The sequence below is a fragment of the Synechococcus sp. R70.1 genome (assembly GCF_047461675.1).
Taxonomy (GTDB): domain Bacteria; phylum Cyanobacteriota; class Cyanobacteriia; order Thermostichales; family Thermostichaceae; genus Thermostichus.
Genome location: NZ_JANSHR010000002.1, coordinates 1 through 43,980 on the forward strand (window position 1 = coordinate 1; position 43,980 = coordinate 43,980).

Annotated in this window: 43 protein-coding genes and 1 other RNA gene; 22 read left to right on the forward strand and 22 right to left on the reverse strand. The window is 61.3% G+C overall.

The genetic code is table 11. The annotated features are described in order from the left end of the window. The 7 genes from NW807_RS00025 to NW807_RS00055 all read left to right on the forward strand — a co-directional run. A partial coding sequence (locus NW807_RS00025; protein WP_414424921.1) for a polyphenol oxidase family protein occupies positions 1 to 534 on the forward strand: 534 nt, incomplete at its 5' end. Between the two features lie 314 nt (positions 535 to 848). Continuing rightward, on the forward strand, positions 849 to 1,268 hold the full coding sequence (locus NW807_RS00030; protein ID WP_414424922.1) for a DUF6464 family protein: 420 nt from the start codon (positions 849 to 851) through the stop codon (positions 1,266 to 1,268). Between the two features lie 20 nt (positions 1,269 to 1,288). Next, on the forward strand, positions 1,289 to 1,987 hold the full coding sequence (pyrF, locus tag NW807_RS00035) for an orotidine-5'-phosphate decarboxylase (RefSeq protein ID WP_414424923.1): 699 nt from the start codon (positions 1,289 to 1,291) through the stop codon (positions 1,985 to 1,987). 47 nt (positions 1,988 to 2,034) lie between these two features. After that, positions 2,035 to 2,562, forward strand: coding sequence for a hypothetical protein (locus NW807_RS00040; protein WP_414424924.1), 528 nt, complete (start codon positions 2,035 to 2,037; stop codon positions 2,560 to 2,562). 167 nt (positions 2,563 to 2,729) lie between these two features. Then, positions 2,730 to 3,614, forward strand: coding sequence for a hypothetical protein (locus NW807_RS00045; protein ID WP_414424925.1), 885 nt, complete (start codon positions 2,730 to 2,732; stop codon positions 3,612 to 3,614). Positions 3,615 to 3,809: 195 nt separating this feature from the next. Next, complete coding sequence (locus tag NW807_RS00050) at positions 3,810 to 5,738, forward strand: SH3 domain-containing protein (RefSeq protein ID WP_414424926.1); 1,929 nt, start codon at positions 3,810 to 3,812, stop codon at positions 5,736 to 5,738. A gap of 55 nt (positions 5,739 to 5,793) precedes the next feature. After that, a complete protein-coding gene (locus NW807_RS00055; RefSeq protein ID WP_414393214.1) occupies positions 5,794 to 6,750 on the forward strand; it encodes an energy-coupling factor transporter transmembrane component T family protein in 957 nt (318 codons plus the stop codon). On the opposite strand, the gene NW807_RS00060 is transcribed toward NW807_RS00055, so the two are convergent. The 4 genes from NW807_RS00060 to NW807_RS00075 all read right to left on the reverse strand — a co-directional run bounded on the left by NW807_RS00060 (position 6,688) and on the right by NW807_RS00075 (position 13,293). Then, positions 6,688 to 9,624, reverse strand: coding sequence for a GAF domain-containing protein (locus NW807_RS00060; RefSeq protein WP_414424927.1), 2,937 nt, complete (start codon positions 9,622 to 9,624; stop codon positions 6,688 to 6,690). The genes NW807_RS00055 and NW807_RS00060 overlap by 63 nt on opposite strands. Before the next feature lie 155 nt (positions 9,625 to 9,779). Next, entirely contained in the window at positions 9,780 to 10,403 is a 624-nt protein-coding gene (locus NW807_RS00065) for an NADPH-dependent FMN reductase (protein WP_414424928.1), read from the reverse strand. 116 nt (positions 10,404 to 10,519) lie between these two features. After that, on the reverse strand, positions 10,520 to 12,685 hold the full coding sequence (locus NW807_RS00070) for a fused MFS/spermidine synthase (RefSeq protein WP_414424929.1): 2,166 nt from the start codon (positions 12,683 to 12,685) through the stop codon (positions 10,520 to 10,522). 11 nt (positions 12,686 to 12,696) lie between these two features. Continuing rightward, a complete protein-coding gene (locus NW807_RS00075) occupies positions 12,697 to 13,293 on the reverse strand; it encodes a hypothetical protein (protein ID WP_414393207.1) in 597 nt (198 codons plus the stop codon). A gap of 324 nt (positions 13,294 to 13,617) precedes the next feature. Here NW807_RS00075 and fba point away from each other — a divergent pair, with 324 nt between their 5' ends. Next, positions 13,618 to 14,697: a class II fructose-bisphosphate aldolase gene (fba, locus tag NW807_RS00080; protein ID WP_414393205.1), complete on the forward strand. Its 1,080-nt coding sequence runs from the start codon at positions 13,618 to 13,620 to the stop codon at positions 14,695 to 14,697. A gap of 102 nt (positions 14,698 to 14,799) precedes the next feature. On the opposite strand, the gene NW807_RS00085 is transcribed toward fba, so the two are convergent. Further along, positions 14,800 to 15,258 (reverse strand): VOC family protein, encoded by a 459-nt coding sequence (locus tag NW807_RS00085; RefSeq protein ID WP_414424930.1) that lies wholly within the window; start codon positions 15,256 to 15,258, stop codon positions 14,800 to 14,802. Positions 15,259 to 15,338: 80 nt separating this feature from the next. Here NW807_RS00085 and NW807_RS00090 point away from each other — a divergent pair, with 80 nt between their 5' ends. The 3 genes from NW807_RS00090 to mreD are packed head-to-tail and all read left to right on the forward strand — an operon-like array spanning position 15,339 to position 17,744. Further along, positions 15,339 to 16,367: a rod shape-determining protein gene (locus NW807_RS00090; RefSeq protein ID WP_414393785.1), complete on the forward strand. Its 1,029-nt coding sequence runs from the start codon at positions 15,339 to 15,341 to the stop codon at positions 16,365 to 16,367. 56 nt (positions 16,368 to 16,423) lie between these two features. Further along, a complete protein-coding gene (mreC, locus tag NW807_RS00095) occupies positions 16,424 to 17,179 on the forward strand; it encodes a rod shape-determining protein MreC (protein WP_414424931.1) in 756 nt (251 codons plus the stop codon). After that, complete coding sequence (gene mreD / locus NW807_RS00100; RefSeq protein ID WP_414424932.1) at positions 17,151 to 17,744, forward strand: rod shape-determining protein MreD; 594 nt, start codon at positions 17,151 to 17,153, stop codon at positions 17,742 to 17,744. The genes mreC and mreD overlap by 29 nt, the downstream gene beginning before the upstream one ends. Positions 17,745 to 17,763: 19 nt before the next feature. On the opposite strand, the gene NW807_RS00105 is transcribed toward mreD, so the two are convergent. Both NW807_RS00105 and NW807_RS00110 read right to left on the reverse strand, forming a co-directional pair. Further along, positions 17,764 to 18,042, reverse strand: coding sequence for a hypothetical protein (locus NW807_RS00105; protein WP_414405491.1), 279 nt, complete (start codon positions 18,040 to 18,042; stop codon positions 17,764 to 17,766). Continuing rightward, positions 18,039 to 18,614, reverse strand: a complete 576-nt coding sequence (locus NW807_RS00110; RefSeq protein WP_414424933.1) for a thylakoid membrane photosystem I accumulation factor — start codon at positions 18,612 to 18,614, stop codon at positions 18,039 to 18,041. Before NW807_RS00110 ends, NW807_RS00105 begins: the two co-directional genes overlap by 4 nt. A 194-nt stretch (positions 18,615 to 18,808) precedes the next feature. On the opposite strand from NW807_RS00110, the gene NW807_RS00115 reads away from it, so the two are divergent. After that, positions 18,809 to 20,368: a cation:proton antiporter gene (locus NW807_RS00115; RefSeq protein ID WP_414424957.1), complete on the forward strand. Its 1,560-nt coding sequence runs from the start codon at positions 18,809 to 18,811 to the stop codon at positions 20,366 to 20,368. Here NW807_RS00115 and NW807_RS00120 read toward each other — a convergent pair. Next, a complete protein-coding gene (locus tag NW807_RS00120; protein WP_414405493.1) occupies positions 20,365 to 20,952 on the reverse strand; it encodes an FHA domain-containing protein in 588 nt (195 codons plus the stop codon). The two genes, NW807_RS00115 and NW807_RS00120, sit on opposite strands and share 4 nt — an antisense overlap. Positions 20,953 to 21,058: 106 nt before the next feature. On the opposite strand from NW807_RS00120, the gene NW807_RS00125 reads away from it, so the two are divergent. From NW807_RS00125 to NW807_RS00135, 3 genes are all read left to right on the forward strand, one after another. Beyond that, positions 21,059 to 21,277: an NAD(P)H dehydrogenase subunit NdhS gene (locus tag NW807_RS00125; RefSeq protein WP_414393193.1), complete on the forward strand. Its 219-nt coding sequence runs from the start codon at positions 21,059 to 21,061 to the stop codon at positions 21,275 to 21,277. A gap of 10 nt (positions 21,278 to 21,287) precedes the next feature. Continuing rightward, entirely contained in the window at positions 21,288 to 21,995 is a 708-nt protein-coding gene (locus tag NW807_RS00130; protein WP_414424934.1) for a low-complexity tail membrane protein, read from the forward strand. Positions 21,996 to 22,122: 127 nt separating this feature from the next. Then, positions 22,123 to 22,929: a hypothetical protein gene (locus tag NW807_RS00135; RefSeq protein WP_414405495.1), complete on the forward strand. Its 807-nt coding sequence runs from the start codon at positions 22,123 to 22,125 to the stop codon at positions 22,927 to 22,929. Here NW807_RS00135 and NW807_RS00140 read toward each other — a convergent pair. The 6 genes from NW807_RS00140 to NW807_RS00165 form a co-directional block, all read right to left on the reverse strand. Then, a complete protein-coding gene (locus NW807_RS00140; RefSeq protein ID WP_414424935.1) occupies positions 22,926 to 24,260 on the reverse strand; it encodes a class I SAM-dependent methyltransferase in 1,335 nt (444 codons plus the stop codon). The two genes, NW807_RS00135 and NW807_RS00140, sit on opposite strands and share 4 nt — an antisense overlap. 31 nt (positions 24,261 to 24,291) lie before the next feature. Continuing rightward, on the reverse strand, positions 24,292 to 25,374 hold the full coding sequence (locus tag NW807_RS00145; protein WP_414424936.1) for a glycosyl transferase: 1,083 nt from the start codon (positions 25,372 to 25,374) through the stop codon (positions 24,292 to 24,294). A gap of 4 nt (positions 25,375 to 25,378) precedes the next feature. Then, the gene (locus NW807_RS00150; protein WP_414424937.1) at positions 25,379 to 26,272 is read right to left on the reverse strand and encodes a DMT family transporter; all 894 of its coding nucleotides are present in this window, start codon (positions 26,270 to 26,272) and stop codon (positions 25,379 to 25,381) included. Beyond that, positions 26,272 to 26,598: a hypothetical protein gene (locus NW807_RS00155; RefSeq protein WP_414424938.1), complete on the reverse strand. Its 327-nt coding sequence runs from the start codon at positions 26,596 to 26,598 to the stop codon at positions 26,272 to 26,274. The genes NW807_RS00150 and NW807_RS00155 overlap by 1 nt, the downstream gene beginning before the upstream one ends. A gap of 67 nt (positions 26,599 to 26,665) precedes the next feature. Then, positions 26,666 to 26,947 (reverse strand): hypothetical protein, encoded by a 282-nt coding sequence (locus NW807_RS00160; protein ID WP_414393181.1) that lies wholly within the window; start codon positions 26,945 to 26,947, stop codon positions 26,666 to 26,668. A gap of 81 nt (positions 26,948 to 27,028) precedes the next feature. Beyond that, positions 27,029 to 27,871 (reverse strand): leishmanolysin-related zinc metalloendopeptidase, encoded by an 843-nt coding sequence (locus tag NW807_RS00165; RefSeq protein ID WP_414424939.1) that lies wholly within the window; start codon positions 27,869 to 27,871, stop codon positions 27,029 to 27,031. A 247-nt stretch (positions 27,872 to 28,118) separates the two neighbouring features. On the opposite strand from NW807_RS00165, the gene NW807_RS00170 reads away from it, so the two are divergent. After that, a complete protein-coding gene (locus tag NW807_RS00170) occupies positions 28,119 to 29,102 on the forward strand; it encodes a glycosyltransferase family 2 protein (protein ID WP_414424940.1) in 984 nt (327 codons plus the stop codon). Here NW807_RS00170 and NW807_RS00175 read toward each other — a convergent pair. Further along, the gene (locus NW807_RS00175) at positions 29,057 to 29,893 is read right to left on the reverse strand and encodes an inositol monophosphatase family protein (protein WP_414424941.1); all 837 of its coding nucleotides are present in this window, start codon (positions 29,891 to 29,893) and stop codon (positions 29,057 to 29,059) included. The two genes, NW807_RS00170 and NW807_RS00175, sit on opposite strands and share 46 nt — an antisense overlap. 123 nt (positions 29,894 to 30,016) lie before the next feature. On the opposite strand from NW807_RS00175, the gene NW807_RS00180 reads away from it, so the two are divergent. Beyond that, positions 30,017 to 31,894: a protein kinase domain-containing protein gene (locus NW807_RS00180; protein ID WP_414424942.1), complete on the forward strand. Its 1,878-nt coding sequence runs from the start codon at positions 30,017 to 30,019 to the stop codon at positions 31,892 to 31,894. A 46-nt stretch (positions 31,895 to 31,940) separates the two neighbouring features. Here NW807_RS00180 and ssrS read toward each other — a convergent pair. Continuing rightward, positions 31,941 to 32,126, reverse strand: a non-coding RNA gene (gene ssrS, locus NW807_RS00185) — 6S RNA. A 186-nt stretch (positions 32,127 to 32,312) separates the two neighbouring features. On the opposite strand from ssrS, the gene NW807_RS00190 reads away from it, so the two are divergent. Then, positions 32,313 to 32,837, forward strand: coding sequence for a hypothetical protein (locus tag NW807_RS00190; protein WP_414393172.1), 525 nt, complete (start codon positions 32,313 to 32,315; stop codon positions 32,835 to 32,837). Between the two features lie 3 nt (positions 32,838 to 32,840). Here NW807_RS00190 and NW807_RS00195 read toward each other — a convergent pair whose 3' ends face one another. Continuing rightward, positions 32,841 to 33,068, reverse strand: coding sequence for an indolepyruvate ferredoxin oxidoreductase subunit alpha (locus NW807_RS00195; protein ID WP_414393171.1), 228 nt, complete (start codon positions 33,066 to 33,068; stop codon positions 32,841 to 32,843). Between the two features lie 322 nt (positions 33,069 to 33,390). Between NW807_RS00195 and NW807_RS00200 the strand changes: the two genes are divergently transcribed. After that, entirely contained in the window at positions 33,391 to 35,001 is a 1,611-nt protein-coding gene (locus NW807_RS00200; protein ID WP_414424943.1) for an S-layer homology domain-containing protein, read from the forward strand. 75 nt (positions 35,002 to 35,076) lie between these two features. Here the strand turns inward: NW807_RS00200 and NW807_RS00205 are convergent, their stop codons facing one another. Both NW807_RS00205 and NW807_RS00210 read right to left on the reverse strand, forming a co-directional pair. Continuing rightward, positions 35,077 to 35,676, reverse strand: a complete 600-nt coding sequence (locus tag NW807_RS00205) for a pentapeptide repeat-containing protein (protein ID WP_414424944.1) — start codon at positions 35,674 to 35,676, stop codon at positions 35,077 to 35,079. 357 nt (positions 35,677 to 36,033) lie between these two features. Beyond that, on the reverse strand, positions 36,034 to 37,746 hold the full coding sequence (locus NW807_RS00210; protein ID WP_414424945.1) for an HD domain-containing protein: 1,713 nt from the start codon (positions 37,744 to 37,746) through the stop codon (positions 36,034 to 36,036). 173 nt (positions 37,747 to 37,919) lie between these two features. On the opposite strand from NW807_RS00210, the gene thrS reads away from it, so the two are divergent. Further along, positions 37,920 to 39,731: a threonine--tRNA ligase gene (gene thrS / locus NW807_RS00215; RefSeq protein WP_414424946.1), complete on the forward strand. Its 1,812-nt coding sequence runs from the start codon at positions 37,920 to 37,922 to the stop codon at positions 39,729 to 39,731. On the opposite strand, the gene malQ is transcribed toward thrS, so the two are convergent. Further along, positions 39,709 to 41,337, reverse strand: a complete 1,629-nt coding sequence (gene malQ / locus NW807_RS00220) for a 4-alpha-glucanotransferase (protein ID WP_414424947.1) — start codon at positions 41,335 to 41,337, stop codon at positions 39,709 to 39,711. The genes thrS and malQ overlap by 23 nt on opposite strands. 82 nt (positions 41,338 to 41,419) lie before the next feature. After that, positions 41,420 to 42,034 (reverse strand): orotate phosphoribosyltransferase, encoded by a 615-nt coding sequence (pyrE, locus tag NW807_RS00225; RefSeq protein WP_414405508.1) that lies wholly within the window; start codon positions 42,032 to 42,034, stop codon positions 41,420 to 41,422. A gap of 158 nt (positions 42,035 to 42,192) precedes the next feature. On the opposite strand from pyrE, the gene NW807_RS00230 reads away from it, so the two are divergent. Next, positions 42,193 to 42,522 carry a YbaB/EbfC family nucleoid-associated protein gene (locus NW807_RS00230; protein WP_414393158.1) on the forward strand — a complete coding sequence of 110 codons (330 nt, stop codon included), beginning with the start codon at positions 42,193 to 42,195 and terminating at the stop codon, positions 42,520 to 42,522. Positions 42,523 to 42,526: 4 nt separating this feature from the next. Further along, complete coding sequence (recR, locus tag NW807_RS00235) at positions 42,527 to 43,126, forward strand: recombination mediator RecR (protein WP_414393157.1); 600 nt, start codon at positions 42,527 to 42,529, stop codon at positions 43,124 to 43,126. A 227-nt stretch (positions 43,127 to 43,353) separates the two neighbouring features. On the opposite strand, the gene NW807_RS00240 is transcribed toward recR, so the two are convergent. Then, a partial coding sequence (locus NW807_RS00240) for an SDR family oxidoreductase (RefSeq protein ID WP_414424948.1) occupies positions 43,354 to 43,980 on the reverse strand: 627 nt, incomplete at its 5' end.

Below are 43,980 nucleotides of genomic sequence, written 5' to 3' on the forward strand. Positions count from 1 at the left end.
GACTCTGCCTGGGTTGGTACTGCTGACTGTGTGCCGATTCTGGTTGCCAGTCGCCGGTGGGTGGCAGCAGTTCACGCTGGCTGGAGGGGGACGGCTGCCGGCATCTTGCCCAAGGTGCTCCAGGTCTTTCTTGGGGGGGGGATCCCTGTCGAGGAAATCCGCATTGCCCTGGGGCCAGCCATTTCCGGGCCAGCCTACCAAGTTTCCCAAGCAGTGGCTGACAAGGTGCTGCAGACGCTGCCGGCAGGCGTGGATCCGCAGCTTGCCCTCTGGCCTGATCCCATCCCTGGCAAGGTTCGCCTGGATCTGCGCTGGGTCAACTCTGCCCAGGCCCAAGCGCAAGGGATCCCGCCTGAGCACATTGCCATCAGTCCCCACTGCACCTTTGGCCAGCCCCAGGATTTCTTTTCCTATCGCCGCGAGGGATCCCTGGAGGATGAAGAGGGCCGCCGTTGCGTGCAGTGGTCGGGGATTGGGCTGCCCAAAGCGGCCTTGGACAAGCCGCCAGCTGCCCAAGAGAGCTGCCATGATTGAACTGCCCCCGCTGCCCAGTCTCAAGATGCGCCGCGCTGCCCTTAGGGGATTATCGTGGATAGTTTTGTCCCTCTTGCTTGTTGGTGGCCGGGAAGCTGCAGCCCAGACCTCTGTGACAGGCTTCAACCGCGACAGCGTACGGCAACTAAACCTTGAGAAGAATTCAAGTCGCGAGCCCAGCATTCCCTCGGCGCAGAGGCAGGCGAAGTGGCATACCCGCGCCAATGTCTGCAGGGGCAATTGCCGGAGAAAGTTGGCCGTATCGCCTAAGCAAGCGGCTAAGGTATTAAAGGAAGCCCTCAGGTCGCTGCAGCATGGATTGGGAGCAGCTCTCGGAAGAATGGGTGGCAGCCTTTAGGCAGGCGGCAGAGGCAGGCCTTGCTGCTCTAGAAGCCGCCTTGAGGGAGCTGGGAGAACAGCTGGCCACCCCTATCGAGCAAACCCTCAGGCAGTGGGAAACCTTTTGGCGGCTGGAGGAGGAACCCGAGCGCCCAGAGGAAGCGTCTAACCCTGCCGAGGGGCAGTCCTTTAGCACCAGCCGCTTTTTCGTCAGCCCCTGGGGATTTGGAGGCGTAGTTGTCTATACCTATATCGCTTCGCCGCCTGGCTGGATTGGGGATCCCACCTGTCGCTACAATGCCCTTTCCCCGCAACTGCGCTGTGCCGTCAACCCCTATGGCCCTTGCAAGGGCTGTCCTCACTATGAGCCGCGGGAGGAGGGCCCTGCGCGCTAGCTGGCCTGAGGGCGTGGGCTATGCAGGATAGCCGCCTTATTGTTGCTCTAGATACCTCCTCCCTTGAGGAGGCGCTGGAGTGGGTGGAGCGTTTACCCCAAGTGCAGTGGTGGAAGGTGGGCCTGGAGCTGTTTACGGCAGTTGGCCCTCCAATTCTGCAAGCCCTGAAGGAGCGGGGCAAGCGCATTTTCTTGGACCTCAAGCTGCACGACATTCCCCGCACAGTGGGGCGGGCAGTCCAAGTAGCCGTTGGCCATGGGGTGGACTTGCTGACCGTCCATGCGGCCGGCGGGAGCGCCATGTTGCACTCAGCCGCAACGGCCGTCCAGGGCAGTTCCTGTCGGCTGTTAGCAGTTACCCTTTTAACCAGCCTTGGCCCTGAACAGGTGCGGCGGGAGCTGGGCATCGAGCGGGATCCCGGCGACTATGTGTTGCAGTTGGCCCAGCTGGCCTTGGAACAGGGCTTGAGGGGTCTGGTCTGCTCTCCTCAGGAGGTGGGGCGGCTGCGCCAAGCTCTGGGGCCGGAGGTTCTGCTGGTAACCCCAGGGATCCGACTGGGGGATCCAGAGGCAGGGGACGACCAGCGGCGGGTTTGTAGCCCTGCAACAGCCCTGCAGGCGGGGGCAGACTATCTGGTGGTGGGTCGCCCCATCACGGCAGCTGCCGATCCTCTGGCAGCCTGGCAACGCTTTCAGGCGCTGGTGGAGACTGTGGGCTGAGGGTTGGGGAAATGGCGTTGAGGGGCAGGCGAGGAGCTGCTCTAGCAGTGGTTTTGGGACTGTCCGGCCTCGCTCCTACACTAGCCAGGGGAGAAGTCTGTGCCAGCGATCCCCAAACTTGGTCTGAGGCCCTGACGGCCCAGTTGCCTTTGTTTCTCAATTTAGCCCTGAGCCGCTCCCGCTCAGAGTTTCAGGTGGTGCTCGTGGGCCAGCCGCAGGTCGAGCCTCTTGCTGCCAAGGAGTTGGCGGATAGCCCAGCCGCTTCCACTGCCCAGGGCTTTTGCCTCTACTTCACCACGCTGGAGCGCCGCTTGGTTCTCCCTCGGCAGCCGCCGCAGCCGGACAACCCTCTAGCGGGACGGCGCAGCGAAACCCTGCATCTGGCCTATGAGGCCTGTGTATTGCGGGATAAACCAGGAGATCCCTGGCAGTTGGTGCGCCTCCGAGTAACTGGAGCCGGGATCCCCGTTCGCGATGTTACAAACGGGCTCACCGCCCAAGCTATCCGCCGTTGGCAGCAGTCGGGGTGTCCCTCAGCAGGCGATCTAGAGTTGACTATGCCCTCTTCTCCGTGAGGTTTCCTCCCGCCATGCCTCCTCAGGGCAAACGGCTACTCCGGCGCCGGCAGCCGGCCAAGCTGAGTTGGATAGGCCCCTGCCTGCTGTGCGGGGGAGTAGGACTGCTCTTTGGGCAACGGCTTCGCCTTCTAGCAGAACCGGCTCAGGAAGCGTGGTGGCGCGTTTTGCCTGCCAGTAGCGCTGAGGGATCCCTTGCTCCGCTGGAACTCCCCCTCTACCACTGGCTGGCAGAGAAACTTTTGCCTTGGCTAGGGCAAAAAAGCGGGATCCCGCCGCAAGGACTGCTGGCAACCTTGTCGACCCTAGCCTGTCTAGCCATCCTACTGTTGTGTTGGAGCTGGGGCAATTTCTGGAGCGCCGGCCTGTGGGGGCTTAGCCCCTGGGTGCTGACCCAGGGGTTGGAGCCGAGCAGCGAGATCCTCGCTCTCCTGGTCTTACTAACTAGCAGCGGCATTAGGCCGGGATCCCGCCTGCGCTGGGAGGGGTTGGCGCTGGCCTGTGGGCTGAGCTACCGAGTTTGGCCCTTGGCCTTGCTCTGGGCGCTGCTGTGGATTAGCCAACACCGGCCGCGGCAAGGGTTGCAGGGATCAGCCTTGCTGCTGTTGGTGATGGGCCTCTCCTGGCTCGGGGGGGCGGAGGGGCTTGGGGATCGCTTCCGGGGAACAGAGACTCTCTCTCCAGCCATGGGATCCTATTCGCCCAGAGGCCCAACTGGCCTGCCTACGCTGGCTACTTTGATGTTGCCCCTAGGGCTAGCCTTGGTGCGGCTGGGCTGGCCTTGGGAAGAACGCCAACAAACTTTGCTCAGCCTGGCCGGCTTGGGCCATGCCCTCTGGATGGGCCTGCTAGCAACTTGGCTGGAGGGTCGGGGGGAGCCGCCCCTGTACCTCCTGCAACAAAGCGCCCGCTGGGGCCTAGTGGCCCTGCCCTTCTTGTGCCTGAGCGCTGGCGGTGTCTTGGCGGAGATTCCCTGGAGGGGCTGGCGGCGGCTGTTGGGATCCCTGCTTTTGGTCAGCTCGTTCTTGCTGTCGTGGCAAGCGTTGGCCTAGGGCACTCTCACTCGCTGAGGGATCCCAGCTCCAAACCCGAGCGCTGAGGCGCCCCAAGTTAGACCCTTAGCCTCTTGCCCCAGCTCTTCCAGGGGGATCCCTTTTGTTAAGGAAAAGGACTACAGTTAAGGTCGAGGCGGGTCAGGTGTTCAAAAACGCCACCCCGACGACCCAAGCAGGAGAACAACGTAAGAGATGATGACGGTGCGGGTGCCCCTCGACTACTACCGAATCTTGATGCTGTCGCCACGGGCAGACAAGCATCAGATCGAACAGGCTTACCAAGAGCGCCGCGAGCTCAGGCCAGGCGAACGTTCTTGGCTAGTGGGGTTCTCGCCGCAGGCCGTGGAGGCTCGTGCCCAGCTTGTCCAGGAGGCCGCTTCTGTGCTGCTCGACCCTGAGGCACGGCGCAGCTACGACGAACACCTAACCCTAGCGCATCCCACCCTGACGGTGGACGAGGCCCTTCTGCCGGGAGTGCTGTGCCTGTGCTGTGAAGTTGGAGAGTACCCAGCGGCTTTAAGCTTGGCTCAGCAAATGCTTGATCAAGGACACCCCGCCCGTTCTGATGCCATTTTGGGGCGGGCCGTGGCCCGTTTAGAGCTAGGCCGGGAAGCCTGGCGACAAGGAGCCTATGAAGAAGCCGCGCACTCTTTGCAGACAGGCTTGGCCGAACTGGAGGAGTGTCAGGCTTTTCCTCAGCTCCAGGCAGAGCTCCGCATCGACCTGGGCAAGCTGCGCCCCTACCGCATTTTGCAGCTCCTTGACCCCAATGCCCCAGCTGCCATGGGCAAAGGAGTAGCTGCAGCTCCTGCCCTGGCGCGGCAGCAGGGGCTGGCTCTCCTCAAGGCCATGCTCGACGAGCGGGGCGGCATTGAGGGCGGTGGGCAAGATGGCTCTGGCTTGAGTACGGAAGATTTCTTACGCTTCATCCAGCGCGTGCGCCGCTACCTCACCCTGAAAGAACAGCAGGAGCTTTTTGAACAAGAGGCGGAGCGCCCTTCCTTGGTCGCTGCCTACTTGGCTGCGCAGGTGCTGCTGACAGCGGGCTACGTGGAGAAACGGCCAGCTCTAGTGCGGCGGGCGCGCGGCTACCTGATTCGCCTCGCCCAGCGGCAAGATGTGCATCTGGAGCAAGCTATCTGCAGCTTGTTGTTGGGGCAAACTGAAGAAGCCCTTAGTCACCTACGCGCCAGTCAGGAAACCGAAGCCCTGCAGTTTATTGAGGAGCACTCTGCCGGATCCCCGGATCAATTGCCAGGCCTCTGTCGCTTTACGGAAAAGTGGTTCCAGGATGAGGTATTCCCAGAGTTTTACGCCTTGGATCCTGCCCAGGCTAGCCTGAAAGCCTACTTCGACAACCCTCAGGTGCAGGCTTACCTGGACGAGATGCCTAGCCGCGAGAGCTCGCCAGCAGGTACCCTATCTCCACCTCCTACCCTGCCTCTATCCCAGCCGCCCGCTGCTGGGGGGGCCAACCACCCGCCTGCTCCCTTCCCGCAGGGAGTTTCCCAAGAGCCGTCGCACTTGCCCAAGTGGCCTGCTCCATGGGACGGGGAGCCAGCCAGCTCTCCCCCATCAGAAGGGAGCCTTCAGGCCTACAAGAGGGGGCTGCAGGAGGTGGAGCGTCACCACCGCAGCCACTTGGGTTCTAGACGAAGTCGGCCTGAGCGTCCTGCCCCCTCCCTCCACCTTCGTTTGGCTGCCGTGGTCGGCGGGGGCATTCTCTCCCTCGTGGTTAGCTGGCAGATACTGCGCAGCCTGTTCACCCCACCACCGCCGCTGGAACAGCCCCAGGTGCAACTGGAGCAGCCACCGGTTGCTCTTGAGAATTCGGATCAGGCCAAGCCCTCGCCTGAGCCTGAGTTGATTGGCCCCCTGGCTGAGTGGCAAGGAGTCCAACGGGTGCGGGTGATCTCCAACGATGGCATCAATATCCGCCAGCAGCCTAGCCTAAGCGGAGCCATTGTCGGGACGGCCCCCCGCCAAGCTTTACTGCGGGTGGTAGAGGTGCGAGTAGGTGAAGGACGGGTACCTGTCTGGTTGCGCGTTGAGCAAGAGGGGGCGCCAGGAGGGTGGATTGCCGCTCAATCGGGCTCAACTCGCTTGGTCGAGCGACTCTAAGCCTTTTCTGCCATTTGCCTTGCCCAGGCAATAGCTTGTTTCCCGCTTTCCGGTGGTGGATATTCTGCGCAATGCCCCGCTAGGGATCTATCTGGAAGAGCCGCGCACCTGGCTGCACTGTCTTGACCCGCGGGTGAAGTTGGCCTGGTTGCTTAGCTTTCTCCTCAGCCCAATTTTGGCCAGCAGTGGCTGGCGGCTGGCCGTGGTGGCGGTTCTCCTGCTCTTGACGGTAGCAGCCCGTCTGCCGCGCCGGGTCTGGTCGGGCCAGCTTTCGCTGGTGTTGGCCCTCAGCCTGCTTGCTTTTGGGATCACCAGCTTCGCCCCCGATGGCTTAGGGGTCTTCCCCCAGCCGCAGCGGCAGGATGCGCAGGTGGTGGGCTATGGACTTATCTCCAACTCCAACCTGGAGGTGAAGGAGAGGGCAGCGGCCAGCCAGGCCTGGCAGCAGCAAACCCGTGCCTGGCCAGTTCCCTACCGCTACCGTTTGCTGCAGGTTTCCCTGCTAGGGCGAACGTTTCAAGTCTCGCGGCGTTCCCTCTCCGTAGCTCTGCGGCTGGGTACCCTCATCTTTACCCTGCTCTATGCCACCAATCTGTTCTTGCTGACCACCGCCCCCGAGGAAATTACGGCGGGGATTGCCCGGCTGTTACAGCCTCTCCAGCGCTGGGGCTGGCCGGTTGCCGAGGTGATTCTCACCCTCACCTTGGCCCTCCGCTTCCTGCCGCTGGTGATGGAGGAAGTCCAGAACTTGGTGCGGGCGGTGCGCACCCGCGATGTGCGCTGGGGATCCCTCAGCTTTCGGGGTGGAATGCAAACCCTTCTGGCTTTGGTGGAGCGCTTTTTTGAAAACCTGCTCCTGCGAGCGCAGGAGATAGCGGCGGCCATGCAAGCTCGAGGGCTAACTGGTCCCGACCATCCTCTGCGCTGGCACCGTCTGCAGCTACGGCGGCTAGATCGAGGAGCGCTGGCCCTCCTGCCCCTGTTTTGGCTGCTGAGAGCTTTGTCGCCCTAAAGATAGCGGCAGGAGCAGCTGGGAAACCGAGCACCCATCAGAGGAGAGGTAGAAAGACAGCTGCCCCCCCAGGCGCTGCACAATCCGCTGGCAAAGGCTAAGCTCCAAGCCGGGGCTGGCCGCTAGCGGGGACTGGAACAAGGGATCGGCAGAGACGACCTGCTGGGGATCCCCTTGCAGGGCTGCCAGCAGGTGGGGGTCAAAGCGGCCCTGATCCACCACCAGCAGTTCTGCATAGCCAGAGTGCTCCGCACCGCTCTCGCCAACGGCGACCCGGCTCCACAGATCCAGCCGCCCCCCCTCCGGGCTGCGCAAAGCAGCGGCAACCAGCACCTCCCAGAGGACCATCTCCAGGCGTCCGGGATCCCCCCAAACAGCAAGGCTCAGGTCGCCGTGGGCGCGCGGCCACAGCTTGCGTTTCTGGGCCAGACCCTCCAGCCGGCGCAGGCTCTTGCGCACCAAAGTAGCCACAGACAGCGACTGCAACTGCGGCTGCGCCTGCCAGGTTTCTGCCTGCAACAAGGGCTCCACGGAGGCGGCCAGATCCCGCAGCCCTCTGGCAATTTCCACCACCTTTTGCCAGCGCGTGGCCTCGTCTCCTGGCGTTGCTGGCACCTGGCCTAGGCGGCGCAGGCTGTCCAGCAAGGCGCTTTGCAGATCCAGCAGGCGGCGGTGCTTGTACCAGTTCAGCTCGCTGAGCACCTCCTGCCGCTCCTGCAGCGTTTGTACCCAAAGCAAGCGCCGCAGCGTCCAGCCGCAGGTTTGGGCAATCACCGTCGCTGCCGCCTGCTCCTCCGGCTCCCAAACCTTGTCTGCCTCTGCTCCCAGGATCAAAACCCCCAGTGGCTCCAGACCAGGGGAGTCGCCAGTCTCGGGGCCGCCCTCGCCCAGCGGCAGCAGCAGCCAGGATCCCAGGCCCGTCGAGTTCAACCAGGTGCGGCTGGCAGCTGGGATCTGGTCTTGGGAAAGCTGGAGGGGTCCTCTTGCCTGCAGCGCGCGGGTCAGCAAGGGATCCTGGCGATCGATCTCAGTGGGGCCGGTGGGGTAAAACGCGGGGGCGGCGGCAAAAGGCGGCTGCAAGCGGGCCCGGCTCTCCCCTGGCTGCCAACTCACCACCAGCGCCAAGGGGATCCCCAACGCTTGGGCCGTCTGGTGGACGGTGGCGGCGTAGAGCTCCGGCAGGGTAGTCAGGTTCTGCAGCGTCAGACAGGCAGCAACCAGGCCGTTGAACAGTTGCTCTTGCCGTTGCCGCCGCTGTTCCAGTTGGATTTGCCTCAGGATCAGGCCCACGGGTTGGGCGATCCCGCGCAGCAGTTGCCGTTCTTCCCGGCTCCAGGCCCGCCGCTGGGGATGGAGCACCAGGATCAGCCCTTGCGGAAGGGCAGCGGGAGTGGCAGAGCCGCCGACTTCCGTGTGGGTGAGCATGAGGGAACGTACCCCCAGAGGGGCCAGTTCCTGCCGCCAGGAGAGCAGGCGCAGATCTTGGTCGTAGTTTTCTGCCACCACCACCTCGCTGCGCAACAGATCCTGCCAATCTTGCTCGCTGAGGGAGCTAAACTGCTGCGGCAAAGCCTGCTGGCCCTCGCTGCGGTACTCGTAGAAGAGGCGGGGGATAGGTTGGTTGGGATCCAGCGTCAACACCGCTACCGCGGCGGCTTGCAGGCGCTGGCCCAGGCCAACCACCGCTTGCTGGAGAGCCCGCTGCAGCTGGGCCGGGTTGGAGAGGGCCTGGCCTACCTGATGCACGAACTCCTGGTCGTCGGCCAACTGGCGGAGGCGACGATCCAGATTTTCCAGAGGAGTGGCCAAGGCCAGCCCATGGGCGGCAGCGGCCACCAACTGGCGCTCGGCAGCTTGCCAGGTGCGGGGCACCTCCGACTGCACCCAGATAAACCCCAGCAGCTCCTGCTGCAGCCGGATCGGGGCGGCCAAAGCCGACTGCGCTCGCCACTGCTGCATCAACTTGAGGGGAACCTCGGCGCGGGTTGTCTCCAGGTCGCCCACCACCACCTGGCCTGCCGCAAGAGAGGAGTACAGGTTTCCCAATTCCCGGAGCGCAAGGCTGCCCTCTTCCATCGGGATTACCCCGGCTTTGGTTCCTCTGGCAGTGGGGGCAGGAGTAGGCCTAGCGGCGCTTTCATGGGGAACAAACCGTCCCTCCCTGGGCTTGTGCCAGTACACCTGGATGTGAACGGCGCCCAAGCAGGACTGCAGCTCCTGGGTAACCAGGCTAACCCGTTCTTGCAAGGATCCCGCCTGGCACATCGCCGCCCCCAATCTCAGGAGCGACTCTTCAAAGCGCTTTTCGGCCTGCCGTTTCCAGGCATCTTCCAGCTTCTGCAAAGAGGCTGCCAACTGCCCCAGCAAAATCCCCAGGAGCGCCTTTTCCTCCTCGTGGGTAGTAGCGCCCCACAGTTGGGATCCCAGCATCAGGATCCCCAGGCAGCGCCGCCGCCCTACCGTAGAGAAGGGGTAGATGAAGCAGCCTTGGATCCCGCCCAGTCGCTTGGCTTCTCGCTGCCAAAGGCCCATGCGCGGCTCCTGGGAAAGGTCGGGCACGCTGATGGGCCGCTGCTCGAACACCACCTGCTCGAGGATCTCCCCCGGCTGTAGGGGATACGCAGCTTGCAAGAGAGGTCGATCCTCCTCTCGCAGGGTCACGCCACCTTGGCCCACCAACTGGTGATTGGCATGGTCGTAGAGGGCTAGCCAAATTAGCGGCGCCCCAAACACTGCCTTGACATACTCCAGCGTGAGCTGAATCAGGGCCTTAGCGTCGGTCTGCTCCCGCATCTGCTGCAAGGTTGCCTGTAGGGCCACCAGCGGAGAGACTGCCCCCGCTCCACTAGAGTGAGGAGAAACAGACTGAACCATAGTTCAAGCATTGGCTGGGCAGGTTTGAGGGAAAGCAGGCCCAGCCCCCTCTTGGCTCACCTTAACCCTGCTGTTTCTTGGAAGCCAACATTTCCAAGGCAGTTGGAGATGCCCCTGCAGGGTATTGTGCCGTCAATAGAGCTAACTTGCAGTCCTCACTGCCTGGTTACGAGAGGGATCCCGCGCAATTTGGACGTATTGGTTACCAGACTTTGCACAAAGCGCTGGAAGCGCTGCCGCAGGTTTTCGTCCTTGAGGTTGCCCTGCTCATCGAAGGCACTCCAAGCCCGCCCGATGGCAATTTGCTCTGGGATCGCCCAACCGTGCAGCCACCGCACAATCAGGCGCATTTGGTTAAGGGTGTCGCTGTTGCTCTCGCCGCCCAAGACACTGATGAGCCCAAAGACCTTGCCCTCCAAGTGCTCAAAGCTCAGCAGATCCAGAGCATTCTTCAGGCTGCCGCTGATGCTGCCGTGGTACTCCGGGCTGGCCAGAATGATCCCATCGGCCTGCTTCATCGTTGCCCGCAAAACCTCCACATCGGGATAGTCGGGGTAGGATTCCGAACCATCGGCAAAGGGCAACTTCATCTGCCGCAAATCAAGAAGGTGCAGCGGTATCCCCAGCTTCTCGAACTCGCGCCGCACTACCTCCAGGGCCCGATAGGTCAGGGAGTTGGGCCGCAGGCTGCCACCAATGGCCACAAAGCAAGGTGCAGAGGCTGCAGTCAGGACGGTTTGAGAGTCGGCGGTGGGGGCTTGCCCAGTTGAGGAAGACATAAGCCGTGCTCACGGATAGATATCAGTTACGCTGCAAACAATCATAACTCATACTAACTCTGTCCTGTGGTCCCTCCCCGATTTCTGCCAATTCCACCCCTCCTAGACCAAGAGCTCTAGGACCAGCGGAGCACCTGCAGCAGGTTGGAAAAATCATCCCGCCAGAGGGGATCCCCGGCTTGGGGCAGAAGGGGCTGCCAGGGATCCCCGTCGAAGCTCTGCAAAGCAAGGGAACCCTTGGTCACCAGCACCCAATGGGAAGGGGCCAGCCCCGCCTGGCGCTGGGCAGCGGTGAGATCTTCCTGGGCTTGATGCCAGGCGGAAAGCTGCAATTCTCTGGCCAAGGCGGCCAACACTGGCGCCAAATTCAGGTGGCGGTTGGTGATGTTAAAAAGTAGCCAGCCCTGGGGCTTGAGCTTGCTGAGGTAGAGGGTCAGGGCCTCCTGGGTGAGCAGATGCAGGGGCACAGCGTCAGAGCTAAAGGCATCCATCACCAGTAGGTCATAGCTGCCATCGGGGATCCCTTGCAGGCGGAGGCGGGCATCGCCCAGAATCACCCGCACCCGCGCCCGCTGGCTGGCCCAGTCGAGGTAAGCAAAGTAGCGGCCTGCCCAGTTGGCCACGGTGGGATCCAGCTCGAAAAAGGTCCACTCATCCCCCGGCTCGGCGTAGGCGGCCAAGGTGCCGATCCCCAGCCCCAACACCGCAACCTGAGCCGGAGAAGGGCCTAGCTGCGCCCGCCACCGCCGGAGCGCCTGGCCCACCGGCCCTGGGCGGGAAAAATAGGTGAGCGGCTCCAGGGCTTTCTGGGGATCCAGGTTTTGGCTGCCGTGCAGCGTGGTGCCGTGCAGGAGGCTGCGGAAGGATCCCGCCTCGTTGCGGTACTCCACAAGGCGATGGAGGCCAAAGACACTGCGCTCGCTGGCTACTACCTGCAGCCCCGGCGGCAGCCAGAGCTGTCCCAGCAGCAAAACCAAACCCATGGTCACCCCCAGGCGGCACAGCCATCCCCTCCCGCCTTCTCCCCCTAGGGCCAGCACCGCCCAGCCCAAGCCCAGCCCTACGACTGCTCCAAGGTGAAAGAGCGCCTGGAAACGAAAGTGCACCAGCAGAAGAGGCAGGAGCAACCCCAACCCCAGCCCTAGGCCCAACCGTCCTCCCTGGGGCGCCAAGGCTGCCAGCGCCAGGCTCAGGAGGAGTGGATACTCCAGCACCGCCTCAAACACCTGGGGTGCTAGCAAAGCAGCAAACAGGCCCCCCAAGCTCCCTCCCAAAGCCAGCCACAGGTAAAACCGGGTCAACTGCTGGGCTGGCGGCCGACAGCGGACCAACTGGCTGTGGCAGGCCCAGCTCACCAAGCCAAAAGCCCCTAGATGTAGAGGCAACACTGCAGACCAAGGCTTCACCCAGCCCATGACCTGCGCCCCTATCGCCCCGCAGGCCAGCAAAGCTGTCGTCCCCAAAGCCAACTCGTTGGGATGGATGCCGCCGAAGGCCAGCATAAAGGTCACTAGGTAAATGCTCAGGGGGATGGCCCACAGCAAGGGCACCGCCGCCACATCGGTGGTCAGGAGGGTGGTGACTGCCACCACCAAACCCGCCGGTAAGAAGGCCCAGCCAGCCCAGCGCCAGCCCTTCCCCCAGAAGCTAGGCTCCGCTCTGCCGATTGCGACTGGCTCCCCTAGGGCAGAGGGATCTGTCCCCTGTCTTTTTAGCAGCAGCCCCACCCCGCCTAGGAGCACCAATCCGGCCACCAACGCATAGGCTCCCCTCCAGAGATGGGTTTGCTCAGCCAAAGACAGCCGCGGCTCCAAGAGCAGCGGATAACCCAGCAGTCCCGCCAAGCTGCCGGCATTGCTGGCTCCATAGAGTCCGTAGGGATCCCTCTTACTCTTGCCCAGCCCCCGTTGCAGCAGGGGCGACGTTCCCGAGAGGAGCAATAGCGGCACCCCTGCTCCGACTGCCAAGTTGGCCAAGAGGGCTAGGGGAGGAAAGGCCTCCTCCGGCTGCGGGTGGCTCCTGAACTCAAAAGGCAAAAACTTAAGCCCCGCCAGCATGAGGATCCCGTGGATCAGCACGCCCCGCTCGGGATGGCGGCCCCGCCCCAGCCAATCCGCCCACAGGTAGCCCAATAGCAGGACAAGCTGGAAAAAGGCCAGGCAGGTATTCCACACCAGGGGGGATCCTCCCCACAGCGGCAGCAGCAACTTGCCCACCAACAACTGCCCCCAGAAGAGGCAGAAAGCGCTGGCAAACAACGTAAGGCCAACCAGCCAGACCACCGCTGCTCCCTTCAGCGGGCCTTGACTTGCAAGGGGAAGCGCTGCCTCAGCTCCTCTTCTACCTTAGGCAGCCATTCTTCTTGGAACACCCACACTTGCCCTTGCTGCACGCGGCCATCGGGGTTTTGCGTCAGCTCTAGCCAATACACCAATTGCTTTCCCCGCAGCACCACGCCTTGCGTGGCCAAGGCAAGGCTATAGCCGGGATTGCCAGCCAGGGCCGCAGGGGCCGGGTAGCGGATGACCTCCACTGCCTGATCCAAATCGGCGGCGATCTCCGGGCCATAGACCTCGCGAATAGCTCGAAAGAGATCCTCTGCCGTCAGCCCTTGCGGGCGAAAAAAGGTCATCCGTTCCGAGCGGATCGTCTCCCGATCCAGGGGGTTGATGATCCGGCCTGGCGGGGCGACTGAGGCCAAGAAAGTAAACCGGGATCCATCCGGCTCCACCCGATGGATGTTTAACGTCTCGCCCGGGCGGGGCCGCAGCACCGGGTTGTCTTTTACCCAGCTAGCCACCTGACTTGGCGCTTGCCCTGGGATCCCCCAAGCTACTGCCGAAAGGCCCACTGACCAGCAGGTGAGGGCCCAGCCTACCCCCAAAGCCAAACGCCGTTTTCTGCGATTTGGATCTCGACCGGCGAGTTTCCTGCCTTGCTTGGCACCCAAGACCCGCCATGGATTGAAGTCCACTTTCTCACGCCTCCGCACAAGCGAACGCAAGCAAAATGTCAAGCAATACTCCTCCAGTGTATCTGGGTCTCTCAGGCCGCCTGGTGCGCCTAAGCGTGGACATTGCAGCCAACAGTGGCAGGGATTGTTCAGCGAGATCCCCAAATCCCGGGATCTTGTCCCGCAAAACGTAAAAGATACCTTAGGATTAACAGTAAGCAAATCTCAAACGCATCAAGTCAGCACCTCAGGAGGTAAGCGATGGCTCTTGTTCCCATGCGCATCCTGCTGGATCATGCCGCCGAACATGACTACGGCATTCCAGCTTTCAACGTCAACAACATGGAGCAGATCCAAGCAATCATGCAGGCTGCCCATGAAACCAACAGTCCAGTCATCCTGCAAGCCTCTCGAGGGGCGCGCAAGTATGCGGGCGAACACTTTTTGCGCCACCTGATCCTGGCGGCGGTGGAAACCTATCCCCACATCCCCGTGGCCATGCACCAAGACCATGGCAACAGCCCCGCCACCTGCTACTCTGCCATCCGCAATGGCTTCACCAGCGTCATGATGGATGGCTCCCTCAAAGAAGATGCCAAAACCCCGGCCAGCTATGAGTACAACGTAGCCGTTACTGCTGAGGTGGTGAAGGTGGCCCACGCGGTTGGCGTGACGGTGGAAGGGGAACTGGGCTGCCTGGGGTCACTAGAGACGGGCCGCGGCGAGGCGGAAGACGGCCACGGCGCCGAAGGGGCTCTTAGCCGCGACCAACTGCTTACCGACCCGGATCAGGCGGTGGACTTTGTGGAGCAAACCCAGGTGGATGCGCTGGCCGTAGCCATCGGCACCAGCCACGGCGCTTACAAGTTCTCCCGCCGGCCTACGGGGGACATCCTGGACATCGATCGCATTGCGGAGATCCACCGCCGTCTGCCCAACACTCACTTGGTGATGCATGGCTCCTCCTCGGTGCCTAAAGAGCTCATTGACATCATCAACCAGTACGGCGGCTCTATCCCCGAAACCTACGGTGTGCCCATTGAAGAAATCCAGCGGGCCATCAAAAATGGGGTGCGCAAAATTAACATCGACACGGACAACCGCCTAGCGATTACGGCTGCGGTGCGCCGCGCGCTGGCCGAGAACCCGAAAGACTTTGATCCCCGCTCTTTCCTCAAGCCTTCCATCAAGGAAATGCAAAAGGTGTGCGCCGAGCGCTACATTGCCTTTGGCTGCGCCGGTCACGGCACCAAAATTCCGGTCGTTACCTTAGATGAGATGGCGGCTAAGTACGCCTCCGGCGCTCTGTCGGCTCAGGTGAAGAAGACCGCTGTGGTCTAGGGATCGCTTGCCCAGCTTCTCATCGCTCCCCTCTCCTCTGTAAGGAGGGGGCTATTTTTTGCACAAACCCTGCCCCTGGCAGTGCGGCAGTTCCAGGTGCAGTTAGCTCCAGGACTCTTGAGGGATCGGGCCTAGGGCCATTGCCTCCCAGAAAGGGGCCGAAGGCTGGTGCAGGACGATGCGATTGCCATCGGGATCCCGCAGCTCCACCTCTTGGCCGTGAAAGGCCTGGCGCAGAGGGGAAGGGGAGATTTGGTACTCGGTCAACACCGCCGCTAGGGATCCCAAGTATCCAGCTAGATCCCGCACCTGCAGGCAGAGGCTGGCTGCCCTTCCTGGGACTGCCAACTCTGGCTCACGGCTGTGGTAGAGGCCCAGTCGCAGTCCCGGCAGCCGAAACTCCCCATACACCGGCTCTCCCTGGGGAGGAACCCGAACCTGGGGCGGGATCCCCAGAAGGGCTTGGTAAAAGCGCAGCAAGCGAGGTAAGTTGGGGGTGGCCAAGCTGAACAAAGCCGCGGCAATCTCCATGGCAACCCTAGCCCCCTTTTGCTTTTCCATTCTTTCCCAAGGTTGAACTATAGTAGGTAGCAAGACTTGCTGCCTCTTTACAAAGCAAAAAACTGGAGCAACCTACCGTGCTGGGGCTATTTAGCCGCTTTTCCCGTGACATGGGCATTGACTTGGGCACGGCCAACACGCTGGTCTACGTGGCCGGGCGCGGCATTGTCCTGCAAGAGCCTTCTGTAGTGGCCATCGACCAAAACACCAAGCAACTTCTGGCGGTAGGGGAAGAGGCCAAAAAGATGCTGGGCCGTACCCCCAGCAACATTGTTGCCGTGCGCCCTCTGCGGGATGGCGTGATTGCCGACTTTGACACGGCAGAGATGATGCTCAAGCACTTCATCCAGCGGGTACACGGAGGTCATTACCTGATTGCGCCGCGCATTGTCATTGGCATCCCCAGTGGGGTGACCGGTGTGGAGCGGCGGGCGGTGATGGAGGCAGCCCTGCAGGCGGGGTCGCGGGAAGTGTACCTGGTGGATGAGCCGGTAGCAGCGGCAATTGGGGCTGGCCTACCGGTGCAGGAGCCCGTAGGGAACATGATTGTCGACATTGGCGGCGGCACTACTGAGGTGGCTGTCCTCAGCCTGCAAGGGATCGTGCTGAGCGAATCGGTGCGGGTGGCAGGAGATGAGCTGAGCGAAGCCATCATCCAGTACATGAAAAAAGCCCACAATCTTACCATTGGGGAGCGCACCGCCGAAGAGATCAAAATTCAAATTGGCTCTGCCTACCCCACTCAGGAAGAGCTGAGCATGGAAGTGCGGGGGCTGCACCTCCTCTCGGGCCTGCCTCGTACCGTGACGGTCAAAAGCACCGAGATCCGCGAGAGCATGGCCGAGCCTCTCTCAGTGATTGTGGAGGCCATCAAGCGTACCCTGGAGCGCACGCCGCCGGAGCTTGCTGCTGACATCATTGACCGTGGCATCATGTTGGCAGGAGGCGGAGCCCTGCTCAAGGGCCTGGACGCTCTGATTAGCCATGAAACTGGGATCATGGTTCACATTGCCCCCGATCCCCTCAGTTGCGTGGTGCTCGGCACGGGGAAAGTTTTGGAGGATTTCAAAACCCTGGGTCGGGTGTTGAGTGCCAGCTTCAAGGCCTAGCAGGGTTTGCAGCTCTCCATTTTGGGTGGGAGTGGAGTGGTTAAGAGGAGTAGTGCTTGAGTCGGCTACGCCAATGGAGGCGCAAGGTTGGGGGGCTGCTCCTAGCTACTTTGGCCCTAGGGGCCGCCCTAAGCCTGCGCCAAACGAAGGGATCCCTGCTGGTAGAGGCGTACACTCGGCTCACGGCCCCACTCCGTCCAGCCGTGAATCCCGAGGAGGTGCTCCGGCAGGCCGCTACCCGTGAGCTACAGGCCCTAGTAGCCGAGTTGCAGCACCAAAACCGCGAGCTAAGGCGGCTGCTGCAGCTTGCCGAGCAAGGGCCCCAGGTGAAGATCCCGGCAGCCGTAGTGGGCCGCAGTGCCGATCACTGGTGGCAGCAGCTTACCCTTGACCGCGGCAGCCGGCAAGGGATCAAGGTAGGGGATGTGGTGGTGGCGCCGGGAGGACTGATTGGTCGGGTTGAGGCAGTAACCCCCAACAGCAGTCGCGTGCTGCTCATTAGCGATCCCACCAGTCGAGTGGGGGTGACGCTGAGCCGCAGCCGGCAGATGGGTATCTTGCGGGGCACTGGCAGCCAGGAAGCTATTCTGGACTTTTTTGATAAAAATCCCCAGGTAGAGGTGGGCGATGTGGTGGTCACCTCGGGGCTGAGCAGCCTCTACCCCGCCGGGATTGTCGTGGGAACAGTTCGGGCAATTAACTTAGATGCTAGCCCTGCTCCCCAGGCCACTGTTGAACTGTCGGCGCCGCTAGGGTTTCTAGAATGGGTCTTGGTCTACCCCTATGCTCAACCTGCGGCTTCCCCCTCTTAAACCTCACCTCAACTGGCTGGTTACCCTCCTGTCAGGGCTGTTAGCAGCGGTGGCTCCGTGGTGGCGGGGGCCGGGCTTGGAGCTGGCGGGCTTGACCCCCGATTGGCCTTTGATTTGGGTGGTGTGCTGGAGTGTGCGGCGAAAAGCTTGGCAGGGGGCTGTTGCCGGGATCACCCTGGGGTTTCTGCAGGACGCCCTCACCAACCCCTATCCTACCCATGCTCTGGGGTTAGCCGTGGTCGGGATCCTCGCAGCCAGGTTGCAGAAACAGCGCTATATGCACGAGGACTTTATCTCCATAGCTTTGATTGTCTTTGGCATGGTGGTGATTGCCGAAACGCTGATGGCGTTGCAATGGATGTGGCTGACGGCCTTTGCCCCGGCAGGCATGGCAAGTTCCCCGCTAGGAAGCCTTGGCAGCGCCGGCCCCCGCTCCCTAGAGAGCATCTGGTGGAACCATCAACGCAATGTCCTTACCTCGGCCATTTTAAGTAGTTTGTGGGCACCGGCTCTGTACTGGCCTCTTAGCCGTTGCTGGCACTCCCAAGAGCGGGATCTGCAGTAGCTGCGGAGGGAAGAGCAAGCTAGCCCAGCACCCAGCGCTGCAGGGCAATGCCAAGGAGCAGGCCCAGGCCGCCAAAGCGCACCACCTGCCAAAAGGTTGCAGGGAGAAACACTTCCAGCAGATAGGCTTGCAGCCGTTCTTCTAGCTGGCTGACTTCCGTCTGGAGCTCAGCCCATTGGTCGGGGGAAAGCTGCGACAGGCGCTCCAGCTGGCGCAGGTCGGCTAGCCGTGCCTGTAAGATCTCAAGCCTTGCTTGCAAAGCCTCAAGCGGATCCGGGGAATCGGGAGGAGCTGTCACGGCTGGGTCTTGGCTGGAGTGAAAAATCCGGTCTGAATTTCGTTGAAGGGCTTGGCTTGGATCACCCCCGGGGGAAGGGGATCCAGCTGGAAAAGAGCCCGAATGGCGTTCTCCACTTCCGTGATGGGGCGGTTGCCGATGGAGTGGTAGACAAGCTTGCCCTGGGAGTCAAAAAGAAGGGTTTGGGGAACTCGGCCGCTATAGTACTGGCCGCGCTCATCGCCTGGCAAAAGAGAATCCACTGAGTAAGGAATGAAATAGACTGCCCGGCCATAGCGAACCTGCAACCTGGAGAGCGTTGCCGCGTACCGTTTGCAATCGCTGCTGTCGTCGATGTAGTAGACAAGAAGGGCCGGGATCCCTTGTTCCTTCGCCTGCTTTAGGGAGACGCGCGGCGGAACCATGCCCCCATTGGAGCCGTAGAGGGCAAAGATGTTGCCGTCGTAGCGGTCGTCGTTGAGAAGAGCATGGGCAGGCGGAGACAGCCAACCCGTTAACAGGAAACAGGCAACCAGCAGGAGAAGACGGAGCTGCCGCATATTCAAGAGAGGGCCTGTCGGAAAACCCGGCAAGAGGGGACTTCCTCATTGTGCCACTTGCACGGCGCCGCCTTGTTCCCCTGGGCTGGGATCCAGCTTGGGAGCGGTGGATGATGGCCTCCGCCCATCGTAAGGTAGCCGGCGCTATTCGTGCCCCCTAGGCATTGCCAGCAGGCTACGCAGGAGGTTAGCCTTTGGAACAGTCTCCTGGCAGAGCGACTCTAGAGATGCTGCTCTGCGGAGGCCAGCCTAGATGGAAAGCTGTCCATGGGAGGGTCTTGGATCCGGTGTTGCTAGCTGTCGAAGCCGCTGCTTCCGTTGAGCCGCCAGGGGGAGACAACCTCGCTCCTGTGATCTTGGTGGCGGTGCTGCTGGCACTGGTGGTTATCTACCTGGTCAGCCGCATTGCCGGGGAAATAGCCGTCCGCTTCGGCTTTCCTCCCGTACTGGGCGAGCTAGTGGGGGGTGTCCTGGTGGGCGGTTCTGCCCTGGGGCTGCTGGTTTTTCCCGAGGGGCCGCCTTCTGCTGAGACGTTGCCTGCTTTGGCCCATGCCTCGGCTCTTATGCAACTTTTACAGGCCACCGCTGGCCTTGACGAGGGATCCCTGGTGCCGGTGTTTGCCTCCCAGGCTGAGATCATCGAGGTCCTCTCGGAAATCGGGGTCATTATCCTCCTCTTTGAAATTGGCCTCGAGTCCGATCTGGGGGAACTGTTGCGGGTTGGCCCGCAGGCGGCGGCTGTAGCCGTTATTGGGGTTGCTGTCCCCTTCGCGGCGGGAACACTGGGCCTGCTCTACCTTTTTCATGTGCCCGTCATCCCCGCCATCTTTGCGGGGGCAGCTCTGACGGCAACCAGCATTGGCATCACCGCCCGCGTCTTGGCCGAGCTGCAAAAGCTCACCTCCCCCGAAGGCCAGGTGATCCTTGGCGCTGCCGTGCTGGACGACGTGTTGGGCATTATCATCTTGGCCGTGGTGGCGAGCTTGGCCAAAACCGGCGAGGTTGATGTCGCCGATGTGGGCCTCATCCTTGTCAGCGCTGTCGTCTTTCTGGTCGGCTCTATTGTCTTGGGGCGACTCCTCAGCCCCTACTTTGTGGCTCTCCTCAGCCACCTGAAGACCCGCGGCAACCCCCTTCTGCCGGCTCTGGTGTTGGCTTTCCTATTGGCCTACGTGGGGCAGGCCATCCACCTGGAGGCGATTCTGGGCGCCTTTGCCGCTGGCTTGATTTTGGGGGAAACGGACAAGCGCCAAGAGCTAGGAGAACAGATCAAACCCGTTTCCGACCTGCTGGTGCCCATCTTCTTCGTCTGTGTTGGGGCCAAAACCAACCTCGCCGTCCTTAACCCCACCCTCCCTGCCAACCGGGAAGGGTTGATCATTGCCGCCTTCTTGGTTAGTGTTGCCATTTTCGGCAAGCTGGCCGCTGGCCTGGGGGCGTTTGGCAAGCCGGGCCTCAGCCGTTACGCTGTCGGCGTGGGCATGATTCCCCGCGGTGAGGTGGGCCTGGTGTTTGCCGGCGTGGGATCGGCCAGCGGTGTTCTTTCCGACGCCCTCGACGTCAGCATCATTGTCATGGTGATTGCCACCACCTTCGTTGCCCCCCTCTGGCTGCGGGGAGTGCTGGGGGGTGGAGAAGCAACAGCAGCCACCACGGCAGCTCCAGAGGCCCCTTCCTCTCTCCTAGAACTCCAAGCCGAGGTTACAGAGCAAGATCGCCAAGGGGCTGAGGGCACCCTAGAGCCTGTCCCTCCGGCCTCGGAACGGCTGGGTATTCCTGAGAGTTAATGGAACGGTTGCCGCTCCGCCCATAGGCGCCGCCAGATGGCCTGCACCAGCAGCCGGATAGGATTGCGCCAGCTCGGCCCCCCTTCTGCAACCTTGGCCGCTGCCTGCGCCGGCGGTGCTACTTGGACTGGGGACGGCTCGAACCGCTGCAGCGTGGTTGCCCGCCGATCCAGGACTGGGGTCTTGAGGCTGCGGAAGCTTACCTCCTGGAGGTACTGCTGCAAGTCGGCCTCAGAAGAGCGGCGAACGTAGTATTGCAGCCGCACCTGCTCTCCCAACAGAATTTGATCCCCGTCTTTGAGATCCCAGCTCAAACATCTCTGCCCGTTGACCGAGAGGCCGTTCGTGCTGCGCTTGCCCTCGATATTCCCATCCAGCAAGCGGTAGGTGTACTGCCCGTCCTTTTGCGGTAGCCGCAAGAGCAGGGCGTGTTGCCGAGAAACAGCCGCCGAATGAATGACAATGGCGTTGCTGGGATCCCTGCCAATAGAATAGGTGGCGGCACTGAGGGCCAACGCTCGCCTTCCCTGCTCGTCGTCGATCACCAAAACGTGCCAAGTTTGGGAAACTGGGTCGGCAGGCATGGCTTGGGGTTGGCTTGGCCAGGAACGGAGGGGCCAAAGAGGGTCTTCCCTATACCCCTATAATAGGGTAGGGCTTTTTGCCCGCGAGGAATCGTAAACACCGGTTATGACTGCACCTTCCTCCCTTCTCCAGGAGCTTCCTCCGATTTACCCTGGCGTTGCCGTGCGGGTCATCAACCCCAACGATACCTACTACCTCTTTGAGGGCCAGGTGCAGCGGGTTACCGACGACCACGCTGCCGTCCTTTTTGAAGGCGGCAACTGGGATAAATTGGTAACCTTCCGCCTCACAGAATTGGAAGTGGTGGACAAGTCCCGCCGCTAGCTTTGCTTGGGTGTCCCTGGGACTTCCCATGCGCAGCCACTGGCAGGAACCTTTCCTCTGGATCCACGCTGCTGGGATCCTCCTTTTCCCCCTGTGGATGGGGCTAACTCTTGTTGGGTTGGCTATGGGGGATCCCCTCCTGCCGGTGGGCGTGGAGCAGGCCGCAGTGGCGGTGGCAGGCATTGGGCCGGTTTTAGCCATGCAGTGGCGCAAGCCCTTCAATGTCTTCAGCCTGTGGGTGGTCGCCTTTCCTCCGGAGGAGCTCTCCCCTGACCAGCGCCGCATCCTGGCTGCTTTTGTGAGCCCGGAACACAAGATCTTGACGGTGTTGGCGGCGTTCCTACTGCTAGAGGTTCTCGAGCGTCTTTACGACTTGGCACCTCTCTTTGCCCCCCTTACTCCCGGCGATGGCAGTCGGCTAGCGGGTCTAGTCATTGCTGCCTTTGGCTTTTGGGGAGCCAATGTGTTTTTGCAGATCCCTCTTGCTGTGGCGCGGGTTCTTTTCTTGAGCGATCTGGAGCTGGCCCAGATCGACCCCATCCCTGCTGAAGAGATTGAAAGCCGCTTTTCCAGCTTCGGCAATCGCCATAACCTTTTGCTGCAGCGGCTGCTGCGCCGTTTGGCCAGGATCCCAACCAACCATAAGGCAGGGGTGGAAACCGGTCTGGAGCCCAAATCCCCAGGGCCAGCTTCCTCGGCCACGACAGCCACACCCTAAAGCCCAGCTTTTCTTTAGCCGAGTTTTGAGGGCAGGTTTCTGCCCCGAAGAGGCTGCAGCTCGATGTTAGATTGGATGGGATCCAGACCATCGGCATTCTCCCGACTTCGAGGCTATTGCACCGGCCATGGCGAGCAACTTTTCCTTCCGCTTCAGGCAATTTGCCCAACGCCTCCGAGAAACCACCCAGCTTCCTCCCTTTTTCACTGACCAAGCCACCAGCGAAACCCAAAACCTGGCCCGGGAGTTGGCCTTGGTGGGGGAATATGCCACCCAGCTCAGCCAGGTGGTGATGGAAGTGGACTTCCTCAACCAGCTCTATACCCGCCTCTTGAACGAGCGAGAAGTGCTGCAGCAGGAAAAAGAGAACTTGGAGGCGCGGGTCTTTGAGTTGCAGCAGGAGCGCAACGAGATCGAGCCCCAGGTGATGCACCTGCGCGAACAACTCAGCCAAGTTGCCTTTCAACTGGAGCAAACCCAAAACCGCGAGCGCAGCCTCAGCGAACGGGAACGACAGCTCTCGGAAATTGTTGCCCAACTGGAGCGCCGTCGAGCTGTGCTCAACCAGGCCATTGAAAACCTTACCAACCAGGAGGCCGACTACACCGTCCGCAACAAAGAGCTGGAAGCGGTGATCAAAGACAACGAGCGCAAAGCTCAGCAATACCTAGAGGCCGTCAACCACTACCGCGCCTACTTGGAAGAGCTAAACGCCCAGATCCAAGAGGCCCAGGCCAAGCTGAAAAGCCTCGGGGTCGAGCCCAAACCTGCTGACCTGCCGCGGCTTGAGGATATGGAAAAGCCAACTCCCATCCCCACACCGCCGCCTTCCCCTCCAATTGGCTACCCACCGCCCCCACCTCAGCAGTCTCCTCCAACCCAGCCAGGTGGCTATTGGCAGGAGAGCCCCTTCGACGACGATCCCTGGGCCTAGCCTGCCGGCAGTTGCCGTTTTGCAGCGGAGTTCAGCGTTCCCTCTTCTGACCTATCTGGGGAAGGGGTGGGATCCAACATCACAAACAGAAACGACTCCAGCCCTGCCAGGTAGGTGAGCACCTGCTCCTGAGCCGCTTCCAGGTCGATTTGATTGGCTTGGGCTGCTTGCTCGATGAGGCTGGCCACCGCCGTTGGCCCCTGCAACAGGGATCCCAGCCAGGCCATCTGGGCCCCGGGAATGGTTAGGCGCCCGCGGCTAGCCCCTGGCCAATTCATAGCAAACTCCTGCTTTTTTTCGTGGGCCTGGGCGAAGTTGTGGCGAAATTCAGCGTTGTCCGCCAAGATGGGGTTGAGCTGTACCCTGCCTCTCAGCCAGTCTTCATCACTCCAGGGCAAGACCAGGGAAGAGCCAGGGTGCTCCGCCCAAAAGTCGATGAGGCGGTGGTTGGGGCAGATCAGCTCGTAGAGGTGGTTTTGCTCGGCAGGAGAGAGCTTGTCCAGCTCCGCCTCTAGCCAAGCCGGCATGGCTCTGTCTTTGAACAGCAGCGCTGGATCCCAGTCGGCGTAGTCCACGAGGCAAACCAAGCCCAGCTCTGCCTCTTGGAGCATGCGCATTAGGTCTGGGATCAGAAATCCCTTGTCCCCAGGCAAGAGGTAGTTGGCCCGGATGTTGCCGTCGTCGCTGTAGATCTTGGGATCCCAGTGCAGGGCAGCCCGCAGCTCGTCGGAGGCCAGGCTGGCCATAAACTCCCGCACCCGCCGGCAGGCTTCGGGGGTGGGCAGCTCAAACAGGCCCAGCAGCTGGAACGCCTCCTGCATGCGGAAGATTACCTCCCGCTGGTAGGCGTGGTGTAGGTTGGCCCGCAGGATCCCGTTTGGCTTGAGCACTCGCTTGAGGGCCTTTAGCCCAGCCACCGGGTCGTCCAGCAAATAGAGCACATCGTTAAGGCTGATAAAGTCAAACTGCAACCCGAGCCGTTCGACCTCCAACAAGTCTAGGGCGTAGAGCTCCACCTCCCCGAACCCGTGGTAGCGCAGGCGCCGCTCGGCTGCTCGCACTGACTCTGGCGCCAGATCACAGGCCACCAGCCGCGCCCCTGGATTGGCCTCCGCCAAGAGCAAGGTCTCCCAGCCAGAGCCACAGCCGACATTGAGGATGGTGATCCCCTCGCTGGGCAGGATGGCGCGGGTACGGGCGTATTGGGCCGTCGTCCAGCTCAGGCGGTACAGGCTGTCGATGGCGTTGCGGCCTGACGTCTCGAGGGGCACGTTGGGATAGGGCAGTTCCTCGTAGAGTTGCCGCAAAGACTCAGTCGTGCTGCCAGCCATGGGATCCGCTCCTAGGAAGCTGCTTCTTATGCTACTGCCCCAGGAAGGCCGCAATAGCGCCGGCAATGGCCTCATTGCCCCCGCGATCCAGCTCCTCCGGCGCCTGGGGAGGGTGAGGGGGATCCCGCAAGAAGTCCCAGGATCCCTCGAAAAACTCCTCGGCAGAGAGGATGCGATGCCAGCCGTAGCGCCGCAATCCCTCCACCAATAGGGGCGACTCGGCAAACCCAAAGCGGTTGACACAGGCCATGGGCGTGCCACAGCGCAGTGCCTCTGCCAAGGTGCCATAGCCCGGCTTGGACACCACCCAGCGGCAGAGGGGCATCACATCCACTGGCCGCCACACTTGACCGTCTAGGACTCGCAGGTTGGGCAAGGCAGGAGCCTGCTGGTCAAAGGTGAGAAACTGCCAGTCGGGAAAATCCTCCAGCCGCCCGTAGGGCAAGCCCTGCAACCCCAGCCCGCCAAAGGTCAACAAAACCGTGGGTCGCTCTCGCTCTAGCCCCAGGCGCTGGGCCACCTCCTCTGCCAAGTAGCGCGGATCCGACCCCGTCAGCCCTACTGCCTCTTGGCAGGGAAAGGCGCCCATGGGCTCGGCAAAGGGCAGGCGAAACAGCCGCTGGCACCGCCCGTACAGCTCGCGGATCCAGACCACAAAAGGCTGGAACTGGGGGCCATACTCTTGATAGATAAAGTCCCACCCAAAGTTGCTCGCCATCCAGCAGGGGATCCCGGCGGCCTGGGCAATTGCTGCAGCCAGCGGCGGCACGTCCGCCAACACCAAGGGTATCCCCTGGGCGCGAATGAACTCCGCTTCTTCCTGAATCAGTGCCTCAGCCCCGGCTTTGAACGTCTTGAGGGCAGCTAACGTAGCCGGCAGATCTGCCTGCAGACCATCGGGCTGCACCACGCCTACATCCAGGGCCCGCTGTCGATGGAGAAACGGCCCCTCCACATAGCGCTCCAGGAGCCAGCGGGGGGCTGGTGTCACCCAAATGGGCAGGACATTGGGATCCCGCCGCCGCAAAGCGTTTACCACCGCCGCCAGGCGAGTGACATGCCCAAACCCATGGGCCGTTGCCGCCACATACAGAGGGACCGGCTTCACTGCCATAGCCTCAGGAAAGAACAGGCTGAGGTCTTTCCCGCCAGGAGACCCAGAGGTTGCTGGCCAAGATGAGAACTAGGCCCAGCACGGAGCCGGGAGCGATCTGCTCCCGCAACAGCACCGCAATCAGCCCCAGCGACAAGAAGGGTGTTACATAGACCCAATTGGCCAGGGATCCCCGCTCGTTCGCTAGCTCCAGCGCCCGCAACCAGAACACAAAAGTCAAGCCCATCTCCGCCAAGCCGATGTAGGCCGCCCAGCCCAGCCCTGCCATTGTCCACCTCAGCTCCTGAAACGGCAACAGTAGCAGACAGTAGCCGCTGCCGAAGAGAAATCCCATGAACAGCTTCAGCAGGGCATCCCGTCCATCCCGCACATTGAGCAGCCAGTAGAGAGCCCAAATAGCGGCGCTGCCCACTGCCAGCACCACCCCCCAGGGATCCTCCACCTGCAAGGTGCCCCAGGATCCCCCCGTGGCCACCAGCACCACCCCCAGCAGGCTTGTTCCCAAGGCCAGCAGCAGCCGCCCGCGCAGGCGCTCCCCCAACAGCGGCACCGCCAAGAGAGCCAACACCAGCGGCCAGGTGTAGTTCAAAGCCAGCGCCGCCTGGGCCGAGAGGCGATCGTAAGCCTGGAAGAGCACCCCGTAGTAGCCAAACGGGTTAAGTAGCCCCTGCAACGCCGACAGGGCAAGCTGGGATCCCTTCTGTTGGGCAACAAGATGCGCCCGCCCTGTTACCACCAGAGCCATCCCCAAGATTAGGCAGGAGCTGCCCGCCGAAAGAATCAGCAAGGCCGTCGGCGCAAGGTGTTGCAAACCAAACTTAAAGGCGCTGGCTGCCGTGGCCCAACCCAAGATGGCTGCCGCCAGATAGGCATAGGCTCGGCGGGGATCCCTGTGCATTAGAAGCTGTCGAGATCTCGATCCTCCGGCTTCGGCTTCGCTTTGGTGGAAAGGCCCAACCGCGGTGCCACCACCCAGGCGTAGAGCAGGTAGCCCAGCCCCGCCACCACCGCCCACCTGAGAAGGGTGACGAACACCCGAAAGACTAGCCCAACCAGCAGGATACAGCCCAGGATGACCAAGACCGGCAGCAGGGGACGCCCCCACCTCCCAACCCAAGCCCAAAGGGCAGCTTTGCCCTGGGACGAGCTCCGCGACCTAGCAGCAGCCGCAGTCGCCTGCTCCAGTTCAAGCTCAAGCTGTTTCAGCCGTTCTTGCTCTGACATAGGGAGCAGTCTCTAGGATCCAGAGCCACCTCCATCTTACGGGCTGCTCCTCACAAAGTCGGGCAATCTAGGCCCGCGCCGAGAGGATCTCTTGGGCCATGGCGCGGAATGGATCCAAAGCTGGGCCGGGGCGACGGTTGGGACGCGGAGCCGGGATCTCGTTGGGCACAAACGGCTTCTCGACCACCACCTTAGGCTTAGCAGGCGCAGCCGTTGGGGCAGGCTTGGAGGAAGCTGCCGGCTGGGTTGAGGCCGGGCGAAAAGGCCCGGTAATAAAATCCACCAGGCCGCCGAAGAGGATGCCAAAGAAGGAAAAAAGACCACCGAACAGCTTTTTGAGAATGCCCATAGCCAATTGCGAAAGTTATGCAACCCAACACTCATTATTGTTGAGGTCGAGCACCTTGGCTATGGGTAAACATTCTTAGGCTCAGGGATCCCCCACCTCTCTGCCAGTGGCGTCAAAGCGCCGCAGAGGTAGGGCCAGCTCCAGCTCCTGCAGCTCCAGGGGTTCCAAGATGACCCGGCTGCGCCCCAGCTCAAAGCTATCGGCTGCTGCTGGGTTCACTCTATAGCCGATATCCGCCATGGCTCCCACCGTGAGGATGCTCAAGGGATTGGGCACGCCCCGGTCGAGACGGCTGGTCATCAGCTCGCGGCCCAAGACACTCTCCCGCCAGTGGGAATCGCGGGATCCCACCCCAAATTGGTTCTCCAGCGGCACAGAAGGGGCATTGCCTCCTAGCGTGGAGAAAGCCTCAACTGCCCGCGGGCCGACAAAGCGGGGGTCATAGCCCGGCGGCGTCGGCTGATCCCGCCCCGCCAAGCCCACTGTCAGCCCCTTGGGATTCCAGACACTGGGCAAAAAGCCAAGGGCATGGCCCAGCTCATGCAGGGCGGTGATGGGCAGATCCCCCCGCTCTTCCAAAGCCGAGAGGTTTTGGCTGTTGAACACAACAACGGAGTAGAAAGGCAGGCCATTGGAGGCCCGCACAAAACAGGGAGCGGCTCCCCCTAAAATCCGCTCGTTGCCCAGGTTTCTCGCCCGCACCTCTACCAGCAGATCGTCGATGGGGAAATCAAGGGGGGTGCTGGGGAACCCCGCAGCGCACTCGTCGGCCCGGATGGTGGTAGGCGGCAGATCCGGCTGATCCTCGATGATGATCTCCTGCCACCTCAAGGCCGCGCTGCGGACAATGGCTTGTTGGCTGGGAGTGAGGCTGCTGTCGGGGAAACGAACGTCAATGGTGAACTGGGAAACAGGAGCAGCCATTGGCGAAGGCAGAGTTGGAGGGGGAAGGGCTTCTAAGGAAGAGAAACCCCCTCTTCCCCCGCACGCTTTGAGGAGCAGTAGCAGCACAGCCATGAGGAATCCAAGCAGGCGCAGGCTCCAGGTTCGGCGTCCAAGTTGCCGCAGCCCCAGGAAATGCTTTGCCCTCTTCTTTTGAACAACCATAGCTGGGCTGGCCGTCAAAAAGCCTCCGAAACGCTAACATTGGCTGCAGCGCTAGGGATCCTCGGTGTACATCAGCGTCATCATTCCCACCTACAACCGCCTTCCCATCTTGCAGCAGTGTCTGCGAGCCTTGGCGCAACAGCAGCCCGGCCCCTACGACGGCTACGAGGTGGTGGTGGTAGACGACGGCTCCACCGACGGGACGGTGGAATGGCTGCAGAGCCAGCTGCCGGCCTTGCCGTCGCTGAAACTCTTGTGCCAAGAGCACCGCGGCCCTGCTGCAGCTCGCAACCTGGGGTTTCGCCACGCCCAGGGATCCATCATCGTCTTCATCGATAGCGACCTAGTGGTGGTGGAGCACTTCCTGGCCGCCCATGCCCAGATGCTGCGGCGGCATGGGGTTACCGGCAATCCCAACTCGCCCCACGAAGCCAAGGTCTTCACCTACGGGCGGGTCATCAACACCTGCAACTTCCAGGATCCCCGCTCCGAGCCTTTCAAGCTCACCGACTTTTCGGCCGCTTTTTTTGCCACCGGCAATGTGGCTATCGCTCGCCACTGGCTAGAGCAGGTCTGCGAAACCCCTGCCGGCCCCTTCGACGAGCGGTTTCACCTCTATGGCTGGGAAGACCTGGAGCTGGGGGTGAGGCTCAAGCGCCTGGGCTTGCGCCTGGTCAAGTGCCCCCAGGCCACTGGCTACCACTGGCACCCCCCCTTTGAGCTGCAGCAACTTCCAGCGCTCATTGAGCGGGAGCGGCAGCGGGGCCGCATGGGCATCCTTTTCTACCAAAAACACCCCACCTGGGCGGTGCGTTTCATGATCCAGCTAACGCCCCTGCACCAAATCCTTTGGGGCCTGCTGTCGCTGGGGGGCTGGTTGAACGAAAAGCGACTGGAACCGCTGCTGCGCTGGCTAATCCAGAAGGGACAATCCCAACTGGCCCTAGAGCTGTGTCGGATTTTCTTTCTCAACTGGTATAACGTGCAAGCAGTTTATGCCGCTTACAGGGAAATAAAGGCGCGAAACAGCGGCACCCACTTTGCCTGAGCCACCAAGAGCGTCGGGTAGGTCAGCTGGCCATAGTCCTTGCCCACCCTCAAAGGCTGGCCGGGATCCGGGTCAGCCGGGCCCAAAGGCTCCCACACTGCGCCAGCTCCTTTAGCAATAGCCCACACTGCCGCCACATCCCAGATCTTAGGCGAGCGCTCCACCGCGCCCAAAAGGCTGCCGCTAGCCACCAAGAGCAAGTTGTAGGCAGCTCCCCCTAGCATGCGCGCCTTGCAGGGAAATTCTGGGCTAATCCAATGGCCGCTGCGGGAGCAAAAATTAAACAGTTGGTTGGGGCCGGGTGGAGCGGTGCTGGGGCGGATGGGTTGAGGACAAGCAGGATGCCGGTCGTGGCGGGTGAGGAAAGCCCCTGCTGGGGCATCCCCGGGAAACTGGGGCCAATAGCCGTAAAAAGTCTGGCGGATAGGTGGCAAATGGACACAGCCAAACACAGGCAGGCCCCAGTGCAGCAACGCCAGCGAGCTGCCCCAGATGGGGATCCCGTGGGCAAAATTGGTGGTGCCATCGAGGGGATCCACCACCCAGCACCACTCTGTCTCGGGGAAGATGTGGTTCGACTCCTCGCTCAAGTAGCCGTGATCCGGATAAGCAGCGGCAATTGCCTCCTGAAAGGCTCGATCAGCCCACTTGTCGGAAGAGGTTACTAAGCTGCCATCCGCCTTCTCCATGGAGCGTGCCTGGCCAAAGTCGGCTAGAAGCTGAGAGCCCACCCGGGCTGTCAGCTGGAGGGCAAACTCGGTGACCTCGCGCCAAAAGGAGGAAAGCTCCATGCTCTAATCCTAGCGGCAGCCTAAGTAGCCCAGGAGCAGCCAGATCCTCTCTTCCCCGACCGCCTTCAGCTCCAAGCCGACTAGAATCGCTGACAGGTCTGCCACAGCCGGCCTTCCTCCTCCATGAACCCGCAACTGATTGGACAACTGATTGGCAACCGCTACCGGCTGATCCGACCCATCAGTGAGGGGGGGTATGGCCAGGTGTTCGAGGCAGTGGATACCCAGCTTGGCAACGAGGTGGTAGCTGTCAAGTTGCTGCGCCCGCCGCCGCCGGACATGGGGCCGGAGTACTACCAGCAACTGCAGCAGCGTTTCCTGGACGAGGCAAGGGTAAGTGCTTTGCTGGGGGAGCACCCCAACATTGTGCAGGTACGCTCCTACGGCCTGTACCAAAACCAGCCCTACCTGGTGATGGAGTACCTAAACGCCAAGCCCTACACGGGCCAAGGTTTGGACTCCGTGCTGGCGCAAGAGGGCCCTCTGCCTCCTGAGCGGGTGGTGAACTTGGCCTTGCAAATTTGCTCAGCCTTGCACCATGCCCACAACTTCCACATGGATCTAGGCAAACACTCCATTCGCGGCGTTATCCACCGCGACATCAAGCCGAGCAATATCTTCGTGCAAAAGGGTCCTGACGGCAAGGAGCGGGTCAAAATCCTCGACTTCGGCATTTCCAAGCTCATGGGAGAAGCCTCTCGCCGCTTGACGCAGACGGGCTATTTTCTGGGCACGATGGTCTACGCCTCCCCGGAGCAAATGCGAGGAGAAAAACTAGATGCCCGCTCCGACATCTACTCCCTGGGGGTGGTGCTGTACGAGTTACTCACTGGCAAGCTTCCCTTCGAGCCCGACACCGATACCTTGCAGGGCTGGTACCACGTCCATAACTTTCAGCAGCCCCGTCCCCTGCGAGACCATCCCCTGCCTCACCCTATCCCCGAGGCGCTGGAAAAGGTGGTGCTGCGTTGTTTGGAGAAAGACCCTGCCCTTCGCCCCGCCACTATGGAAGAGCTGGCTCAAGAGCTCCAGGCTGTGTATTCTCCGCGGCAAGAGGAGACCCCTCCCCGGCGTATCCCCGCGGGCTTTGGCGGGCAAGGGACTCCACAGGCTCCCTCCAGCTCGGAGGCAGATGAGAAAAAGCTGCAGCAAGCCGTGCATTGGATCGAGGCAGGCGAGTACAAGAAGGCCGTCCGCCTCCTCAGCGAGCTGATCCAGAAAACTCCCAACGACGCCCGCTACTATCTCTACCGCGGCCTGGCTCACCAACGGCAAGGCCATTGGGGTCTTGCCCAGATGGACTACCAAGGGGTGCTGCGGCTGGAACCGGGCAATCCCTTTGCAGAACAGGGGCTACGCGAGGTCGAGCAGCAGGTGGGTTCTGACCACAGACCTACCCTGTTTCCTACAGCTACACCTCGGCGGGGCAGAAGGTTGGCCTGGGCTTGGCTTTTGGCCAATGGGGCAGCAGCTGGCGGCGGCTACCTAGGGTTGGCGGCTTTGGCTCCGCTGCTGGTTCCTTTCGGATCCCTCCAGGGGGCGGTGGTTGGGGCTGGTCTTGGCCTGATGACGGGGCTACTGCAGTGGGCAGTGCTGCGGCGGCAGGTCTCTTGGTGGTGGGTGGCAGCTACGCTGCTGGCTACAGCTGTGGGTTGGCTGGCGGCAGATCTCCTAGCTCCTCAGGTGGAGGGGGTGATCCCTGTCTTGGATCCGAACGATCCCTGGATCCAGAGGATCCTCCCAGCGATGGCTAGCCCCCTACGCGGCTTGCTGGTGGGTCTTGGCGTCGGTGGGCTGCAAGGGATCCTACTGGCTCGACAGGGGAAAGTTGCCTGGGCCTGGCTCTTAGCAGCAGGGGCAGAAGGGGGAGGAGCGGCTTTGCTCATAGGCTTGCTGTTGGCTAGCTCTGCTGGGAACCCCTGGTTGCTGCTCCTTGCAGGTCTTTTGGCCTCTACCCGTCCCCTTAGCGCTCTTGTGCTTTTGTATTGGTGCCGCAGGTAGTAAAGACTCCAAAACAGCAAGAAAGCCCTCTCCTGAGGGCCTCCTTAGGGATACTGTTTGCGCCGTTTTACCGTTGTTTTCGACCTGGAAAATCCACGATAGGACATCGGGGATGATTTTGATAGTTTCCAAACCAAGTTTGGCTTACTACTCTCACATCCACACCCGTCCTAATTGCCAAAGGGTATCGATCGCAAAAACATAACGGCAGTCACCAACGCCTCAGTATCCTTTGGCAATCTTACCCCATTCCCCTGCGGGATCTGTCAAGGGCCTAGCAAGAAGTCCCTCTTCGGATCCCTTGCTCTGTGGCTTTTTGGGGTACGGTAGGGGCATGCGGGTTAGGTAGCTCCCGTAAAGGGGAGAATCTCTGCGTGCATCCGTTTTGGAATGTCCCTATTGAAACGTCCTTCTAGCCATGCTGGGTTCTCTGTTGGACAACATCTACGGCGCCTGGTTCCTGCCAGAACGTACCTTTCGCTTGCTGCGGCAACAGCCTGTCCTCTGGCAGGCGTTTGGGGTGGTAGCGCTGCTTAACCTCCTCGAGGCCATTCGCCGCTTCGGGTTCAACCTGCCGAGCCTAGTACTGGCAGTCCTGGCGGGATTCCTGGGCTGGGTGAGCTTGGCAGCTTTGTTGCAGGGCCTGGCCTTTTGTTTTGGGCGGGCTGCCCCCTCCTTTGCGGCCCTGCTTTGCCTGACGGGTTTTGCCGGCCTGCCCTGGCTTCTGCTGGGGCCTGCCCAAGCTTTGGGCGGGGTTGCCGGATCCCTGTTGGGCTTGGTGGCCCTGGTGTGGTTTGGGGTTTGGCAGGTGCGGGCGGCGGCGGTGGCCCTGGATCTAGAGTGGTGGCGTCTGGTAGGCCTGATCCCGATGGCCTTTCTGGGAGGGATCCTTTCCCTGAACTGGTTGACCAGTGGCCTCTTGGCCTTGGCCTCTCTGGGCTAGAGGTTAGCTGGGTACTCGTTGCAGCTCTGGTCTTTCCTCGGGGAGGATAGCGCCCTCTACGGGGCAAACCTGGAGACAGATGCCACAGTCAATGCAAGCAGCAAAGTCGATCCAGAAGTAGTCGGTGCCTTTGGCATTTTTGCCGTTCCCAGGGTGAATACAGGCAACCGGGCAAGCCTCCACGCAGTCGGCAACGCCTTCGCAAACGTCAGTAACAATGGTGTGCGGCATGGATCCCTCCCGCGGACGCTTCTTAGTCCTGTTGGCCAAGGCAGCTAGCCTCAAGTCTGTCCGCCCTCTGCCCCTGCATGGCGGATGGCTTTGTCATTCTAGGCGAAAACGAGCGTAAATTCTTGGGGAGCCACCGCCAAAGAGCGCACCCGCAACTGCTAGCGAAGGCGGGGAGAGAGGGTGGAAGTTTGGGCTAAGCTTTCCCTGAGGGAATCCAAATTAAACGGGAGCGGCAGCCATGCGGTGCTCGTGGCCCCTGGCGCTAGGCCTAGGTTGGGTGCTCGCCTGGTCGAGTGCTAGCCTACCCACCTGGTCCCAAGGTGTGCAACAGCAAGCCTCGCTGGCCTGGACTGAAGCCTACGTGGCAGCGCTGGAGCGCCAAACAGACCTGGTGCTGACCCGGGAGCCACTGTCAGCCCCTCTCACCCGCCTGGAATTGGCCCGGTGGTTAACCGAATTTTTCGGCTACGTGCCCAACCCCAAGCAGGTGCAAGAGATTCGCGACCTTGAGCCCAATACCCCTGACTATTGGACGGCGCAGGCGGTGCTACAGGCAGGGGCCATGCGTCTTTACGAAGGCAACGAGTTCCGCCCCCAAGGGGATCTCACCCGCCTAGAAGCTCTAGCCATCCTGGTGCGGGCCTTGCGATTGCCTGCTCCCAGCCAGGCTGACATCGAGCGCTGGATGGCTCTGTACACCGATGCTGCTGAGGTGCCAGAGGTGGGGCGAGCTCTTGTGGCTATGGCAGGGGAAGCGGGCCTATTGGTGAATGTGCCGGATCCCGCCAAGCTGCGGCCCAACCGGATCCTCAGCCGTGGTGAAGGAGCAGTGCTGCTGCACCAGGCGCTGGTACATCGCGGAAAGCTGCCGCCTCTGCCGCCTCCAGTAGCCCAACTGCGTCCTTCCCCGGCGCCAGTGGCCAAAAGCGTTCAGCCTGAAATCTTGCAAACACGAGTCATTCCTGAAGCGGGAGTGGTGCTGCCAGGGCAAACCCTGACGGTCGAGGCCCAGGGCACCCCCAACGGCAAGGCCAGCGTGGATATCGGCGACCTGGTGCGGGGCTTGCCCATGGAGGAGGTGCAGCCTGGCTACTACCGCGCCGTTTACACCCTTGGCCCCCAAGATAGCGCCCTTAGCCCCGACATCCGCATTCAACTTAGCCTCAACGGGCTGGAGACCCGTGTTCAGCGGCGGCTCCCCCAGTTGGCCTTGGGCAAGGTCGCTCCCCCACGAGTAGAGCCACTGTTCCCTTCTTCAACCCCTCTGCCCCAGCCGGCCCCTGCCCCTCCTACCCCCCTGGCCGCCAGCCACGGCCCTCGCATCACGGCCATTCGCCTGCATCCCCAGCGCGACCTAGTGGAAGGAGATATCCTCACCATCGCCATCTGGGGGGACTCAGGAGGAGTTGCCCAATTTGACCTGGGCAACCTGGCCCTAAACCAGCCAATGCGGGAGGTGCGGCCTCACCACTACGAGGGCACCTACGTGGTGGCTCCCACCCACCAGGCCACCAATCCCACCTTGCGGGTTGTGCTTACCAAAGACGGCCTCAGCCAGGAGTACCGGGAGATCTTTCCTTTCTCAATCGATGGATCCAAAGGAACCCGCCCCACCATTCAGCCGGCTTCTGGGCCTGTGGTCGCCGGGCCGCCTCGGATTTTCAGCGTTACCACCAACAGCACCAACCTGCGCAGGGGCGAGATCCTCAGAGTAACAATGCAAGGGGATCCCGGAGGGCGGGCCGCTTTTCGTATTGTCGGGGTAACTCCCGAGGTAGAGATGCGGGAGGTGGCACCGGGCCTCTATGAAACTCAGCAGCAACTGCCCTCCAACATGCAGCCAGTTAACAACGGCATCATCGAGGTAATCTTGGAGCGGGGCGGGCAAAGGGCCATCCAAACCAGCCCCTCGCCCATTACCATTGCTCCTTGACCATGCGATCTCTCTAGGGCTGGCCCGTGTGGGAGGGGCCAACTAAAAACAGCATGATTCCTGACGCAGGGAGATCTAGTACGCCTTTGCCGCTTTTTCAACCAACACCCCATAGACCTTGGGGCTACAAGGATGGTATGTCCCATCGGGAAGAATCGTGCCCGTCAAATCTTTGAGCCGTTCCCATCCAAAGTCAAGCTTGGCACCTGTTAGGTTGGCCCCTCTGAGCTGAGTACCCACCAGTTCGGCCCCGCTCAGGTTAGCCCCAGTCAGGTCAGCCCAGCTTAGATTGGCTCCAGTCAGCAGGGCCCCTCTCAGATTGGCCTTGGCTAGGATAGCCCCGCCTAGGTTGGCACTGCCCAGGTTGGCTCCGCCTAGGTCGGCCCCCCTCAAGTCAGCCCAGCGGAAGTCGCGCTCGCCAGCATCGTACCGTGCTCGAACATCTCCAACCTGGCGTAGGCGGAGGAGCTGGTACTCCTTTGCCACCTGCACGTGCCGGGGATCAAGCGATTTCAGGAGTGTCTCCCAAGCAGCAAACTTCACTTCCCAATCCCCATCTTCGTGCAGGGCTTTGATGAGAAGCTGCGCCCCTTCTTCTCCATGGTGGAGAGCCTCTTTAAGGGCCTCGATGCGGACCTGGGGATCCGGACTGGCCAGGGCTTGTCGAATAGCCACCAGGTTACCCAAGGCTCGATCCAATCCGCCAGGCCCTTGTCCGCCCGAAACAGTATTGAAGTTTTCCGCCACCGTACTGCCTCCTGGCTAGACGTTAGCTTGGCCTCAACAGCCCCATGCTGCCTCGTGAGAGTAAGTCAGCCCCCTCAAAAGCAGGGATTCTTTCAAGCACTCTGGGCCGATAGAGACGAGCACTTAGTGGAGCCGAGCCCAGATAGATCCCACCCAGCCGCCATGGAAGTGAAATCCACACCCACAAATTTTTGCCGTAATCAGCAGACCCTCCAACTGTCGCCAATTCCAACAGTCTGAGTAGAGCCAAGTCTTGAGTCTACTTGTGCAGAATGTACTCCCTGGCTAGACGGCTACCTCAAAGGGATCGGCGCTGGGCTGGATCTGGGTGGACAGTTTGGGAATTACCTGCAGCTTGAACTGTTGCTCGAAGACCTTTTTCTTCTCGTTCAAGCTCCACAGCTCTAGGGCGCAGTCGTCGTTGGGATGCTTGGGATCCAAAATTAGCTCCATACGGCGGGGGCCCTCTCCCAAAAGCTGGAAACGGCAGTGCACCGCTTGGATGGCCTGCAGGCGGCGGCGATCAAGAGCACAGGCTATGCGCAGCAAGGGGCTAAGTTCCAGTACCACTTGGCGATCCCGCTCGTTGGTGAGGCGCTGGAAGTTCTCGTGCTTCTTCTTGGGGGGCGACTTGCGATGGTAGCGGGCTAGGTTGGCAATCACCTCCACCTCTTCCTCGTTGAAGCCCAAGAGTTCCCCGTGGCGGATGAGGTAGTAGGAGTGTTTATGGTGGGCGGCATGGCTGATGAAGTGGCCGCAGTTGTGCAGCATGGCCGCCGCCCAGAGGAGAGCTCGCTCCCGGGATCCCCAGCCGTGCAAGATGCCACGGGTTTGATCGAAAAGGCTGAGGGCAAATTCTGCCACCCGCTCGGCATAGGGGATCTCGACTTGGTATTTTTCTGCCAACTTGAGGACGCTACGCCGCCGCACCGAGCTGTGGTAGCGCAGCCGATCTTCAATTAACCCTTGGCTGATCATCCAATCCACGATCAGCCCTTCCCGCAAGGCCCGCTCGCAAAACTGGATCTGCTCCACCCCCAGCAGGGTCATCACTTCCTCCAAAATGACCGCCCCAGCTAGGATAATCTCTCCCCGCCTTTCCCCTAGGCCAGGTAGCTTTTGCCGCTCGGCCACGGTGAGGGAGCGCAGCTCCTTGATGTAGCCGCGCAGGGCTTCCAGGCTAAACCTGTACCCGTGCAGGCGAGTGGGGGGATCGCCCAGGCGGCGGCGGGCATCCAACTGGGCCAGGCACTCCACGGTGCCGGAGGTGCCCACCAAGGCCAGGGATCCCGCCTGGGGGGACGACTCGACAATGCGCCGCATCTGCTCGATGGGAGCTTCCAACATGCCGCGAATATGCTGCCGCAGCGCCTGCAGCTCACCAGCCGTAGGCGGGTCGTGGTGCAGGAAAGCTTGGGTCAGGCGCACCGCTCCCACCTTGATGCTGCGCAGAAACTCCGGCTCTTGGCCGTTGCCCAAAATCAGCTCAGTGGAGCCGCCACCGATATCCACCACCGCGTGCAGCCGGTTGTGGAACTCCATGGCCGAGAGCACGCCCAGGTAGATGCGGCGGGCTTCCTCCTGCCCTGAGATGAGCTCCACCCGCAGGCCCAGCTCCCGCTCAATCCGCTTCAAAAACTCCAGCCCATTGGGGGCTTCGCGCACGGCACTGGTGGCCACCGCAACAATATCCTGCACCTGAAAGCTTTCGGCAATGCGGCAAAACCGCTCCAGAGCCGTCCGCGCCCGTTCCATGGCAACAGGCGTAAGGGCACCTGTCTGGCTGCAAAACTCCCCCAGGCGGACGGTGGCTTTTTCGCGGGAGATGATGGTGAAGCTGGGGATGTGGGGGTTGATGCGCACCACCACCATGTGCAGAGAGTTGCTGCCCACATCGATGGCGGCGATGACGGGGGCAGCTCCCGCGTCTGCAATGGAGAGCGGCTTCAGTTCAGAGGCGGCAGAGCGTGTAGCGAGGTTGGCGGGCGAGAGGCTCATGAAGCCAATGCAGGGGTGGCAACACCTTCTAGAATACTGTGCGCTTTTGCCCCTTTTTCTTGGTCAACCGCTGGCTTTAGGGGCATCTCAGCCACCCGGCTGTTGGTTGTCCTCCTTGGGGCTGCCCTTGCCTCAGCCTAAGATTAAGTACGAAGTTGTTACCGCGGGTTCCGATGTCTCGACCAGCCGAATCGCCTCAACAGGCCAGTAGTCCTCTCAAGCTGCTGCGCACTCAGGAGTCTCCCAAGCTGGAGCGCATTCGCCATACCACCTCCCATGTGATGGCTATGGCGGTGCAGAGGCTGTTTCCCAAGGCGAAGGTAGCCATCGGCCCGACAACCGACTACGGCTTCTACTACGATTTCGACCACCCCGAGCCCTTCACGCCGGAAGATCTGGAGCGCATCAAAAAGGAGATGCAGGCCATTATCAAAAAAGGCTTGCCGGTGATCCGCGAGGAAGTGACTCGAGAAGAAGCTAGACGCCGCATCGAGGCTCTTGGCGAACCTTACAAATTGGAGATCCTTGAGAGCATCCCCGAAGGCGAGCCCATCACCATCTACCACCTGGGGGACGAGTGGTGGGATCTCTGTGCTGGCCCCCATGTGGAAAACACCAACGAGCTCAACCCCAAGGCTTTTGACCTGCTCAGCGTGGCCGGCGCCTACTGGCGGGGAGACGCAACCAAGCCTCAGCTACAGCGCATCTACGGCACGGCCTGGGAGACGCCGGAGGAGCTAAAGGAATACAAGCGGCGGCTGGAAGAGGCCAAGCAGCGGGATCACCGCAAGCTGGGCAGGGAGCTGGGGCTATTTATCTTTTCCGACGAGGTGGGACCGGGCTTGCCCCTTTGGACTCCCAAGGGAACCCTTCTGCGCTGGGTGCTGGAGGATTTTCTCAAGCAAGAGCAGCTCAAGCGGGGCTACTTGCCAGTGGTCACCCCCCACATTGCCCGCGTGGATTTGTTCAAGATCTCCGGCCACTGGCAAAAGTATCGGGAAGACATGTTTCCCCTGATGGCAGAAAGCGAGGAAGCGCGGGCGGCAGAGCAAGGCTTTGTCATGAAGCCGATGAACTGTCCTTTTCACATCCAGATCTACAAATCGGAGCTGCGATCCTACCGCGACTTGCCGCTGCGCTATGCCGAATTCGGCACCGTCTATCGCTACGAACAGTCGGGGGAACTGGGGGGCCTGACCCGCGTTCGCGGCTTTACGGTGGACGACGCCCATCTCTTTGTCCGGCCCGATCAGTTGGAGGAGGAGTTTCTCAATGTTGTGGATCTAATTCTGGTAGTCTTCGACAAGCTCAAACTCAAGAATTTCCGTGCCCGCCTTAGCTTTCGCGATCCCAAGTCTGACAAGTATCTGGGATCGCCGGAAGAATGGGACATGGCTGAAAATGCCATTCGCCGTGCCGTGGAGAAGTTGTCGATGCCCTATTTTGAAGGGATCGGAGAGGCAGCTTTCTACGGGCCGAAGCTGGACTTTATCTTCCGCGACGCGCTGGATCGGGAGTGGCAGTTGGGCACGGTGCAAGTAGACTACCAAAACCCGCAGCGCTTTGATTTGTACTACATAGCTGAAGACGGATCCCGGCAGCGGCCGGTAATGATCCACCGCGCTCCCTTTGGCTCGCTGGAGCGGCTCATCGGGATCCTCATTGAAGAGTATGCGGGGGATTTTCCCTTTTGGCTTGCGCCGGAACAGGTGCGCATTTTGCCCGTTTCCGACCAATACCTGGGCTACGCCCTCCAGGTGCGGGATCAGCTGCGGGAACAGGGGATCCGCGTCCACATCGATGCCGACAGCGAGCGCCTGCCCAAAAAGATCCGCAATGCCGAGAAGGCCAAGATCCCCTTCATGCTTATCGTGGGAGAACAAGAACAGGCAACCGGCACGGTAAGCGTGCGGCAGCGCCACGGAAAAGACCTGGGATCCCTGACAGTGGCTGAGTTCCTGGCTAAGGCGCAAGCGCTTGAGTAGAACCTGCCTGGGAATGACTTCTTGGGGCTGCTGCAGCCGCCCGTTCCTGGGCCAGGGCCGCCCGCCGTTGTTCTAGATCATGGGGAGAGATGCGTCCATAGGTCACGCTCATCTCGGCCAGCCGCTGGGCCAGCTCTGGGCGCAGCATCTCCTCGCGGTAGCGCCAGGCCCAGTTGTTTTCGGCTCTGCCGGGAAAGTTCATGCGCGCCTCTGCCCCCAAGCCCATTACGTCCTGGAGGGGAATAATGGCCAAATCGGCCACGGAAGCAAGGGCTAGGCGGATGAGATCCCAGTGGATGCCAGCGGATCCCTGGCAGCCCAGGTAGCGCAGCAGGTTCTGCTTCTCCCACTCCGGGCGATCCGGATCCTCAAACCAACCCACTATGGTGTTGTTGTCGTGGGTGCCCGTGTAGACGACGAAATTGCGCTCGTAGCTGTGGGGCAGGTGGGGGTTGTCGGGGCCGGCGCCAAAGGCAAATAGCAGGACCTTCATGCCGGGCAGGCTGAATTGATCCCGCAGTTGCACCACCTCTGGCGTAATCTCTCCTCCTAGATCTTCGGCAATGATTGGAATTTCCCCCAGCTTGTCGGCCAACGCCTGAAAGAAATCCGCTCCCGGTCCCTTTTGCCACTCGCCTTCCACCGCCGTTTCTGCCTTGCTGGGAATAGCCCAGTAGCTCTCGAAGCCGCGGAAGTGGTCAATGCGCACATAGTCCACCTGCTTGAGGATGGCCTGGATGCGCCGGATCCACCAGTCGTAGCCGCGAGCCTTAAGCACCTCCCAGTTGTAGAGGGGGTTGCCCCAGCGTTGCCCAGTGGGGCTGAAGTAATCGGGGGGGACGCCGGCTACCCATAGGGGCCGCCCCTCTTCATCGAGCTGAAACAGCTCCCGGTTGGCCCACACGTCAGCACTGTCGGCGGCAACATAGATGGGTACATCGCCAATGAGCTGCACTTGATGCTGGTGGGCATACTCCCTTAGGGATCCCCACTGCTGGGCAAACAGATACTGCCAAAACATCTGGCGGGTGACTGCGTCGGCGTAGCGGTCGCGGGCCTCCTGGAGAGCAAGGGGATCCCGCTGGGCTAGGGCTGGAGGCCACTGAGTCCACTCTTGCTCGCCATACACCTCTTTGAGAGCCATGAAGAGAGCGTAGTCCGGTAGCCAATCCGCCTCCTCGGCACAGTAGGCGTGAAAGGCTTCCCAGTCAGCAGCGCTAGCCTTTTCCTTGAAGGTGGCCCAGGCCCGCTGCAAAAGACCCAGCTTGAAGGGGATGACAATCCCGTAGTCCACCCGCTCAGCATCCCCCGCCTGGATGGCCGGCCACTGGGGCAGCTCCTCCCAGGCGTTGGCCTCCAGCCAGCCAGCTTCGACCAGTAGCTCCGGGCTAATCAGCAGCGGGTTGCCGGCAATGGCAGAAAAGCTCATGTAAGGGGAGTTGCCCCAGCCAGTGGGCCCCAGAGGCAGCACCTGCCAGAGGCGCTGGCCGCTTTCTACCAGAAAATCCACAAACCGATAAGCAGCCGGCCCCAGGTCGCCAATGCCAAAGGATCCCGGCAGCGAAGTGGGGTGCAAGAGGATCCCACTGAGTCTGCCCCTGCGCATGGCTGTGCCTTTTTGCCCAAAAGTATTCCACCGCCTATGCTGTCACTTTTGCAGCTTGATGGAAAGTCCCCGCACGCCCAAGCTAGCTCCTCAAGCCTTGACCGACAGCCCGGTGGCAAGCCCGCACCTCTTCGAGAGTAAACAGGCGGCGAAAGGGAATCCCCATCTGGCAAAAGCGAGCTTCTGCCCCTTCCTGCCGGTCGACTAAGGCGAGGATTCCTTCTGCCCGATAGCCTGCCGCGCGTACCCGCTCTACAACCTTGAGGGCAGAGCCACCCGTAGTGACGACATCCTCCAAGATCCACACTCGACTCTCGGCTGGCAGTTCTGGCCCCTCGATCCAGGCCTGGGTGCCATGAGCCTTGGGCTCTTTGCGGACAATCAGGGCTGCTAGGTTAGCCGGCTGGGCATAAAGAGAAGCCAAGCTCACTGCCGTCACCAGGGGATCTGCCCCCAGCGTCATCCCAGCAACCGCCGCTGTTTCAGGAGGCAATAGCCGATGAAGCAGGGATCCAGCCAGGTAGGCCCCCTGGGGGTGGAGGGTGACCGGCTTGCAGTTGATGTAGTAGGAGCTCTGCCGCCCGGACGTGAGGGTAAAGGATCCCTCGCGGTAGGCCAGCTGTGCCAGCAAATAGAGCAATTTCTCCCGCGCCTCAGCCGGGGAAAGGTTTAAGGGGGAACACTCCAGTAACAACACAGCAGGGATCCAAGTTTTTCCACTGCACTCGTTGCAACGATAGCCGAAGATGGCAGCCCAACAAAGAAGCCCGATCCAATCTGGAAGGGCAGGTACTTTTACCAACGGAAGGAAAGGAGTAGAGTAGAACAGCAGAGTCTCTCAACTACGAGGATCCCATGACGCGAGGCTTTGGACCCTTTGGCAAGATTCAGGAAGCCCTCAAAAAAGCTCAAGAGGTGCGCGACGGCGCCCAAAAGCTGCAAAAAGAGCTAGAAGAAATGGAAATTGTTGGCGAAGCCGGCAATGGCTTGGTGAAGGTGACGGTCAACGGCAACCAGGAGCCCCTTAAGGTGTCCATAGATCCCCAAGTCCTCCAGGAGCCAGTGGATGTGGTGGAGGACTTGCTGCTGACGGCAATGGTAAATGCCTACACCCAGTCGGCTGAGACGATGCGCAAACGCATGGAGGAACTGACGGCAAATATCAGCCTGCCGGGGCTGGGCTAATCCTGTGTACACTCGCCCTTTGGCTCGCCTAATCGAGGAGCTACAGCGCCTGCCCGGCATTGGCTCCAAAACCGCTCAGCGGCTCGCCTTGCACTTGCTCAACAGGCCCGCCCACGAGGTCGAGGCCCTGGCCCAAGCCCTACTGGAAGCCAAGCAAACTGTTAAGCACTGCTCCATCTGCTTTAACTGGTCGGCAGAGGATCCCTGCGAGATCTGCCGCTCCCCCCAGCGGGACCGCCTGCTCTGGTGCGTGGTGGCCGATGTCAGGGATCTCATCGCCGTAGAGCGAACGCGCGAGTTTAAGGGTCTCTACCACGTATTGGGGGGCTTGATCTCGCCCATGAATGGGATCGGGGCTGAGCAGTTGCGCATCCGCGAACTGGTGGCACGGGTGGCGCGGGAGAAGCCCCAGGAGCTCATTTTTGCCCTCAGCCCCAGTGTAGAGGGGGAGGTCACCATGCATGTGGTTAAAGATTACCTGAAGCCGGTTGCTCCCAACCTGCGCATGACTCGTCTAGCTTTTGGCCTGCCCATGGGATCGGAGTTGGAGTATGCCGACGAGGTTACCCTGGCCCGAGCCTTGGAAGCGCGGCAGGAGCTGTAGCAGCAGGCTGCCGGAAGGACGGGCTGGGGAGCTAGTCGGTGAAGCCCAGGATCCAAACTCTCCTAGATAGGATCAGAGCTGGCAAGGCGTTCCGGGAGGCGGGTGGTGGCGCCAAACACCCTGCCCAAATAGCCGCAAGTAGCTCTCTAGCCCCCCAGCCAAGAGGGGCCTTGCCAAGTTAGCCAGCAGGGATCCCACCTCTAGCCTGGAGGTGCTCTTGGCAAGCTTTAGAGGAACTGATGGCTCTCTGGCTGCAGCACTACCTCATTGGGCACGGCATTGGCCGGCAGGGTGAGGACAAAGCGAATGGCCTCGGCAGCCGTGGCGGGGCTGAGCATTTTGTCCCTTTGCACCTTGAGGCTGATGGGATCCCAAAAGGGCGAGTCGATGCCGCCAAAGTAAAACAGGGTAAAGCGCACCCCAAAGCGCTTTAGCTCATCGGCCATGCACTTGGTAAAGCCGACCACGCCAAATTTGGCAGCACAATAAGCCGAGGCCATGGCCATGGGGTGGCGACCCAGAATGCCGGGGAAGTTGAGAATATGGCCGGACTTCTGCTCCCGCATGGCGTTGGCCACCAGTTGGCTGGTGTAGAAGCTGCCCTTGAGGTTGACCGCCAGCATCTGCTCCAGGTCAGCGGGGGTAATTTGCGGGGCAGGTTTGAGGATGCCGGCGCCGGCGAGGTTGATTAGCACATCGATCCGCCCGTGCCTCTGCAGGGTTTGGGTCACCAGCGCCTCGACCTGGGCGTAGTCGGTTACATCCGTGGGGATCCCTACTCCAGAAGCAGCCCCGAGGGCTACTGCTTTCTCGGCCAAGGTGGCTAGGGGCCCTTCTCGCCGCGCCGCCAGCAC

Bases quoted from the DNA above. Each gene is read 5' to 3' on its own strand.
- NW807_RS00030 (WP_414424922.1), top strand. From the start codon at position 849: ATGGATTGGGAGCAGCTCTCGGAAGAATGGGTGGCAGCCTTTAGGCAG.
- pyrF (WP_414424923.1), top strand. From the start codon at position 1,289: ATGCAGGATAGCCGCCTTATTGTTGCTCTAGATACCTCCTCCCTTGAG.
- NW807_RS00050 (WP_414424926.1), top strand. From the start codon at position 3,810: ATGATGACGGTGCGGGTGCCCCTCGACTACTACCGAATCTTGATGCTG.
- NW807_RS00060 (WP_414424927.1), bottom strand. From the start codon at position 9,624: ATGGTTCAGTCTGTTTCTCCTCACTCTAGTGGAGCGGGGGCAGTCTCT.
- NW807_RS00065 (WP_414424928.1), bottom strand. From the start codon at position 10,403: ATGTCTTCCTCAACTGGGCAAGCCCCCACCGCCGACTCTCAAACCGTC.
- fba (WP_414393205.1), top strand. From the start codon at position 13,618: ATGGCTCTTGTTCCCATGCGCATCCTGCTGGATCATGCCGCCGAACAT.
- NW807_RS00085 (WP_414424930.1), bottom strand. From the start codon at position 15,258: ATGGAAAAGCAAAAGGGGGCTAGGGTTGCCATGGAGATTGCCGCGGCT.
- mreD (WP_414424932.1), top strand. From the start codon at position 17,151: ATGCTCAACCTGCGGCTTCCCCCTCTTAAACCTCACCTCAACTGGCTG.
- NW807_RS00115 (WP_414424957.1), top strand. From the start codon at position 18,809: ATGCTGCTCTGCGGAGGCCAGCCTAGATGGAAAGCTGTCCATGGGAGG.
- NW807_RS00120 (WP_414405493.1), bottom strand. From the start codon at position 20,952: ATGCCTGCCGACCCAGTTTCCCAAACTTGGCACGTTTTGGTGATCGAC.
- NW807_RS00125 (WP_414393193.1), top strand. From the start codon at position 21,059: ATGACTGCACCTTCCTCCCTTCTCCAGGAGCTTCCTCCGATTTACCCT.
- NW807_RS00135 (WP_414405495.1), top strand. From the start codon at position 22,123: ATGGCGAGCAACTTTTCCTTCCGCTTCAGGCAATTTGCCCAACGCCTC.
- NW807_RS00140 (WP_414424935.1), bottom strand. From the start codon at position 24,260: ATGGCTGGCAGCACGACTGAGTCTTTGCGGCAACTCTACGAGGAACTG.
- NW807_RS00145 (WP_414424936.1), bottom strand. From the start codon at position 25,374: ATGGCAGTGAAGCCGGTCCCTCTGTATGTGGCGGCAACGGCCCATGGG.
- NW807_RS00150 (WP_414424937.1), bottom strand. From the start codon at position 26,272: ATGCACAGGGATCCCCGCCGAGCCTATGCCTATCTGGCGGCAGCCATC.
- NW807_RS00155 (WP_414424938.1), bottom strand. From the start codon at position 26,598: ATGTCAGAGCAAGAACGGCTGAAACAGCTTGAGCTTGAACTGGAGCAG.
- NW807_RS00160 (WP_414393181.1), bottom strand. From the start codon at position 26,947: ATGGGCATTCTCAAAAAGCTGTTCGGTGGTCTTTTTTCCTTCTTTGGC.
- NW807_RS00165 (WP_414424939.1), bottom strand. From the start codon at position 27,871: ATGGCTGCTCCTGTTTCCCAGTTCACCATTGACGTTCGTTTCCCCGAC.
- NW807_RS00175 (WP_414424941.1), bottom strand. From the start codon at position 29,893: ATGGAGCTTTCCTCCTTTTGGCGCGAGGTCACCGAGTTTGCCCTCCAG.
- NW807_RS00180 (WP_414424942.1), top strand. From the start codon at position 30,017: ATGAACCCGCAACTGATTGGACAACTGATTGGCAACCGCTACCGGCTG.
- NW807_RS00190 (WP_414393172.1), top strand. From the start codon at position 32,313: ATGCTGGGTTCTCTGTTGGACAACATCTACGGCGCCTGGTTCCTGCCA.
- NW807_RS00195 (WP_414393171.1), bottom strand. From the start codon at position 33,068: ATGCCGCACACCATTGTTACTGACGTTTGCGAAGGCGTTGCCGACTGC.
- NW807_RS00210 (WP_414424945.1), bottom strand. From the start codon at position 37,746: ATGAGCCTCTCGCCCGCCAACCTCGCTACACGCTCTGCCGCCTCTGAA.
- thrS (WP_414424946.1), top strand. From the start codon at position 37,920: ATGTCTCGACCAGCCGAATCGCCTCAACAGGCCAGTAGTCCTCTCAAG.
- malQ (WP_414424947.1), bottom strand. From the start codon at position 41,337: ATGCGCAGGGGCAGACTCAGTGGGATCCTCTTGCACCCCACTTCGCTG.
- NW807_RS00230 (WP_414393158.1), top strand. From the start codon at position 42,193: ATGACGCGAGGCTTTGGACCCTTTGGCAAGATTCAGGAAGCCCTCAAA.